The 57671-nt window shown below is 62.4% G+C and carries 52 protein-coding genes and 1 pseudogene (1 of these 53 running past the window's edge); 25 read left to right on the top strand and 28 right to left on the bottom strand.

All coding sequences use genetic code 11. The features are described 5' to 3' along the window. The 3 genes in view from mscK to trxC are tightly spaced (at most 58 nt apart) and all read left to right on the top strand, a layout consistent with a single transcriptional unit that may run on beyond the window. Positions 1-1874 carry the 3' portion of a mechanosensitive channel MscK gene (gene mscK / locus NPS47_RS10890; RefSeq protein WP_274294984.1) on the top strand. It extends 1480 nt beyond the left edge of the window, so the window shows 1874 of its 3354 coding nt (coding positions 1481-3354); the start codon falls outside the window, past its left edge; the stop codon is at positions 1872-1874. 58 nt (positions 1875-1932) lie between these two features. Further along, positions 1933-3393 (top strand): protein adenylyltransferase SelO, encoded by a 1461-nt coding sequence (gene selO, locus NPS47_RS10885; RefSeq protein WP_274294983.1) that lies wholly within the window; start codon positions 1933-1935, stop codon positions 3391-3393. Positions 3394-3426: 33 nt separating this feature from the next. Continuing rightward, complete coding sequence (trxC, locus tag NPS47_RS10880; protein WP_274294982.1) at positions 3427-3861, top strand: thioredoxin TrxC; 435 nt, start codon at positions 3427-3429, stop codon at positions 3859-3861. Here trxC and NPS47_RS10875 read toward each other — a convergent pair. Then, a complete protein-coding gene (locus NPS47_RS10875) occupies positions 3858-4631 on the bottom strand; it encodes a ParA family protein (protein WP_274294981.1) in 774 nt (257 codons plus the stop codon). The genes trxC and NPS47_RS10875 overlap by 4 nt on opposite strands. Before the next feature lie 80 nt (positions 4632-4711). After that, positions 4712-5605 carry a LysR family transcriptional regulator gene (locus tag NPS47_RS10870; protein ID WP_274294980.1) on the bottom strand — a complete coding sequence of 298 codons (894 nt, stop codon included), beginning with the start codon at positions 5603-5605 and terminating at the stop codon, positions 4712-4714. A 153-nt stretch (positions 5606-5758) separates the two neighbouring features. Between NPS47_RS10870 and NPS47_RS10865 the strand changes: the two genes are divergently transcribed. Then, the gene (locus tag NPS47_RS10865) at positions 5759-6988 is read left to right on the top strand and encodes an MFS transporter (RefSeq protein WP_425313496.1); all 1230 of its coding nucleotides are present in this window, start codon (positions 5759-5761) and stop codon (positions 6986-6988) included. A 102-nt stretch (positions 6989-7090) separates the two neighbouring features. Here the strand turns inward: NPS47_RS10865 and NPS47_RS10860 are convergent, their stop codons facing one another. From NPS47_RS10860 to pilM, 12 genes are all read right to left on the bottom strand, one after another. Continuing rightward, a complete protein-coding gene (locus tag NPS47_RS10860; protein WP_274294978.1) occupies positions 7091-7438 on the bottom strand; it encodes a YgiW/YdeI family stress tolerance OB fold protein in 348 nt (115 codons plus the stop codon). 60 nt (positions 7439-7498) lie between these two features. Beyond that, on the bottom strand, positions 7499-8035 hold the full coding sequence (locus NPS47_RS10855) for a cytochrome b (protein WP_274294977.1): 537 nt from the start codon (positions 8033-8035) through the stop codon (positions 7499-7501). Positions 8036-8199: 164 nt separating this feature from the next. Beyond that, complete coding sequence (gene hemE / locus NPS47_RS10850; RefSeq protein ID WP_274294976.1) at positions 8200-9264, bottom strand: uroporphyrinogen decarboxylase; 1065 nt, start codon at positions 9262-9264, stop codon at positions 8200-8202. A gap of 188 nt (positions 9265-9452) precedes the next feature. Beyond that, positions 9453-10871 (bottom strand): FAD-dependent oxidoreductase, encoded by a 1419-nt coding sequence (locus NPS47_RS10845; RefSeq protein ID WP_274294975.1) that lies wholly within the window; start codon positions 10869-10871, stop codon positions 9453-9455. Positions 10872-10904: 33 nt separating this feature from the next. Then, positions 10905-15350: a glutamate synthase large subunit gene (gltB, locus tag NPS47_RS10840; protein ID WP_274294974.1), complete on the bottom strand. Its 4446-nt coding sequence runs from the start codon at positions 15348-15350 to the stop codon at positions 10905-10907. Between the two features lie 363 nt (positions 15351-15713). Then, positions 15714-17318, bottom strand: coding sequence for an AAA family ATPase (locus NPS47_RS10835; RefSeq protein ID WP_274294973.1), 1605 nt, complete (start codon positions 17316-17318; stop codon positions 15714-15716). Positions 17319-17334: 16 nt separating this feature from the next. Next, positions 17335-18432, bottom strand: a complete 1098-nt coding sequence (aroB, locus tag NPS47_RS10830) for a 3-dehydroquinate synthase (RefSeq protein WP_274294972.1) — start codon at positions 18430-18432, stop codon at positions 17335-17337. A gap of 98 nt (positions 18433-18530) precedes the next feature. Next, positions 18531-19049: a shikimate kinase AroK gene (aroK, locus tag NPS47_RS10825; protein WP_274294971.1), complete on the bottom strand. Its 519-nt coding sequence runs from the start codon at positions 19047-19049 to the stop codon at positions 18531-18533. Positions 19050-19053: 4 nt separating this feature from the next. Continuing rightward, a complete protein-coding gene (locus tag NPS47_RS10820) occupies positions 19054-20343 on the bottom strand; it encodes a type IV pilus secretin PilQ (protein WP_274294970.1) in 1290 nt (429 codons plus the stop codon). A 24-nt stretch (positions 20344-20367) separates the two neighbouring features. Continuing rightward, on the bottom strand, positions 20368-21294 hold the full coding sequence (locus tag NPS47_RS10815; RefSeq protein ID WP_274294969.1) for a pilus assembly protein PilP: 927 nt from the start codon (positions 21292-21294) through the stop codon (positions 20368-20370). Then, positions 21291-21809, bottom strand: a complete 519-nt coding sequence (locus NPS47_RS10810; RefSeq protein WP_274294968.1) for a PilN domain-containing protein — start codon at positions 21807-21809, stop codon at positions 21291-21293. The genes NPS47_RS10815 and NPS47_RS10810 overlap by 4 nt, the downstream gene beginning before the upstream one ends. Further along, a complete protein-coding gene (pilM, locus tag NPS47_RS10805; RefSeq protein ID WP_274294967.1) occupies positions 21806-22732 on the bottom strand; it encodes a type IV pilus biogenesis protein PilM in 927 nt (308 codons plus the stop codon). The genes NPS47_RS10810 and pilM overlap by 4 nt, the downstream gene beginning before the upstream one ends. Before the next feature lie 179 nt (positions 22733-22911). Here pilM and NPS47_RS10800 point away from each other — a divergent pair, with 179 nt between their 5' ends. Beyond that, a complete protein-coding gene (locus NPS47_RS10800; protein ID WP_274295056.1) occupies positions 22912-25359 on the top strand; it encodes a penicillin-binding protein 1A in 2448 nt (815 codons plus the stop codon). A gap of 159 nt (positions 25360-25518) precedes the next feature. Here NPS47_RS10800 and NPS47_RS10795 read toward each other — a convergent pair whose 3' ends face one another. The 3 genes from NPS47_RS10795 to rpmE form a co-directional block, all read right to left on the bottom strand. Continuing rightward, positions 25519-26787: a malic enzyme-like NAD(P)-binding protein gene (locus tag NPS47_RS10795; RefSeq protein ID WP_274294966.1), complete on the bottom strand. Its 1269-nt coding sequence runs from the start codon at positions 26785-26787 to the stop codon at positions 25519-25521. A 178-nt stretch (positions 26788-26965) separates the two neighbouring features. Then, complete coding sequence (locus NPS47_RS10790; protein WP_274294965.1) at positions 26966-27787, bottom strand: thermonuclease family protein; 822 nt, start codon at positions 27785-27787, stop codon at positions 26966-26968. A 2-nt stretch (positions 27788-27789) separates the two neighbouring features. Then, positions 27790-28002: a 50S ribosomal protein L31 gene (rpmE, locus tag NPS47_RS10785; protein ID WP_107024884.1), complete on the bottom strand. Its 213-nt coding sequence runs from the start codon at positions 28000-28002 to the stop codon at positions 27790-27792. Positions 28003-28170: 168 nt separating this feature from the next. Here rpmE and NPS47_RS10780 point away from each other — a divergent pair, with 168 nt between their 5' ends. The 3 genes from NPS47_RS10780 to NPS47_RS10770 all read left to right on the top strand — a co-directional run bounded on the left by NPS47_RS10780 (position 28171) and on the right by NPS47_RS10770 (position 32967). Next, positions 28171-30390 carry a primosomal protein N' gene (locus tag NPS47_RS10780; protein WP_274294964.1) on the top strand — a complete coding sequence of 740 codons (2220 nt, stop codon included), beginning with the start codon at positions 28171-28173 and terminating at the stop codon, positions 30388-30390. A 149-nt stretch (positions 30391-30539) separates the two neighbouring features. After that, positions 30540-32276: an arginine--tRNA ligase gene (argS, locus tag NPS47_RS10775; RefSeq protein WP_274294963.1), complete on the top strand. Its 1737-nt coding sequence runs from the start codon at positions 30540-30542 to the stop codon at positions 32274-32276. Between the two features lies 1 nt (position 32277). Next, positions 32278-32967: an SPOR domain-containing protein gene (locus tag NPS47_RS10770; protein ID WP_038615555.1), complete on the top strand. Its 690-nt coding sequence runs from the start codon at positions 32278-32280 to the stop codon at positions 32965-32967. A 41-nt stretch (positions 32968-33008) separates the two neighbouring features. On the opposite strand, the gene NPS47_RS10765 is transcribed toward NPS47_RS10770, so the two are convergent. Continuing rightward, positions 33009-33428 (bottom strand): NINE protein, encoded by a 420-nt coding sequence (locus NPS47_RS10765; protein WP_274294962.1) that lies wholly within the window; start codon positions 33426-33428, stop codon positions 33009-33011. A gap of 154 nt (positions 33429-33582) precedes the next feature. On the opposite strand from NPS47_RS10765, the gene NPS47_RS10760 reads away from it, so the two are divergent. Continuing rightward, a complete protein-coding gene (locus NPS47_RS10760; protein ID WP_274294961.1) occupies positions 33583-34203 on the top strand; it encodes a C40 family peptidase in 621 nt (206 codons plus the stop codon). Here NPS47_RS10760 and NPS47_RS10755 read toward each other — a convergent pair. Beyond that, positions 34200-35228: a type IV pilus twitching motility protein PilT gene (locus tag NPS47_RS10755; protein WP_274294960.1), complete on the bottom strand. Its 1029-nt coding sequence runs from the start codon at positions 35226-35228 to the stop codon at positions 34200-34202. The genes NPS47_RS10760 and NPS47_RS10755 overlap by 4 nt on opposite strands. 66 nt (positions 35229-35294) lie before the next feature. On the opposite strand from NPS47_RS10755, the gene NPS47_RS10750 reads away from it, so the two are divergent. From NPS47_RS10750 to NPS47_RS10710, 9 genes are all read left to right on the top strand, one after another. Continuing rightward, positions 35295-35981: a YggS family pyridoxal phosphate-dependent enzyme gene (locus NPS47_RS10750; protein WP_274294959.1), complete on the top strand. Its 687-nt coding sequence runs from the start codon at positions 35295-35297 to the stop codon at positions 35979-35981. A gap of 39 nt (positions 35982-36020) precedes the next feature. After that, positions 36021-36839 (top strand): pyrroline-5-carboxylate reductase, encoded by an 819-nt coding sequence (proC, locus tag NPS47_RS10745; protein ID WP_274294958.1) that lies wholly within the window; start codon positions 36021-36023, stop codon positions 36837-36839. A 10-nt stretch (positions 36840-36849) separates the two neighbouring features. Beyond that, the gene (locus NPS47_RS10740; RefSeq protein WP_274294957.1) at positions 36850-37440 is read left to right on the top strand and encodes a YggT family protein; all 591 of its coding nucleotides are present in this window, start codon (positions 36850-36852) and stop codon (positions 37438-37440) included. 162 nt (positions 37441-37602) lie between these two features. Next, complete coding sequence (gene metX / locus NPS47_RS10735) at positions 37603-38742, top strand: homoserine O-succinyltransferase MetX (RefSeq protein WP_274294956.1); 1140 nt, start codon at positions 37603-37605, stop codon at positions 38740-38742. A gap of 7 nt (positions 38743-38749) precedes the next feature. Continuing rightward, entirely contained in the window at positions 38750-39370 is a 621-nt protein-coding gene (gene metW / locus NPS47_RS10730) for a methionine biosynthesis protein MetW (RefSeq protein WP_038615569.1), read from the top strand. 24 nt (positions 39371-39394) lie between these two features. Then, complete coding sequence (locus NPS47_RS10725) at positions 39395-39829, top strand: DUF4426 domain-containing protein (protein ID WP_274294955.1); 435 nt, start codon at positions 39395-39397, stop codon at positions 39827-39829. Then, on the top strand, positions 39826-40422 hold the full coding sequence (gene rdgB, locus NPS47_RS10720; RefSeq protein WP_274294954.1) for an RdgB/HAM1 family non-canonical purine NTP pyrophosphatase: 597 nt from the start codon (positions 39826-39828) through the stop codon (positions 40420-40422). The genes NPS47_RS10725 and rdgB overlap by 4 nt, the downstream gene beginning before the upstream one ends. Beyond that, positions 40419-41633 (top strand): radical SAM family heme chaperone HemW, encoded by a 1215-nt coding sequence (hemW, locus tag NPS47_RS10715; RefSeq protein WP_274294953.1) that lies wholly within the window; start codon positions 40419-40421, stop codon positions 41631-41633. The genes rdgB and hemW overlap by 4 nt, the downstream gene beginning before the upstream one ends. Positions 41634-41642: 9 nt before the next feature. Beyond that, the gene (locus NPS47_RS10710; protein ID WP_010222202.1) at positions 41643-41966 is read left to right on the top strand and encodes a DUF3392 domain-containing protein; all 324 of its coding nucleotides are present in this window, start codon (positions 41643-41645) and stop codon (positions 41964-41966) included. A 79-nt stretch (positions 41967-42045) separates the two neighbouring features. On the opposite strand, the gene trmB is transcribed toward NPS47_RS10710, so the two are convergent. The 4 genes from trmB to NPS47_RS10690 form a co-directional block, all read right to left on the bottom strand. Beyond that, on the bottom strand, positions 42046-42768 hold the full coding sequence (gene trmB / locus NPS47_RS10705) for a tRNA (guanosine(46)-N7)-methyltransferase TrmB (protein ID WP_274294952.1): 723 nt from the start codon (positions 42766-42768) through the stop codon (positions 42046-42048). 9 nt (positions 42769-42777) lie between these two features. Further along, positions 42778-43572, bottom strand: a complete 795-nt coding sequence (locus tag NPS47_RS10700; protein WP_038615579.1) for a thiazole synthase — start codon at positions 43570-43572, stop codon at positions 42778-42780. A 48-nt stretch (positions 43573-43620) separates the two neighbouring features. Further along, the gene (gene thiS, locus NPS47_RS10695) at positions 43621-43821 is read right to left on the bottom strand and encodes a sulfur carrier protein ThiS (RefSeq protein WP_128321769.1); all 201 of its coding nucleotides are present in this window, start codon (positions 43819-43821) and stop codon (positions 43621-43623) included. A gap of 101 nt (positions 43822-43922) precedes the next feature. Further along, complete coding sequence (locus NPS47_RS10690) at positions 43923-44294, bottom strand: DUF423 domain-containing protein (RefSeq protein WP_274294951.1); 372 nt, start codon at positions 44292-44294, stop codon at positions 43923-43925. A 33-nt stretch (positions 44295-44327) separates the two neighbouring features. Here NPS47_RS10690 and mtgA point away from each other — a divergent pair. Continuing rightward, a pseudogene (gene mtgA, locus NPS47_RS10685) lies at positions 44328-45085 on the top strand (monofunctional biosynthetic peptidoglycan transglycosylase). A 63-nt stretch (positions 45086-45148) separates the two neighbouring features. Here mtgA and NPS47_RS10680 read toward each other — a convergent pair. The 5 genes from NPS47_RS10680 to ftsY all read right to left on the bottom strand — a co-directional run bounded on the left by NPS47_RS10680 (position 45149) and on the right by ftsY (position 50064). Beyond that, positions 45149-45658 carry a DUF1993 domain-containing protein gene (locus NPS47_RS10680; RefSeq protein WP_274294950.1) on the bottom strand — a complete coding sequence of 170 codons (510 nt, stop codon included), beginning with the start codon at positions 45656-45658 and terminating at the stop codon, positions 45149-45151. Positions 45659-45822: 164 nt separating this feature from the next. Beyond that, the gene (rpoH, locus tag NPS47_RS10675) at positions 45823-46677 is read right to left on the bottom strand and encodes an RNA polymerase sigma factor RpoH (RefSeq protein WP_038615587.1); all 855 of its coding nucleotides are present in this window, start codon (positions 46675-46677) and stop codon (positions 45823-45825) included. A gap of 113 nt (positions 46678-46790) precedes the next feature. Beyond that, positions 46791-47819, bottom strand: a complete 1029-nt coding sequence (gene ftsX, locus NPS47_RS10670) for a permease-like cell division protein FtsX (RefSeq protein ID WP_274294949.1) — start codon at positions 47817-47819, stop codon at positions 46791-46793. Further along, a complete protein-coding gene (ftsE, locus tag NPS47_RS10665) occupies positions 47816-48487 on the bottom strand; it encodes a cell division ATP-binding protein FtsE (protein ID WP_038615591.1) in 672 nt (223 codons plus the stop codon). The genes ftsX and ftsE overlap by 4 nt, the downstream gene beginning before the upstream one ends. Continuing rightward, on the bottom strand, positions 48484-50064 hold the full coding sequence (gene ftsY / locus NPS47_RS10660) for a signal recognition particle-docking protein FtsY (protein ID WP_274294948.1): 1581 nt from the start codon (positions 50062-50064) through the stop codon (positions 48484-48486). Before ftsY ends, ftsE begins: the two co-directional genes overlap by 4 nt. Before the next feature lie 230 nt (positions 50065-50294). Between ftsY and NPS47_RS10655 the strand changes: the two genes are divergently transcribed. From NPS47_RS10655 to NPS47_RS10630, 6 genes are all read left to right on the top strand, one after another. Beyond that, entirely contained in the window at positions 50295-51650 is a 1356-nt protein-coding gene (locus NPS47_RS10655; protein ID WP_274294947.1) for a M16 family metallopeptidase, read from the top strand. Next, positions 51643-53142, top strand: a complete 1500-nt coding sequence (locus NPS47_RS10650) for a M16 family metallopeptidase (RefSeq protein WP_274294946.1) — start codon at positions 51643-51645, stop codon at positions 53140-53142. Before NPS47_RS10655 ends, NPS47_RS10650 begins: the two co-directional genes overlap by 8 nt. Then, positions 53142-53735: a 16S rRNA (guanine(966)-N(2))-methyltransferase RsmD gene (rsmD, locus tag NPS47_RS10645; RefSeq protein ID WP_274294945.1), complete on the top strand. Its 594-nt coding sequence runs from the start codon at positions 53142-53144 to the stop codon at positions 53733-53735. The genes NPS47_RS10650 and rsmD overlap by 1 nt, the downstream gene beginning before the upstream one ends. Before the next feature lie 118 nt (positions 53736-53853). Next, positions 53854-55203 carry a M16 family metallopeptidase gene (locus NPS47_RS10640; RefSeq protein WP_274294944.1) on the top strand — a complete coding sequence of 450 codons (1350 nt, stop codon included), beginning with the start codon at positions 53854-53856 and terminating at the stop codon, positions 55201-55203. Continuing rightward, complete coding sequence (locus tag NPS47_RS10635; RefSeq protein WP_274294943.1) at positions 55196-56605, top strand: M16 family metallopeptidase; 1410 nt, start codon at positions 55196-55198, stop codon at positions 56603-56605. Before NPS47_RS10640 ends, NPS47_RS10635 begins: the two co-directional genes overlap by 8 nt. Positions 56606-56671: 66 nt before the next feature. After that, the gene (locus tag NPS47_RS10630; RefSeq protein ID WP_274294942.1) at positions 56672-57664 is read left to right on the top strand and encodes a hydrolase; all 993 of its coding nucleotides are present in this window, start codon (positions 56672-56674) and stop codon (positions 57662-57664) included. Positions 57665-57671 lie beyond the last annotated feature (7 nt).

The following is a 57671-nucleotide window of genomic DNA, read 5'->3' as shown; positions in this document are numbered from 1 at the left end:
TGCCCTTGCTGCTGTTAATCGGCGCCCTGCTGTGGCGGCGCAAGTACCTGTATGGGCGATTGAACAAGGTTCACCAGGACGTCGGCCACTTCAAGCGTGACAGTCAGTGGCACACGCCCCAGGCGATCCTGATCAATATCCTCCTGGCCATGCCCGTGAGTCTGGGCCTGGCCTTGTGCGGCCTGGCTCTGCAGATCGACGCCCGTGGGCAGAACGCCAACCTCGGCGCCGCACTGTTTCAGATCGCCCAGGCCTGGCTGGTGTTCTACACCGCCTACCGGATACTGGCGCCAGGCGGCGTGGCTGAGCTGCATTTCCGCTGGGACAGGCCGCAAGTCGAATTCCTGCGCCGCTGGATTCGCCGCCTGGGTGCGGTGGTCCTGGCGCTGGTCGGTGTTGTGGCGGTGGCAGAGCACCAGCCTTCGGCCCTGGCTGATGACGTGCTGGGCATTGGCGTAGTGTTGACCTGCTATGCCTTGATGGCCTGGCTGCTCAGCCGTCTGCTGCTCAGCAGCCCGGCGCACCGCAACACCTCACTGTTCCGCCAGGCCGTGGGCGTGGCCTTCACTGCCCTGCCGGTCGCCTTGTTCATCGCCGTCTGCTTCGGTTACTACTACACCGCGCTGAAGCTCACCGACCGCCTGATCGACACCCTCTACCTGCTGATGTTCTGGCTGGTGATCGAAGCCGCGTTCGTCCGTGGTCTGGCCGTGGCCGCCCGGCGCCTGGCTTACCAGCGGGCGTTGAGTAAACGCCAGGCGACCCCCAAGGAAGGCCTCGATGGCGAAGTGATTGTCGAAGAACCGACCCTGGACATCGAACAGGTCAACCAGCAGTCCCTGCGCCTGATCCGCCTGGCGCTGCTCGGCGGTTTCATCGGCGCGCTGTACTGGGTCTGGTCCGACCTGATCAGCGTGGTTGCCTACCTCGACAACATCACCCTGTACGAGTACACCAGCGGTACCGGCGCGGCCATGAGCATGGTGCCGATCAGCCTCAGCGACATGCTCGGCGCCCTGGTGATCATCGGCATTACCTTCGCGCTGGCGCGCAACTTGCCGGGACTGCTCGAAGTACTGGTGCTGTCGCGCCTGAACCTGGCCCAGGGCAGCGCCTACGCCACCACCACCCTGCTGTCCTATGTGATTGCCGGAGTCGGCTTCGTTTCCACCCTCTCAGCCCTCGGTGTCAGCTGGGACAAACTGCAGTGGCTGGTGGCCGCGCTGTCGGTAGGCCTGGGCTTCGGTATGCAGGAGATCTTCGCCAACTTCATCTCCGGCATCATGATCCTGTTCGAACGTCCGGTGCGTATCGGTGACACCATCACCATCGGCAACCTGTCCGGCACGGTGAGCAAGATCCGTATCCGTGCCACGACCATTACCGACTTCGACCGCAAGGACATCATTGTCCCGAACAAGACCTTCATCACCGGGCAACTGATCAACTGGTCGCTGACCGACACCATCACCCGCGTCACCCTCAAGCTCGGTGTCGACTATGGCTCGGACCTGGACCTGGTGCGCACCCTGCTGCTCAAGGCGGCCAATGACAACCCGCGGGTGCTCAAGGAGCCGGAACCGATTGTCTACTTCCTGAACTTCGGTGAAAGCACCCTGGACCACGAACTGCGCATGCACGTGCGCGACCTCGGTGACCGCAACCCGGTGCTCGACGAGATCAACCGCTTCATCAACAAGGAATTCAAGAAGCAGAAGATCAACATCTCGTTCCGGCAGATGGAGGTCTACCTGAAGAACATGCAGGGCCAGGAATACAAAATGGTCCCGGTGGAGAATCTGGACAAGACCGTGATTCAACCCCTGGCCGATAGCGACAAGCCGAACGACACAGCGCCCGGCAAAACCGCCTGACTGGACGTAGACGGCCATACCCTTGCAGAATGATCGGATATTCTGCTGGAGATGGCCGTTGAAAGCCCTCGACGAACTGACCTTCGACAACCGTTTTGCTCGCCTCGGCGACGCCTTTTCAACCTCGGTGCTGCCTGAGCCGATTGCCGAGCCGCGCCTGGTGGTTGCCAGTACGGCCGCCATGGCCCTGCTGGACCTGGAACCGACCGAGGCGCAGTCGCCGGTGTTCGCCGAACTGTTTGGCGGCCACAAGCTCTGGAGCGAGGCCGAGCCACGGGCGATGGTCTATTCCGGGCACCAGTTCGGCGGTTATAACCCGCGCCTGGGCGATGGTCGCGGCCTGCTGCTCGGTGAGGTCTACAACGACGCCGGCGAGCACTGGGATATGCACCTCAAAGGCGCCGGAGAGACGCCTTATTCGCGCATGGGCGATGGCCGTGCGGTGCTGCGCTCATCGATCCGCGAATTCCTCGCCAGCGAAGCCCTGCACGCCCTGGGCATCCCCAGCAGCCGCGCCTTGTGCGTGATCGGCTCGAGCACGCCGGTCTGGCGCGAAACCCAGGAGCGCGCGGCGATGCTCCTGCGCCTGGCACCAAGCCATGTGCGTTTCGGGCATTTCGAGTATTTCTATTACACCCGCCAGCCCGAGCAGCAGCGCATCCTCGCCGAGCATGTGCTGAAACTGCATTTCCCCGAATGCCAGACCGAGCCCGAACCGTACCTGGCGATGTTTCGCAGCATCGTCGAGCGCAACGCCGAACTCATCGCCCTGTGGCAGGCCTATGGCTTCTGCCATGGCGTGATGAACACCGACAACATGTCGATCCTCGGCATCACCTTCGACTTCGGCCCGTTCGCCTTCCTCGACGACTTCGACGCCAACTTCATCTGCAATCACTCCGATGACCAAGGCCGCTACAGCTACAGCAACCAGGTACCCATCGCGCACTGGAACCTCAGTGCCCTGGCCCAGGCGCTGACGCCGTTCATCAGTGTCGAGGCGTTGCAGGAGGCCTTGGCATTGTTCCTGCCGTTGTACGAAGCCCATTACCTGCACCTGATGCGCCGTCGCCTGGGCCTGACCCAGGCCGAAGACGACGACAAGCTATTGATTGAACGCCTGCTGCAACTGATGCAGCCCGGCGCGGTGGACTACACCCTGTTCTTGCGCAAGCTGGGTGACCAGCCTGCCGAACAGGCGCTGCAGGTGGTACGCGATGACTTCGTCGATCTGGCTGGTTTCGACCGCTGGGCCGTGGATTACCTGGCCCGCATCGCCCGTGAGCCCGGCAATGGCGAAGGCCGCCGCGAACGCATGCACGCGGTCAATCCGCTGTACATCCTGCGCAACTACCTGGCCCAACGCGCCATCGAGGCCGCTGAAGGCGGTGACTACGAAGAAGTGCGGCGCCTGCATCAGGTGCTGTGCAAGCCGTTCGAGGAACAGCCGGGTATGCAGGCCTATGCCGAACGACCGCCGGAGTGGGGCAAGCATCTGGAAATCAGCTGCTCGTCCTGACCGTATCTGTAGGAGCTAAATCCTGGAGTACCAATGACCGATCCACTGGTAATACCCTGCCCACACTGCAACGGCCTGAACCGCATCCCCGGCGAGCGCCTCGGCGATACGCCGAAATGCGGCCGCTGCAAAAACCCGCTGCTGCTGAGCAAACCCTTCGACCTCAAGCAAGGCGACTACGCCAGCCAGATCAAGGGCGACCTGCCGTTGCTGATCGATGTCTGGGCCGACTGGTGCGGGCCGTGCAAATCCTTCGCGCCGATCTTCGAACAGGCCGCCAGCCAGTTGAGCGGGCGCTGCCGCCTGGCCAAGCTGGACAGCGAGGCCAACCAGCAACTGGCGGGACAATTGGCGATTCGTTCGATTCCCAGCCTGATCCTGTTCAGGAACGGCCGGGAAGTGGCGCGCCAGAGCGGCGCATTTCCACTCCAGCAACTCCTGGAGTGGTTGCGCAGCCAGGGGATCTAGGCGTTTTCTTCGAGCAGTGCGTGCAACTCGACAAACTGCTGGGTCAGCTTGTGCCGCGGCTCCAAGTGGATCAGCGGCAGGCTGGCCTGGTGCGACTCACGCATCTTCACCGAGCTGTTGAGGTACACCGGTAGCACCGGCAGGCCTTCGGCCAGCAACTCGTCGAGCATCTGCTGGGGAAGGCTGGCCCGGGCCTGGAACTGATTGACCACAATGCCTTCAACCTGCAGGTTTTCATTGTGATCCTCCTTGAGATCCTCGATTTCGGCCAGCAGGCCATACAGCGCCTGACGGGAAAAACTATCGCAATCGAAGGGAATCAGTACACGATCAGCGGCAATCAGCGCAGAAACCGCGTAAAAATTCAGGGCTGGCGGGGTATCCAGATAGATCCGCTCGTAGTCCTCGTCCAGCTCATCCAGCAGTTTTCGCAGCTTGTTGATCTTGTGCTTGGCCTCAAGCTTGGGCTGCAGGTCGGCAAGCTCGGCGGTGGCGGTCACCACATGCAGGTTGTCGAAGGGCGTTTCGTAGATATCGACCTTGTTCTTCTTGGCAAACGGCCCTGATGACAGGGTCTGCTTGAAGAAGTCGGCAATGCCCATGGGAATGTCCTCGCCGGTCAGCCCGGTGAGGTACTGGGTCGAGTTGGCCTGGGCATCCAGGTCGATCAGCAAGGTTCGATAGCCTTCATTGGCACTCACTGCCGCCAGGTTGCAGGCAATGCTCGATTTACCCACACCACCTTTCTGATTGAACACCACGCGCCGCATGAAATGAACTCCGTGTATCTGGGAATGACCGAGTATGTCGGCGCAGCGCCGGTTTAGCCAGCACCATCCAGCCCCTCAAATCAATGAATCGGCTTGCCGCACAGCAATGCAGCAAAGGTGGCGGCCATCACCGACGCCGATTCACCCCGCTGCACCAGCCATACCGCGGTGTCCGCGCCCTCGTCGAGCAGCTCGCGGTACACCACGCCATCGATGCGCATGCGCTGGAACGAGGCCGGCAGCACTGATACCCCCAAGCCCGCCGACACCAGGCCGATGATGGTCATCGCCTCGCTGGCCTCCTGGGCAAAGTGCGGGCTGAAGCCGGCCTGGCGGGCCAGGTTCAGCAACTGCGCATACAGGCCGCTGCCGTAACTGCGTGGAAAGAACACGAACGGCTGCTCGGCCAGCGCCGCCATGTGCAGCCCGCCTTCGCTGCCTTCAGCCAGCGGATGAGCGGCGTTGATCACCGCGACCAGCGGTTCGCGGAACAGCTCCGTGGCGAGCAGACTGTCCGGCAGTGCCAATGGCCGCATCAGGCCGACTTCGATGCTTTCATCGAGCAAGGCATCGGCCACCGCCTGGCTGCTCATCTCTTTCAGATTCAGGTGCACGGCGGGAAAGCGCTGGCGAAACGCGTAGATCGCCTTGGGAATGCTGGAGTTGAAGGGTGCCGAGGAAGTGAAACCGATCTTCATCTCGCCCAGTTCGCCCAATTGTGCGCGACGGGCGACATCGGCGGCCTTGTCGACCTGGGCCAGCACCAGTCGTGCCTCTTCAAGAAACAGGCGCCCCGCCTCACTCAGCTCGACTCGACGATTGGTACGCTCGAACAGACGCGCCCCAAGCTCCTGCTCCAGGGCCTGGATTTGCTGGCTCAAGGGCGGTTGAGAGATCCCCAGGTTCTGCGCCGCCCGGCCAAAGTGCAGCTCTTCGGCGACGGCAATGAAGTAGCGCAGGTGGCGTAATTCCATGGTGGCTCCAATAGGTCGCAAAACCTCTTAAACAGGTCGAACAATATATTGGAAATGATCATTAGCCAGCTATATGCTTTTTTCACTGCCTGACAGGCCGTAGCGCCCCCGAGGTCACCCGTGAAAACTGCTGTTGCGCCCCACGTCCACGAACTGCCCCCCGCGCCGCTCGACGAAATCGTCGCCACCCTGAACGAACGCTGGATCGAAAAAGGCACCCCGGCCTTTTTGCGCACCGTACTGGCGCTGTTCTGCGGCGGCTTTGCCACCTTTGCCCTGCTCTACTGCGTGCAACCGATGATGCCGCTGCTGTCCCAGGAGTTTTCCATCAGCGCTGCGCAAAGCAGCCTGATCCTCTCGGTGTCGACCGGCATGCTCGCGGTCGGCCTGCTGATCACCGGGCCCATCTCCGATCGCATCGGGCGCAAGCCGGTGATGGTATTTGCGCTGTTCTGTGCAGCCCTGTGCACCCTTGTCAGCGCCCTGATGCCCAGCTGGCACGGCGTGCTGCTGAGCCGCGCCCTGCTGGGGCTGTCGCTGAGCGGCCTGGCGGCGGTTGCCATGACCTATCTGAGTGAAGAGATTCACCCGCAGCACATCGGTCTGGCCATGGGTCTGTACATCGGTGGCAACGCCATTGGCGGCATGTGCGGTCGGCTGATCACCGGGGTATTGATCGACTTCGTCAGCTGGCACACCGCGTTGCTGGTAATTGGCAGCCTGGCCATGGTCGCGGCAGTAGTGTTTTGGAAAGTGCTCCCCGAGTCGCGTAATTTCCGCCCACGTTCACTGCACCCACGCAGCCTGCTGGAAGGTTTTATCCTGCACTTTCGCGATGCCGGGCTGCCCTGGCTGTTCCTCGAAGCCTTCCTGCTGATGGGGGCCTTCGTCACCCTGTTCAACTACATCGGCTATCGCCTGCTGGCCGAGCCGTACCACATGAGCCAGGCGCTGGTCGGCTTGCTGTCGGTGGTGTACCTGTCGGGCATCTACAGCTCGGCGCAGATTGGCGCCCTGGCCGACAAGCTGGGCCGGCGCAAGGTGTTCTGGGGCACTATCGTGCTGATGTTCAGCGGCCTGCTGCTGACCTTGTTCAGCCCCTTGCCGCTGGTGATCGTCGGCATGCTGGTGTTCACTTTCGGCTTCTTCGGCGCGCACTCGGTGGCCAGCAGCTGGATTGGACGGCGGGCGACCAAGGCCAAGGGCCAGGCATCTTCGCTGTACCTGTTCAGTTACTACGCGGGATCGAGTGTGGCCGGGACGGCCGGTGGGGTGTTCTGGCATCAGGGCGGCTGGAACGGCATCGGGCTGTTCATTGGCAGCTTGCTGGTGGTGGCGTTGCTGGTGGCGTTGCACCTCAGCAAGTTACCAGCCAAGGCCTGAACAGAGACCATCGCCGGCAAGGCCGGCGCCCACAAGGATCGGAGCATGCAATCGCTGTGGGAGCCGGCCTTGCCGGCGATGGGGTGCAAAGCAGCCCCTAACTCAGTTGATCACTTCCACCAGATCAACATCCACTTCACGGCTCATCAAGTGCTTCTCGACTTCACCGGTCAGTTTGACCCGGGTCTTGTCGTTGAACGCCACGGGTGGCATGTCTTCTTTATCGATCTCGACAGTGATGGTGCCCGTGTTGTCCTTGAATTCGAACTTGTCATCGTTGTTCAGCTTCTTCACCACGAAACCTTGCAGCACCACCGGGGTGTCGTCGGCAGCATCGTTGGCTGCGGAGACGGTAGTCACCGGCTGAGCACCTGGACCGGTATAACCGGCTGCAAGGGCAGCAGTGCTGAACAAAGGGGCAAGCAGCAGAGCGAGGTAGCGGGTTTTCATGAGGCAAGTCCTTGATGAGTTTTGATGGGCCCAGCATAACCATCACAACTGAATTCAAACTTAATCACGCCCGCCCCGCCTTTTGATCTGCATACGCCACAACACGCGACGACCGAGACACTCATGCCAGATCACCGCCAGGATATGCAGCACAACCAATAATGCCAGCACCAGAGAGGCCAGCCGATGCAGCACGCTGAACCCCTGCGACCACGCAGGCGCCTGCAGAAGTTGAGGAATTTGGAGCCAGCCAAACAGATCGATGGGACGCTCCATCATCAGGACTCCGCTCAACAGCACCAGCGCCGTGAAACCATACAGCAGCAGATGAACCATGCGCGCCACGCCATCAGGCTCACCACCCCTCGATGGAGAAGTACAACGTAGCCAGAAGCGCCAGATGAACAGCGGAATGAACAGCGTGGTCAGCGCCACATTGAAGTCGGCGATCACCGCAGCCAGCGGGGTTCCCCCGGCAAACAGCAGCACATATCCGGCACTGATCAGGGTCCACAGAATGACCACCGCCGATACCCAGTGCAGCAGCACCTGAATCGCCGAGTAGCGCTCGCTGCACGTTTGAAGTTCATGTTCCATAAAAGACGGATCCTCTTGTCATAGGCCCTGGGGCAAAGGAGCAAGAGAGTAAGGAATTCGTTCGACCGGCCCAGCCGGAGCCATTTCCCTGCGCCACCAGACTTCTCAGCACGGATACAAAAACGCCCGACACAAGGTCGGGCGTTCTTCTACAGCATTCGCGCTCAGGCGTGGTACTGCGCCGACAGCTCGTGTACTGCATTGATAAACGCACCCGCGTGCTCCGGGTCGACTTCCGGGGTAATGCCGTGGCCAAGGTTGAATACATGACCACTGCCTTGACCATAGCTGGCCAGGATGCGTCCGACTTCGGCGCGGATCGCTTCCGGCTTGGCGTAGAGCACGGTCGGGTCCATGTTGCCCTGCAGAGCGACCTTGTTGCCGACACGCTGGCGCGCCTCGCCGATGTCGCAGGTCCAGTCCAGGCCCAGCGCGTCGGCGCCTGCGTCGGCAATGCTTTCCAGCCACAGGCCACCATTCTTGGTGAACAGGATGACCGGTACCTTGCGGCCTTCGTGCTCGCGGATCAGGCCGCTGACGATCTTGCGCATGTAGGCCAGGGAGAACTCCTGGTAGGCCGCCGCAGACAGGTTACCGCCCCAGGTGTCGAAGATCTGCACGGCTTGCGCACCGGCGAGGATCTGACCGTTGAGGTAGCTGATCACCGACTGCGCCAGCTTGTCGAGCAGCAGGTGCATGGCTTGCGGGTTGTCGTAGAGCATGGCCTTGGTCTTGCGGAAGTCTTTCGACGAGCCGCCTTCGACCATATAGGTGGCCAGGGTCCACGGGCTGCCGGAGAAGCCAATCAGCGGCACACGGCCGTTGAGCTCGCGGCGGATGGTGCTGACCGCGTCCATCACGTAGCCCAGGTCTTTCTGCGGATCAGGGATCGGCAGCGCTTCGATGTCGGCCAGGGTGCTGATGACCTTCTTGAAGCGCGGACCTTCGCCGGTTTCGAAGTACAGGCCCTGGCCCATGGCGTCGGGGATGGTAAGGATATCGGAGAACAGGATCGCGGCGTCCAGCGGGTAGCGGTCCAGCGGCTGCAAGGTGACCTCGCAGGCGAACTGCGGGTTCATGCACAGGCTCATGAAGTCGCCGGCCTTGGCGCGGCTGGCGCGGTATTCCGGCAGGTAGCGGCCGGCCTGGCGCATCATCCACACCGGGGTGACGTCTACGGGTTGCTTGAGCAGGGCGCGCAGAAAACGATCGTTCTTCAAGGCAGTCATGTCGGCATCCGGAAAAAAAGTGCGGGCATTTTCTCAGACACCAACGGAAAAGGCACGGTAAGTACCGTGCCTTTTGTCTATCGACTTGTGACAGATCAATAGATTTAGTTAAAAGCATCGCCGGCAAGGCCGACTCCCACAGGGTCACCGGTGCATGCAAGACCAGTGGGAGCTGGCCTTGCCAGCGATCAGACCTCCAGGTAATCCAGAATCCCTTCAGCGGCATTACGCCCTTCGAAGATCGCCGTCACCACCAGGTCAGAACCGCGGACCATATCGCCACCGGCGAAGATCTTCGGGTTGCTGGTCTGGTGTTTGAACGCACCTTTCTCCGGTGCCACAACGCGGCCCTGGCTGTCGGTCTGGATGCTGAACTGCTCGAACCACGGCGCCGGGCTCGGACGGAAGCCGAAAGCGATAACCACGGCATCGGCCGGGATGATCTCTTCGGAGCCCGGGATCGGCTCGGGGCTGCGGCGGCCACGGGCATCCGGCTCGCCGAGACGGGTCTCGACCACCTTCACACCCTCAACCTTGTCTTCACCGACAATCGCGATCGGCTGACGGTTGTAGAGGAACTTCACGCCTTCTTCCTTGGCGTTCTTCACCTCTTTGCGCGAGCCAGGCATGTTCGCCTCGTCACGACGGTAGGCACAGGTCACCGCTTTGGCGCCCTGGCGGATGGAAGTGCGGTTGCAGTCCATCGCCGTGTCGCCACCACCGAGCACCACGACCTTCTTGCCCTTCATGTCGACGAAATCTTCCGGCGACTTTTCAAAGCCCAGGTTGCGGTTGACGTTGGCCACCAGAAAATCCAGGGCATCGTGCACGCCAGGCAGGTCTTCACCGGGGAAACCGCCCTTCATGTAGGTGTAGGTACCCATGCCCATGAACACTGCATCGAACTCTTCGAGCAGTTGTTCCATGCTGATGTCTTTGCCCACCTCGGTGTTGAGGCGAAACTCGATGCCCATGCCGGTGAAGACTTCGCGGCGATTGCTCAGCACGGTCTTTTCCAGCTTGAACTCGGGGATGCCAAAGGTCAGCAGACCACCGATTTCCGGGTTGCGGTCGAACACCACCGGGGTCACCCCGCCGCGCACCAGCACGTCGGCACAGCCCAGGCCGGCCGGGCCGGCACCGATAATGGCGACACGCTTGCCGGTCGGCTTGACCTTGGACATGTCCGGGCGCCAGCCCATGGCGAAGGCGGTGTCGGTGATGTACTTCTCCACCGAACCGATGGTCACCGCGCCGAAGCCGTCGTTGAGGGTACAGGCACCCTCGCACAGACGGTCCTGCGGGCACACCCGGCCGCAGACTTCCGGCAGGGTGTTAGTCTGGTGCGACAGCTCCGCGGCGGCGAGGATGTTGCCTTCGGAGACCAGCTTCAACCAGTTGGGGATGAAGTTGTGTACCGGGCACTTCCACTCGCAGTACGGGTTGCCACAGCCCAGGCAGCGGTGGGCCTGTTCGGCCGACTGCTGGGGTTTGAAGGGCTCGTAGATTTCCACGAACTCTTTCTTGCGTTGACGCAACAGTTTCTTCTTCGGATCCTTGCGCCCGACCTCGATGAACTGGAAGTCATTACTCAGACGTTCAGCCATGTTCTAAACCTCATCAAACTCTTCAGGCGCATATCACTGCGGGTTGGCACGGGTGCTGGACAGCAGGTTCTTCAGGTTTGCCGCCTTCGGCTTGACCAGCCAGAAGCGCCGCACGTAATCGTCCAGGTTTTCCCAGAGCTCACGCCCCCATTCGCTGCCGGTTTCTTCGACGTATTCCGCCAGGACACGCTGCAGGTGGCTGCGATAAGCCTCCATCGCTTCGCCGCTGATGCGCTGGATTTCCACCAGTTCATGGTTGAGCTTGTCGACGAAGCTGTTGTCCATATCCAGCACGTAGGCGAACCCGCCGGTCATGCCAGAGCCGAAGTTGTAGCCGGTCTTGCCCAGTACGCAGACAAAACCACCGGTCATGTATTCACAGCAGTGATCACCTGTGCCCTCGACAATCGCGTGGGCACCGGAGTTACGCACGGCAAAACGCTCGCCCGCGGTGCCAGCGGCGAACAGCTTGCCGCCGGTGGCGCCGTACAGGCAGGTGTTGCCGACAATGGCACTGTGCTGGGTGGCGAACGGGCTGCCCGCAGGCGGCACGATCACCAGCTTGCCACCGGTCATGCCTTTACCGACGTAGTCGTTGGCATCACCTTCGAGGTACATGTTCAGGCCGCCGGCGTTCCACACCCCGAAGCTCTGACCGGCAGTGCCCTTGAAGCGGAAAGTGATTGGCGCCTTGGCCATGCCCTGGTTGCCGTGCAGACGCGCGATCTCGCCGGAGATCCGCGCACCGATGGAGCGGTCGCAGTTGCAGATGTCCAGCTCGAACTCGGCGCCGGACAGGTCACGAATGGCCGGCAGGGCCATGTCGACCATCTTCTCGGCCAGCACACCCTTGTCGAACGGCGGGTTGCGGTCGACTTCGCAGAACTGTGGCTTGTCGGCCGGCACGTGCGGGCTGCCCAGCAGCGGGCTGAGGTCGAGGTGCTTCTGCTTCTCGGTTTCGCCGGGGAGCATTTCCAGCAGGTCGGTACGCCCGATCAGCTCGCCGAGGCTGCGCACGCCCAGCTTGGCCAGCCACTCACGGGTCTCTTCGGCGACGTAGGTGAAGAAGTTCACCACCATGTCGACGGTGCCGATGTAGTGGTCCTTGCGCAGCTTGTCGTTCTGGGTGGCGACGCCGGTGGCGCAGTTGTTCAGGTGACAGATACGCAGGTATTTGCAGCCCAGGGCGATCATCGGCGCGGTGCCGAAGCCGAAGCTTTCGGCGCCGAGGATGGCTGCCTTGATCACGTCGAGGCCGGTTTTCAGGCCGCCGTCGGTCTGTACCCGAACCTTGCCGCGCAGGTCGTTGCCGCGCAGGGTCTGGTGGGTTTCGGCCAGGCCCAGTTCCCACGGGGCACCGGCGTACTTGATCGAAGTCAGCGGCGAAGCACCGGTACCACCGTCGTAACCGGAGATGGTGATCAGGTCGGCATAGGCCTTGGCCACACCGGCGGCGATGGTACCGACACCGGCTTCAGCTACCAGCTTGACCGAAACCAGCGCCTGCGGGTTGACCTGCTTGAGGTCGAAAATCAGCTGCGACAGGTCTTCGATCGAGTAGATGTCATGGTGCGGCGGTGGCGAGATCAGGGTTACGCCAGGCACGGCATAACGCAGCTTGGCGATCAGGCCGTTGACCTTGCCGCCCGGCAGCTGGCCGCCTTCACCGGGCTTGGCGCCCTGGGCCACCTTGATCTGCAGCACTTCGGCGTTGACCAGGTACTCAGGCGTCACGCCGAAACGACCGGTGGCCACCTGCTTGATCTTCGAGCTCTTGATGGTGCCGTAGCGCGCCGGGTCTTCGCCGCCCTCACCGGAGTTGGAACGCGCACCCAGACGGTTCATCGCCTCGGCCAGGGCCTCATGCGCCTCCGGCGACAGCGCGCCGAGGGAAATACCGGCAGAGTCGAAGCGCTTGAGGATGGCCTCCAGCGGCTCGACTTCTTCCAGCGCCAGCGGCTGATCGGCGACCTTGACCTTGAGCAGGTCGCGGATCATCGATACCGGACGCTGGTCGACCAGCGCGGTGTATTCCTTGAACTTGGCGTAGTCGCCCTGCTGCACAGCAGCCTGCAAGGTGTTGACCACATCAGGGTTGTAAGCGTGGTACTCGCCACCGTGGACGAACTTCAGCAAGCCGCCCTGCTGGATCGGCTTGCGCGCGCTCCAGGCTTCGGCGGCGAGCAGCTTCTGCTCGTTCTCGATGTCGACAAAGCGTGCGCCCTTGAGGCGGCTGGCAACGCCACGGAAGCTCAGCTCGACGACTTCTTCGGACAGGCCGACAGCCTCGAACAGCTGCGCGCCACGGTAGGAACCGATGGTGGAGATGCCCATTTTCGAGAGGATCTTCAGCAGGCCCTTGGAGATGCCTTTGCGGTAGTACTTGAATACTTCGTCCAGGTCACCGAGCACTTCACCGGTGCGGATCAGATCGGCCAGCACTTCATAGGCCAGATACGGATACACCGCCGAAGCACCGAAACCGATCAGCACGGCGAAGTGATGCGGGTCACGGGCAGTAGCGGTTTCGACCAGGATGTTGCTGTCGCAACGCAGGCCCAGTTCGGTCAGGCGGTGGTGCACCGCGCCCACGGCCAGCGACGCATGCACCGGCAGTTTGCCCGGGGCGATATGGCGGTCGCTCAGCACCAGCTGGGTCTTGCCGCTGCGCACGGCTTCTTCGGCCTGGTCGGCGATGTTGCGCACCGCCGCTTCCAGGCCAACGCTTTCTGCGTAGTTGAGGTCGATCAGCTGACGCTCGAAGCCTGGGCGATCGAGGTTCATCAGCGAGCGCCACTTGGCTGGGGAAATCACCGGCGAGCTGAGGATCACCCGCGAGGCGTGCTCTGGGGACTCCTGGAAGATGTTGCGCTCGGCTCCCAGGCAGATCTCCAGCGACATGACGATCGCTTCACGCAGCGGGTCGATCGGCGGGTTGGTGACCTGGGCGAACTGCTGGCGGAAGTAGTCATAGGTCGAGCGCACGCGCTGGGAGAGGATCGCCATCGGCGTATCGTCGCCCATCGAACCGACCGCTTCCTGGCCTTGCTCGCCGAGCGGACGCAGGACCTGGTCACGCTCTTCGAAGGTGACCTGGAACATCTTCATGTATTGCTTGAGCTGGTCAGCGTCGTAGCTGGCCACGCCCTGATCGTCGCTGAGGTCAGCCTGGATGCGCAGGGCATTCTGGCGCAGCCAGCGCTTGTACGGATGACGCGACTTCAGACGGTTGTCGATGGCGTCGGTGTCGAGGATCTGGCCGGTCTCGGTGTCCACGGCGAAGATCTGGCCCGGACCGACACGGCCTTTGGCGATAACGTCTTCAGGCTTGTAGTCCCACACGCCGATTTCCGACGCCAGGGTGATGTAACCGTTCTTGGTGGTGACCCAGCGCGCCGGGCGCAGGCCGTTGCGGTCGAGCAGGCAGACCGCGTGGCGACCTTCGGTCAGCACGATGCCCGCCGGGCCGTCCCACGCTTCCATGTGCATGGAGTTGTATTCGTAGAAGGCGCGCAGGTCGGCGTCCATGGTCTCGACGTTCTGCCAGGCTGGCGGAACCAGCATGCGCACACCACGGAACAGGTCGATGCCGCCGGTGACCATCAGCTCGAGCATGTTGTCCATGCTCGAGGAGTCGGAACCGACGCGGTTGACCAGCGGGCCGAGTTCTTCCAGGTCCGGGATCAGGTCGTTGGCGAACTTGGTGCGACGGGCCTGGGCCCAGTTGCGGTTGCCGGTAATGGTGTTGATCTCGCCGTTGTGGGCGAGGAAGCGGAACGGCTGCGCCAGCGGCCATTTCGGCAGGGTGTTGGTGGAGAAGCGCTGGTGGAACACGCAAATGGCGGTCTGCAGGCGCTCGTCATCGAGGTCCGGATAGAAGGCGGCGAGGTCCGCCGGCATCATCAGGCCCTTATAGATAATGGTCTTGTGCGAAAAGCTGCAGATGTAGTGGTCGGTGTCGGCGGCGTTGGCCACGGACGAGCGACGACGGGCGCTGAACAGCTTGATGGCGAATTCCTGATCGCTCAGGCCATCACCACCGACGAACACCTGCTCGATCTGCGGCAGGCGCTCCAGGGCCAGACGGCCGAGGACACTGGTGTCGATCGGCACCTTGCGCCAGCCGACCAGCTGCAGGCCAGCGGCGAGGATCTCGCGGTTCATGTTGTCGCGGGCGGCTTCTGCCTTGGTGGTGTCCTGATTGAAGAACACCATACCCACCGCGTACTGCTTGGGCAGCTCGGCGCCGAACTGTTCCAGGGCCACCGCGCGCAGGAACTGATCGGGCTTTTGCATCAACAGACCGCAACCGTCGCCGGTCTTGCCGTCAGCGTTGATACCACCGCGGTGGGTCATGCAGGTCAATGCCTGCATGGCTGTTTGCAGAAGGTGGTGGCTGGGTTCGCCCGTCATATGGGCGATCAGGCCGAAACCACAGTTATCCTTGAATTCTTCGGGATGGTACAGACCTGTTTTCATAGACACTTTCTCACCAGGTTCGCCTCTCACCAAGGCAAATCTCTTTTAGTACAACCACTTACCATCCACGCCGAACGAACGCCAGCTTTGCGGGGGCAATAGGGGAGCCATTGTTGCACAGCGACAGGGAAGCCCACAAATTTACGACGAATAGTCGTAAGTCCATGTCGCATTTTTGAATGTTTTTAAGCGTGCGCCGTGGTAACGGCATGGCTTGAGTCTGAAGCGTTTCAGCCTGGACTGCAAGATGGGCTTGTGGCCGGCAGTCTGGGACAGAAAAGCCTGCCGCGTTTTTACGCAGCAGGCTTGACCGTAATTCAGGAGTCGCTCAGCGGGTGGCGGGGGTAGTGCCACCCGACTAGATCAGCGGGTCGCGGCCAGTTCTTGTTGGACGCTGGCAACGGTACGTGGCCAAGGTTTACCAGCCTGGACCTTGGCTGGCAAGGCTTTGATTGCAGCCAGCGCTGCATCACGGCTGGCGAAGTTGCCGTAAGTGATCACGTACAGCGGCTTGCCTTGCAGGTTTTTCTTGAAGTAGCGATAGTCGCCACCCTGGGCTTTCACGTAGGCCTGGGCGGAAGCCTCGGAGCTGGTGCCGAGGATTTGCACGACATAGTTGCCCGGCTTCTGCCCGGCGTACCAGCTGCCACCTGCGGCCGGCTTGGCGGCAGGCTTCTCGGCAGGTTTTGGCGCTGGCTTGGCCGTTGCAACCTGAGTAGATGCAGGCTTGGCTACAGGTGCAACCGGCTTGCTGGCGACCGGCGCAACCGGTTGTGGCACCGGAGCAACAGGTTGGGCCTGGGCGACCGGCTGTGCCGGCGCAGGTGCAGGGCCGGCAGAAACGCCCGCTGGCGGGGCAATGGTGGTGACGGTCGGCGGCTGCAGCACGGTATCACCGGCCGGACCACCCTCTTCGCCATCACCCATACCGGTGGACTCGGCCAGCGGGCCGCGCATCACCGGCTGCGACTGACCTACCAGCGGCAGTGGCATGGGTTGCGAGTTACCGGCGAACTCGATCGCCGGACCGCCATTGTTCGACTGTGCATTGCCTGGCTGACCCTGGCCCAGTGGCAGTTGCGCTTGTTCTGCAGGCGCGGTGGGCGCCTGATCGCCTTTCTTCGGCATCAGCACCGCCGCGGCAACGGCGACCACAACGACAGCAGACAGCGCCAGCACGTGTTTCTTAGGCATATTGAACCCCATTGATGGTCGCTTGGCCGTGGTCCGGCTGGCGATCATGGCTTCGATCAAGGTATCGCGGGCGACCTGGTTGATTGCCCCAGGCCAGCCATCCGAGTTTTGGTGAATATCGACAATCTGTTCGCTGGTGAACACCTCGATCCCTCGCCCGGCACCTTCCAGGCGCTGCTCGAGGTATTCCCGGGTCTCTTCTTCGCTGTAGGGCGCAAGCTCGATGACATGGAAACGCTCCAGGTCAGCATTGAGCTCTTCCAGCCCGGCGATCAGTGACGGCTCGCCGAACAGAAATACATGCGGACGCCCTTCCGGAGTGCCCGCCGCCAGCTCCAGCAAGGCTTGGAGTGCCGACTCGTCGAGTTGTTCCGCATCGTCCACCAACAAGTAGACTTCTTGCCCGGTCAACGCCAGCTGCACCACCTGGGCGAGCACCTCTGGCACTTCAGGCTGGGCAACACCCAAGGCCTGGGCGACCTGACCGAGAACGCTGGCGGCATCGCTGGCGCCGCGCGCGGAAACCACAACACTCTGCACCGATTGCTTGTTGGTGCTGGCAACCAGGGCCTGGCGCAGCAGGGTCTTGCCGCTGCCTTGCGGACCGGTGACCACCAGCAGCAGCTGGCTGTAGCGCGCCAGATGGTGCAGCTGGCCAAGCACCGGCTTGCGCTGGGCCGGGAAGAATTTGAAACCCGGCACCCGTGCAGCGAAGGGGTCGTGGTTCAACTGGTAATGGCCGAGAAAGGCCTCGTCGGCATGCAAACTAGTCATCGGACGCTCATCAACCTCAAAGCTGGGCCACGATCGCGCGGTAATCCGCGGCCAGCGTGGCCTGAAGAATCTCTTTCGGATAGTCGTCGGTGACCACCGCTTCGCCCATTCGGCGCAGCAGGACCAGACGCAGACGACCGTCGAGTACCTTTTTATCTACTGCCATGTGCCCCATGAACTGCGCCGGGGTCATTTCCTCTGGCGGCACCAGCGGCAAGCCTGCCTGCTGGAACAGACGGATACCACGATCACGCTCGTGCTGGCTGATCCAGCCCAGGCGCATGGACATCTCCAGGGCCATCACGGTACCCGCTGCCACGGCCTCGCCATGCAGCCAGACACCATAACCCATGTGGGTTTCGATGGCGTGGCCGAAGGTATGGCCGAGGTTGAGGGTGGCACGTACGCCAGACTCGCGCTCATCGGCACCGACAACGGCGGCCTTGGCCGCACAGGAACGCGCAATCGCCTCGGTCAGGGCTACCTGATCCAGGCCGCGCAAGGCCTCCATATTCGCTTCGAGCCAGCTCAGGAACGGTTCGTCACAAATCAGGCCGTACTTGATCACTTCGGCAAGGCCGGCCGACAGTTCGCGCGGCGGCAAGGTGTTGAGGCTGCGGGTGTCGATCAGCACCGCATTGGGCTGATAGAAGGCACCGACCATGTTCTTGCCCAGCGGGTGATTGATACCGGTCTTGCCGCCCACCGAAGAATCGACCTGGGACAGCAAGGTGGTCGGCACCTGGATGAAATCCACGCCACGCTGGTAGCAAGCGGCGGCAAACCCGGCCATGTCGCCGATCACCCCGCCACCCAGGGCAACCACGGTGGTACGGCGGTCGTGGCGGGCCGTGAGCAAGGCATCGAAAATCAGCTGCAGGGTTTCCCAGTTCTTGAACGCCTCGCCATCGGGCAACACCACCGGCAGTACCGAATAGGCACCCAAGGTCTTGCTCAGACGCTCGAGATAAAGGGGCGCGACAGTCTCATTGGAGATAATGGCGACCTGCCGGCCGGCAATATGTGGCGCCAGCAGTTCAGGCTGATCCAGCAGGCCTTCGCCAATGTAGATCGGGTAGCTACGTTCGCCCAATTCGACCTTTAGTGTCTGCATGTGTCCCCACAATGAACGAGGCGCGGCATCGATGCTCGACCCGCGCGATAACGGTGTGCCCTGTCATGGCATGACTGGTCGCCGAGGATAGTCCTGGCCTAACGGGGCGGCAACTTCTGCAAGCGCTCGAGAATATCCTGCACCACCATCCGCGGCGGCCGTTCGTCGGTTTCCACGACCAGGTCAGCAATCTCGCGGTAGAGCGGATCGCGGATCTCCAGCAGGGCGCGCAAGGTCGCCTCCGGATTGGCGGTGCGCAGCAATGGACGGTTGCGGTCACGCGCGGTGCGCCCGACCTGTTGCTCGACCGAGGCGTGCAGGTACACCACCCGCCCGCCGGCATGCAGGGCCTGACGATTGGCATCGCGCATCACCGCGCCTCCGCCAGTGGCCAGGACCACGCCATCGAACGCGCACAGCTCGGCGATCATCGCCTGCTCACGGTCACGAAAGCCCGGCTCGCCTTCCTTGTCGAAGATCCACGGGATATTGGCGCCAGTACGCAGTTCAATTTCCTTGTCGGAATCCTTGAACGGCAGGCGCAGCTCTTTGGCTAACAGGCGACCGATGGTGCTTTTACCAGCACCCATGGGCCCCACAAGTATCAAATTTCGCACAGAATCAACGACTCACAGCAATCGCCTGGTCACTCATGATACGCGGAGTCAGGAAGACCAGCAGCTCGGATTTTTTCTCTTGTAGAACATCGCGACGAAACAGCCGCCCAACATACGGCACATCGCCGAAAAATGGCACCTTGTCGACAACTTTACTTTGCACCGTTGAGTACACGCCACCGATCACGATGGTCTCGCCATCGCTGACGCGAACCTTGGCGTTGACCTCGTTCTTGCGGATCGGGGGCACCTGGGCCAGGGCATTGAGGTAGTCCGGCTCGTCCTTGGTCACCTTCACCGCCATGATCACCCGGTTGTCCGGGGTGATCTGCGGCGTCACCTCCAACGACAGCGACGCCTCACGGAAGGTCACCGAGGTCGCGCCACTGCCACTGGTTTCCTGATACGGCACTTCAGTGCCCTTGAGGATTCGCGCGGTTTCCTTGTCGGCGGTGACCACCTTGGGCTGGGAGATGATTTCCCCATTGCCGGATTTCTCCATGGCACTGAGCTCAAGGTCGAGCAGGACGTTGTCGCGCACCAGCCCCACACCGATGGCCGAGGTGGCCCGCTCTGCCCCCAGGTCGACAAAGGTGTCGGCGCCGCCCAGAACCAGACCACTACCCAGATTCAGCTCCCCGCCCCAGCGCACGCCCAGGCTCCGTTCGTAGTCGACATTCGCTTCAACGATCCGTGCTTCTATCATGACCTGGCGCACCGGCACATCCAGGCGGGCGATCAACTGACGCAACTCCTCCAGGCGCTCGGGCGTCTGGCGCACGATCAGGGTGTTGGTTCGCTCATCGACACCCAGCGCCCCCGCCGCGGCATCGAATGGATCGTTATCCATCAGCGACTGAAACACGGCGGCGATGTCTGCCGCCTGGGCATAGTGAATCGGCAACAGTTCACGCCGTGTCGGCACCAGGCCGGCCACTTGCTGACGACCTTCCAGCAGCTGCCGCTCCCGTCCGGCCAGTTCACCGATGGGCGCTACCAGCAGGACATTGCCTTCGGAGCGTTGCTCCAGGCCTTTGCTGCGCAGCACCAGGTCCAGCGCCTGCTCCCAGGGCACATCCTGCAGACGCAGGGTGACCTTGCCCTGCACTGCATCGCTGGCGACCAGGTTGACCCCGGAAAAATCAGCCAGCACCTGCAGCACCGAACGCACCTCGACATCCTGGAAGTTCAGCGACAAAAGCTCGCCCGGTGGAGCGCTATTAGCCGACACCGGGCCAACAGCCTGCAGGCTAAACAACCCGGCGAATACCGCCCTAATCCATCCTGCCCTCATCTGCGACCTCCCTGGTCCACTGCTTTATCCCGCGCCTGCAGGTTGCTTCATGCTCAGCGTTCGACGCCGCTCGCTCCAGCCCTTGCCCGGCACAAACACCTGCTCGGCTATTTCGATCTGCCGCTCCTCGATGTTCACCACCCGCCCTTGGTCACGCCCCAGGCGATCACCCAGCTGCAGGCGATGGACAAGGCCAGCGACTCGCAACAAGGCAAAGCGCACCGGGCCACGGGCAAGACTGCCAATCATCTCGAACTGGTCGAGGGGCAAGGTTTGCAGGTACTGGCGGTGCGGTATCAGCGGCGGAGGTTCGAACGGATTGCGCGTAATGTCCGGCGCCGCAGGTACGGGCTCTGGCGCCAACCCGGAAAGGTCCGGGACTGCACTCGTCAGCCGGCTGCGGTAAGCGCTCAGGCGTACCTGTAAATGCAGGCCCGACTGCGTTGGCAGCAAAGAGAAGTCCTGCAAAGTGATCAGTCGAGGCAGGTACGCAAGGCCGTGGACAAAGGCAAGCAATGCCGGGTAACTACCCTGTAACTGAAGCTGCACGGGCTGTTCGATGTGCTGGTCATGGAGGACTTCCGCCAACAGTTCCACCTGTTCAACGAACACTCCGCTCGACTGCCCCTGATAGGCAATGCCTTCCAGCAAGTCGGCCAGTTCACCACCGGTGGCCAACCTCCAGCGCGCCTCATCAAGGCGCTGGTACGCCGCAGCTCGTTGCGCCTCATGGGTGGCCAGCGCCAGCGCGCCTGCGGCCTTCTCTGCCTGCTCGATCCGCAAGAACTGCGACTGTTCGGCGCCCTGCTCGATCTCGACGAAAAGCGCCCGCAGATGAACGATGTAAGCAAGCCCCAGCAGCAGCGCCAGACAACCCGCCAGCAATAGCGTCTGCCTGAGCGGCGAGCCCGCCGCCCACTGCTGCCATCTAGCGATGGCCAAGACGTTCAAGACTCGCCCCTCAAGGTCACGCTCAGCTCGAACGTCTCCCCCTCATCCACTGCCTTCATTTGCTGCAACTCGGCCTTACCGAGCGCATCAGAAAGGTTGCGCAACAGTTGCGCGACCAATGAACCGGAATGCGCCAGCCCGTGGATATGCAGGCGCGCGCCTTGCCGCGTCAGCGCCGTGAGCTGCACCCCAGGGGGCACAACGCGTTCAAGCTGCTTAAGAAGATCCACCAGAAACACGCGCTTGCCCTGCAGAGACTCCAGCGCCTGCAGCCTACCCTGGATCTGCTCCTGCTCAATTTTGTGCTGCGCTATCTGCACCAACTGTGCATCGAAGCCGTCGATAACCTGTTGGATCGCGGCGTTCTCGACGATCTGGCGCTGCTGCGCCTGGCGCCCCAGAAGATCCGCCAGCACGGTAACAAGAACCGCCATCAGCCCTACGCCGAGCAGCGCCAGCTGCATGCGGCGGATACCGGCCTGAAGCTTTTGCTCCCGCCAGGGCAGCAGATTCAAGCCAGGCATCGATCGTCCTCGCGCATTGCCAACCCGCAAGCGACTGCAAGGCACGAGGCTTGCGCCGTCAAAGCGCAGGACTGCAGACCTGGCGCCAGGAGTAGATGTTTGAATGGATCGGCATGACGTACCTCGAGGCCCAGGCGCTGCTGCAGGTGCCGGGGCAAGTCCGGATCCAGCGCAGCGGCCCCTGCGAGCAGCACCTGATCCGGCAATGCCCTCCCCGGGCTGGACAACAGGTAGTTGTCCACAGCCGTCGCCAACGACTGAGCAAAGCCCCTCTGGGCAGGCAGTCGGACTTCGCGACGCACCGACACAGCCCCTTCATCCCGCTCGTGAATCACCAGGACATCGGCTTCGACTTGCAGTAACAGGCCATCCGCCTGTAACGCACGCTGCAAGGCGTGACTGTCGGGCTCAACCACACAGGCCCGTATACCAGCGAGTTCAAGGCTGGCCTGGAGCACTTCCAGCAACGCCAGATGACAAGCGGCAACGAGCACCCGCTGGTGCTGCGACTGGTCAGGATCAGGGCCCATGACCTGAAAGTCGATTGCCGCATCCTCAAGCGCAAAAGGCACGAACTGACCGGCATCGGCTGGCAGACGCCCGGCAATCGCCTCGTCGTCCAGATCTGCCGGCATCGACAGCAGCTTTTCGATTACCAGTCCGGCTGGCAGCGCAACGGCGGCCCTGCGCACCTTCCCTGCACCACGCCGGACCGCCTCAAGCAAGGCCGCCCCGACCTGCTCGGGATCAGCAATCCAGCCATTGTGCATGGCCGTCGCCGGCAAGGGCTCAAGCGCCCAGGCCTGCACGTGGTAACGGCCGCGGTGGCGGTGCAGACGCACCAGCCTGATGAATGGCGGGGTAATTTCTATCCCCAGAAGTGAACCGGCATCCTTGCCCAGACGTCCAAGCATCGGTTTTCCCTTGATCGCTGCAGGTCAACAGGGGCTATGCCCCGTCAAACCTGGCTGATTCCCTGACGGGCGCGGCAATAACGCGACCGTGCGAAAAATGCTTATAATGCCCAGCGTTTTTCCTTGTCCGCTGGCCCTGCGCGCAACCCACTCTTTTATCTGGACGCCCAAAAGCCTTGATACGCCTGCTGAAGTTCTTCTGGTGGTCTTTCGTCGCAGTCATTTGCGCAATCGTGCTCGGTCTGAGCGGCGCGTTTCTGTATCTTAGCCCCAGCTTGCCCTCGGTAGAGGCCCTCAGAAGCATCCAGTTGCAGATCCCTTTGCGGGTCTACAGCAGCGACGGAAAACTGATCGCCGAGTTTGGTGAGATGCGCCGTTCTCCCATCCGTTTCGCCGACATTCCGCCGCATTTCATCCAGGCTTTGCTCTCGGCCGAAGACGACAATTTCGCCAATCACTACGGGGTCGACCCCAGTAGCCTGATGCGTGCTGCAACACAATTGCTCAAGTCCGGGCACATTCAAACCGGCGGCAGCACCATCACCATGCAGGTGGCGAAGAACTTCTTCCTCAGCAGCGAACGCAGCTTCTCGCGCAAAACCAACGAAATCCTCCTGGCCTTGCAGATCGAACGCGAGCTGACCAAAGACGAGATTCTCGAGCTGTACGTCAACAAGATCTACCTGGGTAACCGTGCCTACGGCATCGAAGCGGCGGCCCAGGTGTATTACGGCAAGTCGATCCGCGACATCAGCCTGGCGCAGATGGCCATGATCGCCGGTCTGCCCAAGGCGCCGTCGCGCTTCAACCCGCTGGCCAACCCGGTGCGCGCCAAAGAGCGCCGCGACTGGATCCTCGGGCGCATGTACAAGCTGGGCAAGATTGATGAGGCGAGCTACCAGGCCGCCCTGGCCGAGCCGATCAACGCCAGCTACCACGTGCCGACGCCAGAAGTCCGTGCCCCTTATATTGCCGAAATGGCCCGCGCCGAAATGGTTGGCCGTTACGGTAGCGACGCCTACACCGAAGGTTTCCGGGTCACCACCACGGTTCCGAGCGACCTGCAGGAAATCGCCAACAAGGCCGTGCTCGACGGCCTCAGCGCCTACGATGAGCGCCACGGCTATCGCGGCCCCGAAGCACGCTTCCCGGGCAAGACCCACGCCGCCTGGCTGCAGGAACTTGGCAAACAGCGCCCGCTGGGCGGCCTGGAGCCCGTGATTGTCACTCAGGTCGACAAGACCGGCCTGCAGGTGCTGACCCGCGCCGACACCCTGGAGCATGTGGCCTGGGACACCATGAAATGGGCCCGTCCGTTCCTCAACACCAACAGCCAGGGGCGTGCGCCGCAACAACCGTCTGACGTTGCCCAGGTCGGCGACCTGATCCGCGTCCAGCGCCTGGACAACGGCAACCTGAAGTTCAGTCAGGTGCCGGGCGCGCAAAGCGCACTGGTCTCGCTTGACCCCAATACCGGCGCCATCCGCGCCCTGGTTGGCGGCTTCTCCTTCGAGCAGAGCAACTACAACCGCGCCATGCAGGCCAAGCGTCAGCCGGGCTCGAGCTTCAAGCCATTCGTCTACAGCGCCGCACTGGACAACGGCTACACCGCCGCCAGCCTGGTCAACGACGCGCCGATCGTGTTCGTCGACGAATACCTGGACAAGGTCTGGCGTCCGAAGAACGACACCAACACCTTCCTTGGCCCGATCCGCATGCGTGAAGCGCTGTACAAGTCGCGCAACCTGGTGTCGATCCGCCTGCTGCAGGCCATGGGTGTCGGCCCGACCATCGACTACATCAGCAAGTTCGGCTTCAACAAGCAGGACCTGCCGCCCAACCTGTCCCTGGCCCTGGGCACCGCCACCCTGACCCCGATGGAAATCGCCACGGGCTGGAGCACCTTTGCCAACGGCGGCTACAAGATCACTCCCTATCTGATCGAACGCATCGAAAGCCGCAACGGCGAAACCCTGTTCACCGCCAACCCGCCCCGGGTGCCGCAAGCGGAACAGGTCGCAGCCGGTATCGCCGCGCCAGAAGCGCCGATCAGTACGCAGTTCCCTGGCGAAGCGGCTGCCACGCCTGCCAGCAATCAGCCTGCCTTCCCGCAGGCGCCAGCAGTGGCCGAACGCATCATCGACGGGCGCACCACCTACATCCTCACCAGCATGCTCCAGGATGTGATCAAGCGGGGTACCGGGCGGCGCGCCCTGGCCCTGGGCCGCACTGACCTTGCGGGCAAGACCGGCACCACCAACGAATCCAAGGACGCCTGGTTCTCCGGCTACAACGCCGATCTGGTGACCACCGTCTGGAGTGGTTTCGACCAGCCGGAAACCCTGGGCCGCCGCGAGTACGGTGGCACCGTGGCGTTGCCGATCTGGATGAACTTCATGGGCCCGGCGCTCAAGGACAAACCGAACCATGCTCCGGCCGAGCCGGAAGGCATCCTCAGCCTGCGGGTTGATCCGGTCAGTGGCCGGGCGGCAACGCCGAGCACGCCGAACGCCTACTTCGAGCTGTTCAAGGCCGAGGACACGCCGCCATCGGTCAACGAGCTCAATGGTTCGGCACCGGGCAGCCCGCTGCCGGCGGATGAAGCGGCGCCGATCGACCTGTTCTGATATCCAGGGCCCATCGCCGGCAACGCCGGCTCCCACACAAGCCCATATGTGGGAGCCGGCATTGCCGGCGATGAAGGCAAAACAGATTCACAGCCAGGCACCCACAAAAAAGCCCCGACTCTCGCGAGCCGGGGCTTTTTGTTACAACGCTACAACGGCTTAGCCGTTGAACACGTCATCCACACTTTTCAGCGGGTAGTTCTGCGGATACGGCAGGGTCGCCACGCCGGTTTCGATCGCGGCCTTGGCCACGGCATCGGAAACCACGGTGATCAGACGGGCATCCATTGGCTTCGGAATGATGTACTCACGACCGAATTCCAGCGCTTCAACGCCGTAAGCTGCGCAAACTTCCTTAGGCACTGGCAGCTTGGCCAGGTCTTTCAGGGCGTTGGCGGCGGCGATCTTCATCTCTTCGTTGATGCGCTTGGCGCGAACGTCCAGGGCACCACGGAAGATGAACGGGAAGCCCAGTACGTTGTTGACCTGGTTCGGGTAGTCGGAACGACCGGTGGCCATGATCACGTCGCTGCGGGTAGCGTGCGCCAGTTCCGGGGAAATTTCCGGATCAGGGTTGGAGCAGGCGAAGACGATCGGGTTTGGCGCCATCGACTTCAGGCCTTCAGCGCTCAGCAGGTTCGGGCCGGACAGACCCACGAACACGTCAGCGCCGTCCAGCGCGTCAGCCAGGGTGCGCTTGTCGGTCGCGTGGGCGAAGACCGCCTTGTACTGATTCAGGTCGTCACGGCCAGCGTGGATCACGCCAGTACGGTCAACCATGAAGATGTTCTCGATCTGCGCGCCCATGCTCACCAGCAGCTTCATGCAGGAGATGGCGGCAGCGCCGGCGCCCAGGCAGACGATTTTGGCGTCAGCCAGGGTTTTACCGGCGATTTCCAGGGCGTTGATCATGCCGGCGGCGGTCACGATCGCGGTGCCGTGCTGGTCATCGTGGAATACCGGAATGTCGCACTGTTCGATCAGGGCGCGCTCGATCTCGAAGCACTCAGGCGCTTTGATATCTTCCAGGTTGATGCCACCGAAAGTGATGGAGATGCGGCGGACGGTGTCGATGAAAGCCTGTGGGCTCTCCGATTCGACTTCGATGTCGAAAACGTCGATGCCGGCGAAACGCTTGAACAGAACGCCCTTGCCTTCCATGACCGGCTTGGATGCCAGTGGGCCGAGGTTACCCAGGCCAAGGATGGCGGTGCCGTCGGAAATGACTGCTACCAGATTGCCCTTGCCGGTGTACTTGTAGGCCAGCTCCGGATCGCGACCAATTTCACGTACCGGCTCGGCCACGCCAGGGCTGTAGGCCAGCGCCAGGTCGCGAGCAGTCGCGGTAGGTTTGGTGAGCTCGACGCTCAGTTTCCCCGGACGAGGCTGAGCATGGTATTCGAGAGCGGCGGTTTTCAAATCTGACATGGTGGGCATTCCGCTATTTACTGTTCTGACGGACCGCCGAGGATACGCAAAGAGCAAAGGGCCGACAAGACTGGTCGGTCACTTGTGTCAAGGCCTTTAACCTACGACTTTCCGCCAAGAGCCGCAGCCCGCAAGGGTTTCAATGTGTACAATCGAAGAAAAAAATGTCCACAATTTTTTATCTTTCGACCCGCTCCAGCATCGAAGGATCTGTCAAAGGCAGCAACCAGCGCTTCTGCCCGGCCTTCAGACCGCCCTTGCGGGAACGATCCAGCACCCAGCCTCGCGTCTCGACGCTGCGGCTCTTGAGCCCATCAAGGAAGGCGGGAGGAAAATTGCGCTGCAACCGCACCGGGACCTGAAGCACCAGCGCATCGTCGATTTCGATCCAGATACCGCCGCGATTGCGCTCGATACCCGTGACTTTTCCGCCGATCAAGGCAAAGCCGGATTGCCGTACCTGTGCCGCCGGGATCACAGGGGATTGCCGCCAGACACCGGCCTTGCGCTGACGAGCGGCACGCTCGGCCTGCTGCTGACACTCGCTCAGGGACACATTCGGCGCCACGGCAACCCGATAGCCAAGGCCTTCGCTGAGCAGTTGTGCTTCAAAATTGTCGCCAGAGCGGCCATAGATGTGCGCCAGGGTGCGCCCATACTTGTCTTTCGACTCGACGCCCGGCACCAGCCCGACCTCGGCCCCACTGGCCTTGACCAGGGCCTGCAAACGCTGACGAGCGGCCTCGGCGAAGGGTTCGCTGGTTCGGCCCTTGCGGCCGATTTCCGGGGCATTGATGCCAATCAGTCGTACGCTGCGGCCATCATTCAGACGCAAGGTATCGCCATCGACCACCTGGCGCACACTGACCAGCTGGGGATCGACCGGTAGCGGGCAGAAGGCCAGAGCCGGCAGTTGCCAAATCGCGCCCACAAAAAAGGCGCCCACAAGGGACGCCTTTTTCAGCAGCATTGCCAAACCCATCGGGCCGGCTACGCGCAATCTTACTTCTTGCCGAACGCTGCGAAGCGATCTTCGAAGCGCTTGACACGGCCGCCGGTATCCAGAGTCTTCTGCTTACCGGTGTAGAACGGGTGGCACTCGTTGCATACGTCGGTACCCAGCGGAGCGCACAGGGTCGAACGAGTTTCGAACTTGTTACCGCAGCTGCAGGTGACTGCGACTACTTCATAATTCGGGTGAATTTCTGGCTTCATGGTCACTTCCTCGACTGCGTGCCGCCACCCAACACCATTGTTGAATACCGCACGTAATTAGGCGGCGAATAATACCAGAGCATGCTGTCAACGCAAGTTGTCGCTTGCACCGACCGTCGTCTGCTAGGCTCGCCGGGTCCTGGTAACCCCCTTCAGAGAATTCATCGCGTGTCCGACGTCATTCTGCGCCTCGCCCTGCCCTCGCCCCTGCGGCGACTGTTCGACTACAGGGCGCCAGCGAGCATGGCGCGCCAGGCGCTGACCCCGGGCATGCGTATCCGCGTGCCTTTCGGGCGGCGGGAGATGATCGGCATCCTGATCGAAATCACCGACAAGAGCGAGGTTCCGGCCGACAAACTCAAGCCGGCCATTGCCCTGCTCGACCCGGTCTCGCCGCTGCCCCCGGCGCTGTTCAAACTGTGCCTGTGGACCGCCCAGTACTACCAGCACAGCCTTGGCGACACCCTGAGCTGGGCCCTGCCGGTACTGTTGCGCCAGGGCGAACCGGCCGAGGCCCGCCAGGAGCGCTTCTGGCAGATCGCCCCGGGCGCGCGCCTGGATGATCCGCGCATCGCCCGCGCACCACGCCAGCGTGAAGCCCTGGCAACCCTGGCACAACATCCCCACGGCGTCGCCCACGCCCTGCTGAGCAAGCTGATGCTGAGCAAGGACAGCCTCGACCTGCTGCTGGCCAAAGCGCTGGTTCAGGTCGAAGTGCGCCGTCATCTGCCCCAGGAACGCCACGAACACTGGCTGGCCCAGCCGGAACTGCCGCTCAACGACGAACAACGCGCCGCCTTCAACGCTGTGCGTTCGGGGTTCGACAGCTTTCATGCCTTCCTGCTCGCCGGCGTTACCGGCAGCGGCAAGACCGAGGTGTACCTGCAACTGATCCGCGAAACCCTGGAAGCCGGCAAGCAAGCGCTGATCCTGATTCCGGAAATCAACCTCGGGCCGCAGACCCTGGCGCGTTTCGAACAGCGTTTCAACGCCCGTATCGCCCTGCTGCACTCGGCGGTCAACGACCGCGAACGTCTGGACGCCTGGCTGGCGGCCCGCGACGGCGAGGCCGATATCATCATCGGCACCCGCTCGGCACTGTTCACGCCGATGAAACACCCCGGCCTGATCATCATCGACGAGGAGCACGACGGCTCCTATAAACAGCAAGAAGGCCTGCGCTACCACGCCCGCGACCTGGCCCTGGTGCGCGCACGTCAGGAAAACATCCCGATTCTGCTCGGCTCGGCGACGCCATCACTGGAAAGCCTGCACAACGCCCACAGCGGCCGCTACGGCCTGCTGCGCCTCACCCAGCGCGCTGGCGGTGCCCAGCAGCCACGCTTCCTGCGCCTGGACGTCAAGAGCCGACCGCTGGACAGCGGCATCAGCGGGCCCATGCAGCAAGCCATCGGCCAGACCCTGGCCGCCGGCCAGCAGGTGCTGGTGTTCCTCAATCGCCGCGGCTTTGCCCCGACCCTGTTGTGCCACGACTGCGGCTGGATGTCCGAATGCCCGCGTTGCGACGCGCGCATGACCGTGCATCAACGCTCCAACGAACTGCGCTGCCACCACTGCGGTTACGACGAGCGTGTGCCGCGCCAGTGCCCGCAGTGCAACAAGGTCGACCTGCGCCCGGTTGGCGCGGGTACCGAGCGGGCTGAAGAGCGCCTGAGCATTCTGTTCCCCGACTTCCCGGTACTGCGCGTGGACCGCGACAGCACCTCGCGCAAAGACGCCATGAACCAGTTGTTCAACACCATCCAGCGCGGCCAGCCGTGCATCCTGGTCGGCACCCAGATGCTCGCCAAAGGACACCACTTCCCGCGGGTGACCCTGGTAGCGATCCTCGATGCCGATGGCGGCTTGTTCTCCGGCGATTTCCGCGCCAGCGAGCGCATGGCCCAGCTGATCGTCCAGGTCGCCGGCCGCGCGGGACGCGCCGAAGAGCCCGGCAAGGTAATCATCCAGACCCATCTGGCCGACCACCCGCTGCTGGTGCAACTGACCGAACAGGGCTACTTCGCCTTCGCCGAGCAGGCCCTGAGCGAGCGCCGCGCTGCGGGACTGCCACCGTTTGCCCACCTCGCCCTGCTGCGCGCCGAAGCGCACAAACCGGGGCAAGCTGAAAGTTTCCTCGACGAAGCCTGCAGCGCTGCAGAGCAGTTGCTGGCCGAACACAACCTGCAGGGTATCGAGCTGTTGGGCCCGGTACCGGCGCCGATGGAACGACGTGCGGGGCGTTTTCGTGCACAACTATTGCTCCAGGCCAATGCACGGGCGCCTTTGCATCGACTGATCAGTGCCTGGTTGCTACTGTTGGAACAAATGCCGTCCGGGCGCCAGGTGCGCTGGTCTTTGGATGTGGACCCGGTGGATCTGTACTGATCCTTCCCGGTGGGAGCGGGCTTGCCCCGCGATTAAAGTCCCGCCAATTCCCCCCAAAGGTTGGCAACCTCGCCCCGGCAACGGATAATGTCCAGTTTTTCCACCTGCGCATCGAAGCGCCGCCGCGCTTGCGGTCGAAAGAGAAGCCCATGAAAGACACCATTCGCCAGCTTATCCAGCAAGCCCTCACCCAACTCGTCACCGACGGTGTGTTGCCTGAAGGGCTGACGCCGGCGATCCAGGTGGAAAACGCCCGGGACAAAACCCACGGCGACTTCGCCAGCAATATCGCGATGATGCTGGCCAAGCCAGCCGGCATGAAGCCCCGCGACCTGGCGGAAAAAATCATCGCCGCGCTGCCTGCCGACGAGCAGGTCAGCAAGGTCGAGATCGCCGGCCCGGGCTTTCTCAACTTCTTCCAGAACACCCAGGCCCTGGCCGCCCGCCTGGATGCCGCACTGGCCGATGCCAAGCTCGGCGTGAGCAAAGCCGGCCCGCAGCAGAAGGTGGTGGTCGACCTGTCGGCGCCGAACCTGGCCAAAGAGATGCACGTCGGCCACCTGCGCTCGACCATCATCGGCGACGCCGTGTCGCGCGTCCTGGAGTTCCTCGGTGACACCGTGATCCGCCAGAACCACGTCGGCGACTGGGGTACCCAGTTCGGCATGCTGATGGCCTACCTGCAAGAGAACCCGATCACCAGCGACGAGCTGTCGGACCTGGAAAACTTCTATCGCGCGGCGAAAAAGCGCTTCGATGAGTCGGAAGAGTTCGCCGACCGTGCCCGTGGCTTGGTGGTCAAGCTGCAAGCCGGTGATGAGGACTGCCTGAAGCTGTGGACCCGCTTCAAGGACATCTCGCTGTCGCACTGCCAGAAGACCTACGAACTGCTCAACGTCAAACTGACCATGGCCGACGTCATGGGCGAAAGCGCCTATAACGATGACCTGGCCAATGTCGTCAGCGACCTCAAGGCCAAGGGCCTGCTGGTAGAGAGCAAGGGCGCCCAGTGCGTATTCCTCGAAGAATTCAAGACCGCTGAAGGCGAGCCACTGCCGGTGATCGTGCAGAAGGCCGACGGCGGCTACCTGTACGCCACCACCGACCTGGCTGCCATCCGCTACCGCAGTAACGTACTTAACGCTGATCGCGCCTTGTACTTCGTCGACCAGCGTCAGGCCCTGCACTTCAACCAGGTGTTCGAAGTGGCGCGCCTGGCTGGTTTCGTCGGTCACCCGATGCAAATGGAACACATGGGCTTCGGCACCATGAACGGCGCCGACGGCCGTCCGTTCAAGACCCGCGACGGCGGCACGGTGAAGCTGATCGACCTGCTCACCGAAGCCAAGGAACGCGCCTACACCCTGGTCAAAGAGAAGAACCCAGAGCTGCCGGAAGACGAACTGCGCGCGATCGGCCAGGTGGTCGGCATCGACGCGGTGAAATACGCCGACCTGTCCAAGCACCGCACCAGCGATTACAGCTTCAACTTCGAATTGATGCTCAACTTCGAAGGCAACACCGCACCGTACCTGCTGTACGCCTACACCCGCGTCGCCGGTGTGTTCCGCAAGCTGGGTAAAAGCTTCGATGAAGCGGACGGGCAGATCGTCTTGCAGGCCGCCCAGGAACAAGACCTGGCCGCGCGCCTGGCACAGTTCGGCGAAATCCTGAACAACGTCGCCGAAAAAGGCACCCCGCACGTGCTTTGCGCCTACCTGTACGACGTCGCCGGCCTGTTCTCCAGCTTCTACGAGAACTGCCCGATCCTGGGTGCTGAAACGCCTGAACAACAGCAGAGCCGCCTGCGCCTGGCCGCCCTGACTGGCCGTACCCTCAAGCAAGGTCTGGAGCTGCTCGGCCTGGAAACCCTGGAGCGTATGTAAGTTGGCTGCCAAGAAAAAACCTGCACCCAAGCGCGGCGCCAGCCGCAACCAGGCCCCGGCAAAGCAACCGATTCCGGGCTGGTTGTGGCTGGCGATCGGCCTGACCGTCGGCGCCTTCGTCGTTTTTCTGATGAAACTTGAGCCGGGCAACGAAGAGGTCAAGCGCAGCAAGCCTGAGCAGCAGAAAGCCGAGAAGGCCGCCGAAGCCAACAAGACCGCGCCAAGTCCGCAACAGCCGGTCAAGCCCAAGTATGACTTCTATACCTTGCTGCCCGAGTCGGAAGTGATCGTGCCGCCTGAAGCGGTACCGGAGAAGACTCCGCCGGTACCGGCGCAACCACCGGTCACCCCGGCGGAAGCGGCGAAGATCGATACCGCACGGGCCCAGGCGGCGCTGATGGGGCAGACGCCACCACCGGCACCCCCGGTGATCAAGCCAGCGGCAACCACCCAGTTCTTCCTGCAGGCCGGCTCGTTCCGCAAGCAGGCGGACGCCGACAAGGTCCGTGCGCAGATCATCCTGCTTGGCCAGGCGGTCAAGGTGGAGTCCGGCACCGTCAAGGAAGAGACCTGGTACCGCGTACTGGTCGGCCCGTTCAGCAATCGCGAACAGCTGACCGTGGCGCAGAAACAGCTGGCCGGCAGCGGCTTCAGCAACCTGTTGCTGCAGCAGCGCCAGACCCGCCAGTAATCCCGCCGGCGGCCTTGTCGATCACGACAAGGCCGCTGCATTCAGCGCCGCTGGGCGTTGGCCAGCGACACCTGGGTGTTCAACGTCCAGAAGTCATACAAGATCCCGACCAGAAACAAGCCGCCCGTGCACAGGTAGATGATCCCGGTGATCCATTTGCCCTGGTACATGCGGTGCACGCCGAAAATGCCGAGGAAGGTCAGCAGGATCCAGCTCAGGCTGTAGTCCAGAGGCCCGGCGTGAAATCGCATGGAAGCCTCGCGGTCCATGGCCGGAATCAGGAACAGGTCGATCAGCCAGCCGATGCCCAGCAGACCCAGGGTGAAAAACCAGATCGTGCCAGTGACCGGCTTGCCGTAGTAGAAGCGGTGCGCACCGGTGAAACCGAAAATCCACAGCAGATAACCGATCACCTTGCTGTGCGTGTCATGCAGCTGCCCATCCTGTTGATAACTGTTCATTCATAGCCTCTGAGGGTTATCGGTAAATTTTCTAAGGAAAAATGTGACTTTTTTGTGTTGGGGCGACGTACGGACGGAACCAATCGACAAGCGGATCAAAAATTGACCAGAAAGCTGTTATAAAGTTGCGCGCTAACCAACAAGAGCCCTGCCCATGCGTCATCTTTTCAAGACATGGCTGACCCTTTGCCTATTATTGCCACTGGCCGCCCACGCCACCAACCGTGAGCAACGTTTACCCAACGGTTTCTCCACCCAGTCCACTTATTCTGCGGCTGCGCGTTCGAACAAGAACGCCAGTAGCAATGCCCAGCTTCGCACCCGCTCCAGCAAGCCAAGCCTGCCGGTCGCACCGATGTCGCCGCAGCAAAGCAGCGACGTGCTCAGCCGTGCCGTCAATGTCCTGGGTACACCTTATCGCTGGGGCGGCAGCAGCCCGAGCAAAGGCTTCGACTGCAGCGGCCTGGTCAAATACGCCTTCAACGACATTGCCGAAGTCGACCTGCCCCGCACCTCCAATGCCATGGCCCAGGGTCACGGCGTGAAGGTCGATCGCAACGACCTCAAACCGGGCGACCTGATCTTCTTCAACATCAAGAGCCGCCGGGTCAACCATGTTGCCATTTACCTGGGCAACGACCGCTTCATCCATGCCCCGCGCACGGGTAAGCGGGTCAGCATCGACACACTGAACAAGCCCTACTGGCGCAGCCGCTATGTGGTTGCCAAGCGCGTTCTGCCGAAAAGCCAGCAGATGACCCTGGCCAAGCGCTAACACCATTCATGCGTCCGCACGCGGGCGCTTTCAAGGTTGATCACGCCACGCGTCACCAGGCCCTGCAGGCAACTGTCCAGGGTCTGCATACCTGACGCCCCGCCTGTTTGTATCGTCGAATACAGCTGTGCCACCTTGCCCTCGCGCACCAGATTGCGTACCGCTGGCGTGGTCAGCAGAATCTCGTGCGCCGCCACGCGTCCACCCCCCACCTTCTCCACCAGCACCTGTGACACCACCGCTTGCAGCGCTTCGGCGAGCATGGCGCGAACCAGCAGCTTTTCCTCCGCGGCAAAGACATCCACCAGCCGGTCGATGGTTTTTGCCGCCGACCCGGCATGCACCGTCGCCAGCACCAGGTGCCCGGTTTCCGCAGCGGTCAGCGCCAGGCGAATCGTCTGCGCGTCGCGCAACTCGCCGAGCATGATCACATCCGGGTCCTGGCGCAGCGCAACGCGCAAGGCCTGGGCAAAACCGTGGCTGTGCCGGCCGATCTCACGCTGGCTGATCAGGCTGCGCTGGGGCGTGTGGATAAACTCGATGGGGTCTTCAAGGGTGAGGATATGCAGTTGCCGCTCCCGGTTCAGGTGATCAAGCAAAGCGGCCAAGGTGGTGGACTTGCCGGAGCCGGTAGGGCCAGCGACCAGCACCAATCCCGCCGGCAACTCGGCAATCTGCTTGAACACGCCGCTCAGACCCAGTTCGGCCAGGCTGTACACCCGACTCGGGATCACCCGCAGCACTGCCGCCGGGCCTCTGTGCTGAGTGAAGGCATTGACCCGAAAACGCGCCAGATCAGGCACGGCAACGGAAAAGTCGGTTTCCAGAAGCGTTTCGAAATCCTTTTTCTGCGCTTCGTTCATCAACTGCCCCAGTAATTCAGACACCTGCTCAGCGCTCAGGGCTGGCAGATCCAGACGACACATTCGTCCATCCTGACGTATCGTCGGCACCTCTGCCGCCGCCAGGTGCAGGTCCGAGGCGCCGGCCCTTGTCGCCAGGGCCAGCAGTTCAGTCACATCCATGAGACTCCCCAAAGGCTGCCAAGCAGGTAGAATGCCGCAGACCCAAAGAGCCGCTGGCATCGATCAATGTCCACCATAGCAGACAACCTTTCCACGCTCGCCGCCCGCATCAGCGTTGCCGCCGAGGCCGCTGGACGCGCGCCGTCCGACATCCGCCTGCTGGCGGTGAGCAAAACCAAACCCGCCGCCGCCGTGCGTGAAGCCTTTGCCGCCGGAGTTCGCGATGTCGGTGAGAACTACCTGCAGGAAGCCCTGAACAAACAGGGCGAATTGACCGACCTGCCCTTGACCTGGCACTTCATCGGCCCCATTCAGTCGAACAAGACTCGCGCAATTGCCGAGCATTTTGACTGGGTACATTCCGTGGACCGCCTGAAAATCGCCCAACGCCTGTCCGAGCAACGCCCTGAGGGCCTTGAGCCGCTGAACATCTGCCTGCAGCTGAATGTCAGCGGCGAGGCCAGCAAATCCGGCTGCACGCCTGAAGAACTGCCAGCGCTGGCGAACGCCATCGCCGCACTGCCGCGGTTGCGCCTGCGCGGACTGATGGCGATTCCCGAGCCGACGGACGATCGCGCCGCTCAGGAAGCCGCATTTTCCAGGGTTCGCGAACTGCAAGACAGTCTCGGCCTGAGCCTGGACACCCTTTCCATGGGCATGAGCCACGACCTGGAAGCGGCCATTGCCCAGGGCGCGACCTGGGTACGTATCGGCACCGCGCTGTTCGGCGCCCGCGACTACGGCCAGCCCTAGACCTATGCCTTTTTTCAACTTTTTCCTAAAGGACCTGACATGAGCAAGACTCGTATTGCCTTTATCGGCGCCGGCAACATGGCCGCCAGCCTGATCGGCGGCCTGCGCGCCCAGGGCCTGGATGCCTCGCAGATCCGCGCCAGTGATCCGGGTGCCGAGCAGCGGGCGAAAGTCCACGCCGAGCACGGCATTGAACTGTTCGCCGACAACGCCGACGCCGTCGAAGGTGCCGACGTTGTCGTCCTGGCGGTCAAGCCCCAGGCGATGAAAGCCGTGTGCGAAGCACTCAAGCCCAGCCTCAAGCCCGAACAACTGGTCGTTTCGATTGCCGCCGGGATCACCTGCGCGAGCATGAACAACTGGCTCGGCGCGCAGCCGATCGTACGCTGCATGCCCAATACCCCGGCGCTGCTGCGTCAAGGCGTGAGCGGCCTGTACGCCACCGCCGAAGTGTCCGCCGCCCAGCGCCAGCAGGCCGAACAACTGCTGTCGGCAGTGGGCATTGCCCTGTGGCTGGACAGCGAACAGCAGCTCGACGCCGTCACCGCCGTTTCCGGCAGCGGCCCGGCGTACTTCTTCCTGCTGATCGAAGCCATGACCGCCGCTGGCGAAAAACTCGGCCTGCCGCGTGAAACCGCCGCCAAACTGACCCTGCAAACCGCCCTGGGCGCTGCGCACATGGCCGTCAGCAGCGATGTCGACGCCGCCGAGCTGCGCCGCCGCGTTACCTCCCCTGCCGGCACCACGGAAGCGGCGATCAAGTCGTTCCAGGCCGATGGATTCGAAGCGCTGGTGGAAAAAGCGCTGAGTGCTGCCGCGCATCGCTCGGCCGAAATGGCCGAACAACTGGGCAACTAAGGAGCCGAACATGATCGGATTGAACACCGCTGCCATCTACATCCTGCAAACCCTGGGCAGCCTTTACCTGCTGATCATCATGCTGCGTTTCATCCTGCAGCTGGTTCGCGCCGACTTCTACAACCCGCTCAGCCAGTTCGCCGTGCGCGCCACCCAGCCGCTGCTCAAGCCAATGCGCCGGGTGATCCCGAGCCTGTTCGGCCTGGACATGTCGTCGCTGCTGCTGGCGATCATCGTCCAGTTGCTGATCATGGGCCTGACCCTGCTGCTGGCCTACGGCACCACCGGTAACCCGCTGCAATTGCTGGTCTGGGCGATGATCGGCGTGACTGCGCTGTTCCTGAAGATTTTCTTCTTCGCCCTGATCATCAGTGTGATCCTGTCCTGGGTCGCCCCGGGCAGCCACAACCCGGGCGCCGAGCTGATCAACCAGATCTGCGATCCGTTCCTGGCGCCGTTCCGCCGCCTGCTACCGAACCTCGGCGGCCTGGATATCTCGCCGATCCTGGCGTTCATGGCGCTGAAGCTGATCGACATGCTGGTGATCAATAACCTGGCAGCAATGACCGGGATGCCGGAGATGCTGCGGCTTCTGGCCTGACCCGGGCCCTCGTTGCACCCATCGCCGGCAAGGCCGGCTCCCACAGGCTGAGCACTGTGGGAGCCGGCCTTGCCGGCGATGCTGTTAATGGTCCGGCACATTGCTTGCTGCATATCCCGGCGGTCTTTAGACTTACGCCTCATTTAAGCGTGAGCAGGGTCGATGTCCACTGTCTTTCCCGAAGATTCGGTCGGTCTGGTAACACCGCAAACGGCACAGTTCAACGAGCCCCTGGCGCTGGCCTGCGGGCGCTCGCTGGCCAGCTATGAACTGATCTACGAAACCTACGGCACCCTCAACAGCGCGGCCAGCAACGCCGTGCTGATCTGCCATGCGTTGTCCGGCCACCACCATGCCGCGGGCTATCACAGCCCTAACGACCGCAAGCCGGGCTGGTGGGACAGCTGCATCGGACCGGGCAAGCCGATCGACACCAACCGTTTCTTCGTGGTCAGCCTGAACAACCTTGGCGGCTGCAACGGCAGCACCGGCCCCAGCAGCATCAATCCGCTGACCGGCAAGCCTTATGGCGCCGACTTCCCGGTCCTCACCGTGGAAGACTGGGTGCACAGCCAGGCCCGTCTGGCCGACCGCCTCGGCATCCAGCAGTGGGCCGCCGTGGTCGGCGGCAGCCTGGGTGGCATGCAGGCGCTGCAGTGGACCATCACCTACCCTGATCGCGTGCGTCACTGCCTGGACATTGCCTCGGCACCCAAGCTCTCGGCACAGAACATCGCCTTCAACGAGGTGGCCCGCCAGGCCATCCTCACCGACCCGGAATTCCACGGTGGCTCGTTCCAGGACCAGGGCGTGATCCCCAAGCGCGGCCTGATGCTGGCGCGCATGGTCGGGCACATCACCTACCTGTCCGACGACTCCATGGGCGAGAAATTCGGCCGCGAGCTGAAAAGCGACAAGCTCAACTACGACTTCCACAGTGTCGAGTTCCAGGTCGAAAGCTACCTGCGCTATCAGGGCGAGGAGTTTTCCGGGCGCTTCGACGCCAACACCTACCTGCTGATGACCAAGGCCCTGGACTACTTCGACCCGGCTGCGGCCCACGGTGGCGACCTGGCGGCGACCCTAGCCAATGTCACCGCGGACTACTGCGTGATGTCCTTCACCACCGACTGGCGCTTCTCGCCAGCGCGTTCGCGGGAGATCGTCGACGCGCTGATCGCCGCGCGCAAGAACGTCTGCTACCTGGATATCGACTCGCCCTATGGCCACGATGCCTTCCTGATCCCGACCCCGCGCTACATCACGGGATTCACGAACTACATGAACCGCATCGTCTGCTGAGGAAACCATGAGAGCCGACCTGGAAATCATCCAAGACTGGATCCCCGCCGGCAGCCGGGTACTCGACCTCGGTTGCGGTACCGGTGAACTGCTGGCGTCGCTGCGCGACCACAAGCAGGTTGCCGGCTACGGCCTGGAAATCGACCCCGACAACATTGCCCAGTGCGTGGCCAAGGGCGTCAATGTCATTGAGCAGGATCTCGACAAAGGCCTGGGCAATTTCGCCAGCAACAGCTTCGACGTAGTGGTCATGACCCAGGCCCTGCAGGCCGTGGAGTACCCCGACCGGATCCTCGACGAAATGCTGCGCGTGGGCCGCCAATGCATCATCACCTTCCCCAACTTCGGCCACTGGCGTTGCCGCTGGTACCTGGCGACCAAAGGTCGCATGCCGGTCTCGGACTTCATGCCGTATACCTGGTACAACACGCCGAACATCCACTTCTGCACCTTTGAAGACTTCGAGGCGCTGTGCAGCGAACGTCGCGCCCAGGTGCTCGACCGACTGGCGGTCGACCATTTGCACCGCCACGGGTGGGCGAGCAAGCTATGGCCTAATCTTCTAGGGGAGATCGGCATTTACCGTGTCAGCAGCCCCGGCCTTGCCGAACACAAGGTCGCGGTTTAACCCGCACACTGGAGGAGAACGATCATGGGTCGCTTGTTGAGTTTTTTACTGACTGCCTGCCTGAGCATGAGCGCAGTCGCCGCCGACGCCATCAAGGGCGAACGCCAGGAAGTGTTCGGTGATACCACGGTGCACTACAGCACCTTCATCTCGACCTTCCTGACGCCAGATATCGCCAAATCCGCAGAACTGGTTCGCAGCAAGAACCAGGGCGTGATCAACGTCTCGGTGATCAAGGCCGGCCAGCCGGTGGTCACCCAGGTCAGCGGTACCGTCAAAGACCTGACCAGCGCTTCGGTCCCGCTGAAGTTCAAGCAGATCACCGAACAAGGCGCGATCTACTACATCGCCCAGTTCCCTGTGGAACAACAGGAAACCCGGACCTTCACCATCGACGTTGGCATTGGTGGCAAGACCGAAACCATCAGCTTCAACCAAGAGCTTTTCCCAGGCGAATGATGACTTTTCAGCAAATCGTATTGGCCAGCCATAACGCCGGCAAACTCAAAGAACTGCAAGCCATGCTCGGTGACACCGTGCAGCTGCGCTCGATTGGCGAATTCAGCAGCGTCGAGCCGGAGGAAACCGGCCTGTCGTTTGTCGAAAACGCCATCCTCAAGGCGCGCAACGCTGCACGTATTTCCGGCCTGCCGGCACTGGCCGACGATTCGGGCCTGGCCGTGGACTTCCTTGGTGGCGCCCCGGGCATCTACTCGGCGCGCTACGCCGACGGCAAGGGCGATGCGGCCAACAACGCCAAGTTGCTCGATGTGCTCAAAGACGTCCCGCAAGACCAGCGTGGCGCCCAGTTCGTCTGCGTCCTGGCCCTGGTACGGCATGCCGACGATCCGCTGCCGATTCTCTGCGAAGGCCTCTGGCATGGCCGCATCCTGAGCGAAGCCAGCGGCGAACACGGTTTTGGCTACGACCCGCTGTTCTGGGTACCGGAGCGCGCCTGCTCCAGCGCCGAGCTGAGCCCTGCCGACAAGAACCAGATCAGCCACCGTGCCCGTGCCATGAGCCTGTTGCGTCAACGTCTGGGCCTGGCATGACCGATCATTCGCCGGCACAGCCACTGCACCTGGGCGAGGCTGGCTTTACTTCCCAAGCACCGCGGGCGGCCTTGCCACAGCTGCCGCCCCTGGCGCTGTACATCCATATTCCCTGGTGCGTGCGTAAATGCCCGTACTGCGACTTCAACTCCCACGCGGCTACGCCTGAGCTGCCGGAAGAGGCGTATGTCGATGCCCTGCTGGCTGACCTCGACCAGGAACTGGGCGCAGTCTATGGCCGGCCGATCAGTTCGATTTTCTTCGGCGGAGGCACTCCCAGCCTGTTCAGCGCCCGCGCGCTGGGCCGGTTATTGCAGGGTGTGGAGCAACGCATCCCGTTTGCCAGCGATATCGAAATCACCCTGGAAGCCAACCCCGGGACGTTCGAGCAGGAGAAGTTCAAGGCCTACCGGCAACTGGGCATCAATCGCCTGTCGATCGGCATCCAGAGTTTCCAGCAGGCCAAGCTCGAAGCCCTGGGCCGCATCCATAACGGTGACGAGGCGATTCGCGCTGCCGACATGGCGCGCAATGCCGGGTTCGACAACTTCAACCTCGACCTGATGCACGGGCTGCCCGACCAGTCGCTGGACGACGCCCTGGGCGACCTGCGCCAGGCCATCGCGTTGAACCCCACGCACCTGTCCTGGTACCAGCTGACCCTGGAACCGAACACGGTGTTCTGGAACCAGCCACCGCTGCTGCCAGAAGACGACATCCTCTGGGACATCCAGGAGGCCGGCCAGGCCCTGCTGGCCAGCCACGGTTACACCCAGTACGAAGTCTCGGCCTACGCCCAGCCGGGTCGCGCGGCACGGCACAACCTCAATTACTGGAGCTTTGGCGACTTCATCGGCATCGGTGCCGGTGCCCACGGCAAGCTAAGCCATCCCGACGGGCGCATCCTGCGTACCTGGAAGACCCGCCTGCCCAAGGACTACCTGAACCCGGCCAAAGCCTTCAAGGCTGGCGAAAAGCTGTTGCCGGTGGATGAGCTGCCGTTCGAGTTCCTGATGAACGCCCTGCGCCTGACCCAGGGCGTCGACGCCGAACTGTTCAGCCAGCGCACCGGACTGCCGCTGGAACAGCTGGCCGCCGCCCGCCGCGAGGCCGAACAAAAGGGCCTTTTGCAGGTCGAAACGACGCGACTGGTCGCCACCGCGCGCGGCCAGTTGTTCCTCAACGACCTGCTGCAGTATTTCTTGACCTAAGGATTACGAATGGACTTGGTACTCGACCTGCTCTCGACTGTTTCCCGCTGGAGTCGCAGTAATCTGTCAGAGATCTCACTGGCGCTTGTGGGCTGTTTGCTGGTGCTGTTCGGCACCGACATCAAAGGCTGGGTGGAACAACGCCTGGGCGGCCTGGCAGGTGCCTTGCGCGTACCGTTCATGGCCCTACTGGTGATGATTGGCAGCGGTGCGGCGCTGATCTATGCCACGCCGTGGGTGGTGAAGGGCCTGGCGCAGTTCAACAACTATGCGTTGGCGCCGGTGTTGCTGATTGTGCTGGTGTTGATTGGCGTGGTTGCTGATCGGCGCTGAAAGCATCGCGGGGCAAGCCCGCTCCCACAGGGGATAGGTAACCTCCTGTGGGAGCGGGCTTGCCCCGCGATTGACATCACTACGCCAGTTTTTCGAACTTCAGATCCCACACCCCATGCCCAAGTCGCTCGCCACGGCGTTCGAACTTGGTGATCGGGCGTTCGGCCGGACGCTCTACGCACTTGCCGTCGGCGGCCAGGTTGCGATAACCCGGAGCGACATTCATCACTTCCAGCATGTATTCGGCATAGGGCTCCCAGTCGGTAGCCATATGGAATACACCGCCAACCTTCAACTTGCTGCGTACCAGCTCAGCGAACTCGGGCTGCACGATCCGACGCTTGTGGTGACGGCTCTTGTGCCACGGATCGGGGAAGAACAGCATCAGGCGATCGAGGCTGTTGTCAGCCACGCACTTGTTCAGCACTTCGATCGCATCGCAGTCGTACACCCGCAGGTTCTTCAGGCCCTGGGTCAGCACGCCGTTGAGCAGCGCACCGACACCCGGACGGTGCACTTCGACACCGATGAAGTCCTGATCCGGCGCGGCGGCAGCCATTTCCAGCAGGGAATGGCCCATGCCGAAACCGATCTCCAGGGTACGCGGCGCCGAACGGCCAAAGACCTGGTCGTAGTCCACCGGGCTATCGGCCAGTGGCAGGATGAACAGCGGCCCACCCTGCTCCAGACCACGTTGCTGGCCTTCGGTCATGCGCCCGGCGCGCATCACGAAACTCTTGATGCGGCGGTGTTGGCGCTCTTCGCCTTCGGTGGAGATCGGCGTTTCTTGCGATTCAGTCATCAGGGGCTCTTACTTGATCAGACCATCCAGCGGCGACGAGGCGCTGGCATAGAGTTTTTTCGGCATACGACCGGCGAGGTAAGCCAGACGACCGGCGACAATGGCGTGCTTCATGGCTTCGGCCATCATGATCGGCTGCTGGGCGTTGGCGATTGCCGAGTTCATCAGCACTGCCTCACAGCCCATTTCCATGGCGATGGTGGCGTCGGACGCGGTACCGACACCGGCATCGACCAGCACCGGCACCTTCGATTCTTCGAGGATGATCTGCAGGTTGTACGGGTTGCAGATCCCCAGCCCGGTACCGATCAGGCCAGCCAGTGGCATGACCGCGATGCAGCCGGCTTCGGCCAGCTGACGGGCGATGATCGGGTCGTCGCTGGTGTAGACCATCACGTCGAAACCGTCCTTGACCAGCACTTCGGCGGCCTTGAGGGTTTCGATCACGTTGGGGAACAGGGTTTTCTGGTCGGCCAGGACTTCCAGCTTGACCAGGTTGTGGCCATCGAGCAGCTCACGGGCCAGACGGCAGGTACGCACGGCTTCGACCGCGTCGTAGCAGCCGGCGGTGTTCGGCAGGATGGTGTAGCGATCCGGTGGCAGCACATCGAGCAGGTTCGGTTCGCCCGGGTTCTGGCCAATGTTGGTACGGCGCACGGCGACGGTGACGATCTCGGCACCCGAGGCTTCGATGGCCAGGCGGGTTTCTTCAAGGTCACGGTATTTGCCGGTGCCGACCAGCAGGCGCGACTGGAAGGTACGGCCGGCCAGAGTGAAGGGCTTGTCGCTGCGAAGGTTGCTCATCGGAAATCCTCTGAAGGGTTGAGGGACTTGCAAGGTGTTCCTGGGGCTCTAGCCGCCGCCGATGGCATGCACGACTTCGACCTGATCGCCTTCACGCAGCGCCGTGGCTGCGTGCTGGCTACGTGGCACGATATCCAGGTTGAGCTCTACCGCGACACGGCGCCCGACAAGATCCAGGCGGGTCAGCAGGGCCTCGACGCTTTCGCCATCGGGCAACTCGAAGGATTCACCGTTCAATTGAATGCGCATGCGCACGGCCACCATTATTTTTAGGGGCCAGCATTCTAGCCCCGATCAGGTGCTGCGACCAAGGCCAAGCAACGCCATTCGTCTCGATTCGGACCGCCGAGTCAACCCAGGCGCCAGGCAGCGAGACCCAGGCACAACCAGCCGGCGAGGAACGCCAGGCCGCCAATCGGGGTGATGATGCCCAGTTTGCCGATGCCGCTGAGGGTCAACAGGTACAGGCTACCGGAGAACAGCACGATGCCCAGGGCGAACAGACCACCGGCCCAGCCCACCAGGCGGCCGGGCAGGTGCGTGGCCAGCACGGCAACGCCAAGCAAGGCCAGGGCATGTACCAGTTGATAGGTGACCCCGGTCTGGAAGATCGCCAGGTACTCGCTGGTGAGACGCCCCTTCAGGCCATGCGCGGCAAAGGCGCCTAGGGCGACACCGGTGAAGCCGAAAAAGGCAGCGAGCAAGAGAAAACTACGCAACATGAGGCGACTCCTAGTCATCACAGGGTCTGTATAATGGCCCGCTCATTCGGTTCGGCCAAGCCATCTCTATGTTGTCGTCCATTATCCGCCGTCTTGCCCGCGCCCTGCTCTGGTTCGCCGCCGGCAGCGCTTTGCTGGTGCTGGTACTGCGCTGGGTTCCACCACCGGGTACGGCACTGATGGTCGAGCGCAAGGTCGAGTCCTGGTTCAACGGCCAGCCGATCGACCTGCAGCGCGACTGGGAGCCCTGGGAGCGCATTTCCGATGAGCTCAAAGTGGCAGTGATTGCCGGTGAAGACCAGAAGTTTGCCAATCACTGGGGTTTCGACTTCATCGCCATCCAGGCCGCCCTTGCCCACAACGAACGCGGCGGCAGCATTCGCGGCGCCAGCACCCTGAGCCAGCAAGTAGCCAAGAATCAGTTTCTGTGGTCGGGCCGCAGTTGGCTGCGCAAGGGCCTGGAGGCCTGGTTCACCGCCCTGATCGAGCTGCTCTGGTCCAAGGAACGGATCCTTGAGGTCTACCTCAACAGTGCCGAATGGGGCGAAGGCGTGTTCGGTGCACAGGCCGCCGCGCAGCACCATTTCGGTGTCGATGCCAGCCGCCTGAACCGTCAGCAGGCCAGCCTGCTGGCCGCCGTGCTGCCCAGCCCGCTGAACTGGAGCGCCAGCCGCCCCAGCAGTTACGTGGCACGGCGTGCTGGCTGGATCCGTCAGCAGATGCGTCAGCTGGGCGGCAGTGGCTACCTGGCGCAGCTGGAAAGCCCGCGCAAGGCACCCTGGAACCAATAAAAAACCCGGCAACGCGCACACCTTGCCGGGTTTTTACTGGTTGCTGACTACCAGGTAAACGCCTTAGAACGCGCCCATGTAGTCACGCTTGCCCACTTCCACACCATTGTGACGCAGGATGGCGTAAGTGGTGGTGACGTGGAAGAAGAACTGCGGCAGGCCGTAGGTTAGCAAATAGGCCTGGCCACTGAAGCGTTTTTCTTTCGGCGTACCTGGACGGGTCACGATTTCGATGCCTTCCTTGCCATCGATCTGCGCCGGCGCAATGCCGTCGAGGAAAGCCAGAGCCTTGCTGATCAGCGCTTGCAGCTCAGCAAAGGTGGTTTCGCTGTCATCGTATTTCGGCAGCTCGACCTCAGCCAGACGCCCCGATACACCCTTGGCGAAATCAACAGCGATCTGCACCTGGCGAACCAGTGGAAACATATCCGGGTACAGGCGAGCCTGCAGGAAGACGCTCGGATCAATGTTTTTCGCCGTGGCGTGAGCTTCGGCCTTGTTCAGAACATCACTCAAGGCGTTGAGCATTTGCTTGAAAACAGGAACGGAAGCGGCATACAAGGAAATGGTCATAACAGTCTCGACAGGGGTGGCGGAAAAAATGACGGGGCCAACGTGGCGCGATTATAGACCTGCGCTGCCGCCTGGAAGATCTGGCAGCATAAAAAATCGCGGGGCAAGCCCGCTCCCACCGAGACCTCCGGTGGGAGCGGGCTTGCCCCGCGATAGTTTCAGCCTCAGATTGCGATAAGGGCTTTCACCTTGTTCATCGCATTCTTCTCCAGCTGACGAATCCGCTCGGCGGACACGCTGTATTTCTCGGCCAGGTCGTGAAGAGTGGCCTTCTCCTCGGCCAGCCAGCGCTGGTAAAGGATGTCACGGCTACGGTCGTCCAGGCCCTGCAAGGCTTCATGCAGGTTGCTGGTGGAGTTGTCGCTCCAGTCGGCATCTTCAAGCTGCAACGCCGGGTCGTAGCGGTGGTCTTCCAGATAGTTGGCCGGCGACTGGAAGGCACTGTCGTCGTCGGCTTCGGACGCTGGATCGAAGGCCATGTCCTGACCGGTCAGGCGGCTCTCCATCTCGCGCACTTCACGTGGCTCGACACCCAGGCTTTCGGCCACACGATGCACTTCATCGTTGTTCAGCCAGGCCAGACGCTTCTTCTGGCTGCGCAGGTTGAAGAACAGCTTGCGCTGGGCCTTGGTGGTCGCGACTTTGACAATGCGCCAGTTGCGCAGGATGAACTCGTGAATCTCGGCCTTGATCCAGTGCACGGCAAACGACACCAGACGCACACCCATTTCCGGGTTGAAACGCTTGACCGCTTTCATCAGGCCAACATTGCCTTCCTGAATCAGGTCGGCCTGGGCCAGCCCGTAGCCGGAATAGCTGCGAGCGATATGTACGACAAACCGCAGGTGGGCGAGCACCATTTGCCGAGCCGCCTCAAGATTCTGCTCATAGTAGAGACTCTCGGCCAGTTCACGCTCCTGCTCCGGCGTCAGCAATGGAATGCTGTTGACCGTGTGCACATAGGCTTCCAGGTTTGCGCCGGGAACCAGGGCATAGGCAGGTTGCAACGAAGTGGTCATACGAAAAAACCTCCGACTCACTAAACTCGTGCCCTCAGGCACTGCCAACATTGACCGGGAACCGCGAAACAAGTTCCCTAAAAATGAAAAGAGTCAATAGCAGCAAAAAGACACTATCGCGGTGCGAGCTCGCTCAGGTGGCGGGCGACCGCAATCCAAGCACCGATATACCCTAACAGTACCGCACCAAGCAAGAGCGACAGACCATCGGCAGGTGGAACCCCGGCCAAAGCGAAATCACTGCCATATAGCCCGGAAAGCCCGATTACCGCGTCGTTCAGCCAGTTCAGGCCAAATGCCAGCACGCCCCAGGCCAACACCCCGGCACCCAGACCGTACAAGGCGCCCATGTACAGGAAAGGCCGGCGTACATAGCTGTCGGTGCCGCCTACCAGCTTGATCACTTCGATTTCGGTACGGCGGTTCTCGATGTGCAGGCGAATTGTGTTACCAATTACCAAAAGCAGCGCCGAAACCAGCAAAACCGTCAGACCGAAGACAAACCGGTCACCCAGTTTGAGGATCGCCGCCAGACGCTCGACCCACACCAGGTCGAGCTGCGCTGCATCCACCTTGGGCAGCTCCGCAAGGCGCTGGCGCAAGGCTTCCAGAGCTGGCTTGTCGACTTCCGCCGGGGTCACCACGACCACGCCGGGCAGCGGGTTCTCCGGCAGTTCGCGCAGCGCATCGCCGAGCCCGGACTGCTGCTGGAACTCTTCAAGCGCTTTCTCGCGGCTGACGTACTCGGCCTCGGCCACACCCGGCAAGCCCTTGATCTGCTCACGCAGGGCTTCACCATCGCGGCTGCTGGCATCCAGCTTGAGGTACAGGGAAATCTGCGCCGCACGCTGCCACGACCCGCCCAGACGCTCGACGTTGCTGAGCAGCAACGACAGGCCCATGGGCAAGCTCAGGGCCACGGCCATCACCAGACAGGTGAAAAAGCTGCCGATCGGCTGCTTGGCCAGGCGCCGCAAGCTGTCGAGCAGGCTCGAGCGGTGGCTTTCCAGCCAGGCATGCAACAGGGTGCGGAAATCCGGACCATCGTCGTCATGGCTGTTGCGTTTGTTCTTTTCCGGTGCCGGCTCGGCGGCCTTCGGCGCTACCCGCTCGGAAACCTTGGGACTGCGTGTCGCACTCATTGCCCGGCCTCCCCGTCGCCGATCAAGCGGCCGCGCTGCAGGGTCAGCATGCGATGGCGCATACGCGCGATCAGTGCCAGGTCGTGACTGGCGATCAGCACACTGGTGCCCAGGCGGTTGATGTCTTCGAATACACCCATGATCTCCGCGGCCAGGCGCGGGTCGAGGTTACCGGTGGGCTCATCCGCCAGCAGCAAGGCCGGGCGGTGGACGATGGCGCGGGCAATACCGACCCGTTGTTGCTGACCGGTGGACAGGTCGCCGGGAAACAGCTCGGCCTTGTCCGACAGGGCTACACGCTCGAGCGCCGAGTCGACGCGCTTGGCCACTTCGGCCTTGGACAGACCGAGGATCTGCAGCGGCAGCGCCACGTTGTTGAACACGGTACGGTCGAACAACAACTGGTGATTCTGGAACACCACGCCGATCTGCCGACGCAGGAACGGGATCTGCGCGTTGCTGATCTGCCCCAGGTCCTGCCCAGCCAGCAGCAGCTTGCCGCTGGTCGGTCGCTCCATGGCCAGCAGCAGGCGCAGCAAGGTGCTTTTGCCGGCGCCGGAATGGCCGGTGACGAACAGGAATTCGCCCCGACGCACCCGAAAACTCAACTCATGCAGGCCAACGTGGCCATTGGGGTAGCGCTTGGCGACCTGTTCGAATCGAATCATGGATGCTCCCGCTCGGCAAACAGTGCTTTCACGAAGGGTTCGGCTTCGAACGTGCGCAGATCGTCGATGCCTTCGCCTACGCCAATATAGCGGATCGGCAGGCCGAACTGCTTGGCCAGGGCGAAGATCACCCCACCCTTGGCGGTGCCGTCGAGCTTGGTCAGGGCCAGGCCGGTGAGTTCAACGCTCTGGTTGAAGTGTTTGGCCTGGTTGATCGCGTTCTGTCCGGTGCCGGCGTCCAGCACCAGCAGGACCTCATGCGGCGCGTCGGCATCGAGCTTGCCGATCACCCGACGGACTTTCTTCAGCTCTTCCATCAGGTTGTCTTTGGTGTGCAGGCGACCGGCGGTATCGGCGATCAGCACATCGATGCCGCGCGCCTTGGCGGCCTGGACGGCGTCGAAGATCACTGAAGCGGAGTCGGCACCGGTGTGCTGGGCAATGACCGGAATCTGGTTGCGCTCGCCCCAGACCTGCAACTGCTCGACGGCTGCGGCACGGAAGGTGTCGCCGGCGGCAAGCATGACTTTCTTGCCTTCAAGCTGCAGCTTTTTCGCCAGCTTGCCGATGGTCGTGGTTTTGCCGGCGCCGTTGACGCCCACCACCAGGATCACGAAAGGTTTGTTCTGGGCCTGGATGCGCAATGGCTGCTCGACCGGTTTGAGCAGGTCGGCCAGTTCGCCTTGCAGGGATTTGTACAGCGCATCGCTGTCAGCCAGCTGCTTGCGCGCAACCTTCTGGGTCAGGCTCTGGACGATCACCGAGGTGGCTTCGACGCCAACGTCGGCGGTCAGCAGGCGGGTCTCGATCTCGTCGAGCAGGTCGTCGTCGATGGCTTTCTTGCCCAGGAACAGGCTGGCCATGCCCTCGCCGATGCTGGCGCTGGTCTTCGATAGGCCCTGCTTGAGCCGGGCGAAGAAGCCCGCCTTGTTTTCTTCGCTGCGGGCCGGGGCAGGCGTTTCAACAGGCGCAGGCTCTACAACAGGCGTTACGGGTGCAGCGGTGGCCACTGGAGCCACTGGAGCCACTGGAGCCACTGGAGCCACTGGAGCCACTGGAGCCACTGGAGCCACTGGAGCCACTGGAGCAGGTTCAGGCTCAACGACTGGCGCTGCAACCGGTTCAGGCTGGATAACGACCGGCGCAGGCTCTGTTACCGGCGCCACAACAGGCGCAACCTCTACCACAGGCGCCGCGACCGGTGCCGGACGCTCCGGGATCGGTGGCGGGGTGTGCGGCTCAAGGTCTGCCACGAGGGCAACCGGCTCTTCAGGCACCGGCAGGACCAAACCGACGGACGGCGCAGGTGGCGCCTCGACCGCAACCACCGCAGGCGCGACGACAGCAGGCTCCGGCGCAACGGCAGGTGCGGGTACAGGCGCGTAGGCACCATCGATGGGTGCCGGGGCAGCAGGCGCTTCGCTGGTCAGCGCTGCCGGCTGCTCGGGCTCAACCGGTGCAGGGGTTTGTGGCTGTTCGGCAACCGGTGGCTGGGGCTTTTTGCGCAGCCAGCCGAACAGGCCTTTCTTTTCACCAGCCGCGGCCGGCGTCTTTTTGTCGTCGTTGGAACCAAACATGGAAGACGGCTATCTCAGGGTAGCGATGCGCCACTGCGGCGCCTCGAAAATTCTTTTAACGCAGAACAGACTACTTTTATTCCGGCTCGTTCATGCGCAGCATTTTGTCATCAAGCCTGTGGGTCAGATCCGCGACAGGCATGGTCGTCAGGCAACCGGATCAGTATCCTAGCACCTCCTAGCCCGCTGACGCTAAGACCACGCGGGCAGTCCTACAGGTTAAACAACGTATGAATGCTCTAGCCCGCCGCGCCGCTGGCCTGTTGCTCAGCACAGTTTGTCTGCCGTTCGCCGCCTTTGCCGCCGATCCGCAGCCCACCCACGAGTTCATTCTCGACAACGGCCTGAAAGTGGTCGTGCGCGAAGACCACCGCGCGCCCGTGGTGGTCTCGCAGATCTGGTACAAGGTCGGCTCCACCTATGAGTCCCCGGGCCAGACCGGTCTGTCCCACGCGCTGGAACACATGATGTTCAAGGGCAGCGAAAAACTCGGCCCCGGCGAAGCCTCGCGCATCCTGCGTGACCTGGGGGCCGAAGAAAACGCCTTCACCAGCGACGATTACACCGCCTACTACCAGGTGCTGGCCCGCGACCGCCTGCCGGTGGCCCTGGAGCTGGAGGCTGACCGCATGAACAGCCTGCGCCTGCCCGCCGACGAGTTCAGCCGCGAAATCGAGGTGATCAAGGAAGAGCGCCGCCTGCGCACCGACGATCAACCCAACGCCAAGGCCTTCGAGCTGTTCAGTGCCATGGCCTTCCCGGCCAGCAGCTACCGCACCCCGACCATCGGCTGGATGGCGGACCTGGATCGCATGAAGGTCGAAGAACTGCGCCACTGGTACGAATCCTGGTACACGCCGAACAACGCCACCCTGGTGGTGGTCGGTGACGTGACGGTCGACGAGGTCAAAGGCCTGGCCCAGCGTTTCTTTGGCGCCATCCCCAAGCGCGCGATTCCACCGGCCAAGTTGCCGCTGGAACTGGCCGAGCCCGGCTTGCGCGAAACCACCCTGCACGTACGCACCCAGCTGCCGAGCCTGATCTACGGCTTCAACGTGCCGGGCCTGGCCACCGCCAAGGACCCGCGTACCGTGCACGCCCTGCGCCTGATCTCGGCCCTGCTCGACGGCGGCTACAGCGCCCGCCTGCCGAGCCGGCTCGAGCGCGGCCAGGAGCTGGTCTCCAGCGCCTCGTCCAACTACAACCCATTCACCCGCGGCGACAGCCTGTTCCTGATCTCGGCCATGCCGAACCAGCAGAAGAACAAAACCCTGGCCGAGGTTGAAAGCGGTATCTGGAAGCTGCTCGACGAACTCAAGACCACCCCGCCTTCAGCTGAAGAGCTTGAGCGCGTGCGCGCCCAGGTGATCGCCGGGCTGGTCTACGACCGCGACTCGATCAGCAGCCAGGCCACTGCCATCGGCATGCTCGAGACCGTCGGTCTGTCGTGGAAGCTGATCGACAGCGAGCTCGACGAACTGAAAAGCGTGACCCCGGCCGACATCCAGAACGCTGCGCGCACCTATTTCACCCGCGAACGCCTGAGCGTTGCCCATGTACTGCCCGAGGAGAACGCTCATGAGTGAACGCAGCGCACCCCGCTACACCCTGATCGGGCTCGGCATCCTGTCGCTGGTTGGCGTGCTGGCGTTTGTCCTGGCCAACCCGGCCCAGTCGGACAACAGCGCACAACCTGCAAATAGCACCGCAGCCAAGCCGGCCAACACCCTGCAGACGCTGGCGGAGCTCGATGGCAAGGCGCCGAGCCGCCGGCAACTGAACATCCAGACCTGGAACACCGCTGAAGGCGCCAAGGTACTGTTCGTCGAAGCGCGCGAGTTGCCGATGTTCGACCTGCGCCTGACCTTCGCCGCCGGCAGCAGCCAGGACGGTGACGCCCCGGGCCTGGCGACCCTGACCAACGCCATGCTCAACGAAGGCGTGGCCGGCAAGGACGTTACTGCCATTGCCGAAGGCTTCGAAGGCCTCGGCGCTGACTTTGGCAACGGTGCCTACCGCGACATGGCCGTGGCCACTTTGCGCAGCCTGAGCGCAGCGGACAAGCGTGAACCGGCGCTGAAACTGTTTGCCGAGGTAGTCGGCAAACCAACCTTCCCGCAGGATGCCCTGGAGCGCATCAAGAACCAGCTGCAGGCCGGTTTCGAGTACCAGAAGCAGAACCCGGGCAAGCTGGCCAGCATCGCGCTGTTCGAGAAGCTGTATGGCAAACACCCGTATGCCCACCCAAGCGATGGCGACGCCAAGAGCATCCCGCCAATCACCCTGGAGCAATTGCGGGCCTTCCACGCCAAGGCCTATGCCGCGGGCAATACCGTCATCGCCCTGGTCGGCGACCTGAGCCGCAGCGACGCCGAAGCCATTGCTGCCCAGGTCTCGGCCGCTCTGCCCAAAGGCCCGGCGCTGGCCAAGCTGTCTCAGCCTGCCGAGCCCAAGCCTGGCACCACGCACATCGACTTCCCGTCCAAACAGACCCACCTGATGCTCGCCCAGCTGGGCATCGACCGCAACGACCCGGACTACGCGGCGCTGTCGCTGGGTAACCAGATCCTCGGTGGCGGTACCTTCGGCACCCGCCTGATGAGCGAAGTCCGCGAGAAGCGCGGCCTGACCTACGGCGTCTACTCGGTGTTCAGCCCGATGCAGGTGCGTGGGCCGTTCATGATCAACCTGCAGACCCGTGCCGAGCTCAGCGAAGGTACCCTCAAGCTGGTTCAGGACATCCTCGCCGATTACCTCAAGACCGGCCCGAGCCAGCAGGAACTGGACGATGCCAAGCGCGAGCTGGCCGGCAGCTTCCCGCTGTCCAATGCCAGCAACGCCAGTATTGTCGGCCAGTTGGGCGCCATCGGCTTCTACGACCTGCCGCTGACCTGGCTGGAAGACTACATGCAGCAATCCCAGGCGCTGACCGTCGAACAGGTCAAGACCGCCCTGAACAAACACCTCGCCGCCGACAAGATGGTCATCGTCACCGCCGGTCCGAACGTGCCGCAGAAACCTCTGCCGCCACCCACTGACAAACCCGCCGAGCAGCCGCTTGGTGTACCGGAGCATTAATGGCCAGTCCATCCGCCAAATCGGCCAAGCCACACAACGGCCAGGGCCAACTGCGCATCATTGCCGGCGAATGGCGCAGCCGCCGCCTGAGCTTCCCAGACGCCCCCGGCCTGCGCCCGACGCCGGACCGGGTGCGCGAGACCCTGTTCAACTGGCTGGCCCCGCACATCGAAGGGGCCAAGGTCCTCGATGCCTTTGCCGGTAGTGGCGCCCTGTACCTGGAAGCGCTGTCGCGCGGCGCGGGCGAAGCCGTGGCGCTGGACAGCAACCCGGCGGCCATTGCCAGCCTGCGGCACAATCTGGAAACCCTGCGCTGCCCACGCGGCCAGGTGATCCAGAGTGATGCCCAGCGCTACCTGCAGGGTGAGCCGAAGCTGGCCTTCGACTTGGTGTTCCTCGACCCGCCGTTCCACCAGAACCTGCTGGCAACCACCTGCGCCCTGCTTGAAGAGCGCCAGTGGCTGAGCGAAAACGCCTGGATCTACACCGAGAGCGAAACCCCGCCATCGACCTTGCAACTGCCCGGCAACTGGCGCCTGCACCGCGAGAAGAAGGCTGGCCAGGTGTATTACGCCCTCTGGCAGCGCAGCTGAGTTGCAACCACGACCCTGCTATCGCGGGGTCGTTACACTGTGCAATAGATATCTACCCCCTTGCGCTCGCCTGTCTGCCTGATCGTGCTCCTGGTCAACCACCACAAGGAGCACTGTCATGGATCGACGTTTTTCCTTCACCAGCGGCCTGTTCGGCCTGTTGCTGGTATCTGGCCAGGCCCTGGCCAGTCCCCCCAATCGCCATGAATTCACCCTGGAAAACGGCCTGCATGTGGTCGTCAGCGAGGACCACCGGGCACCGGTAGTCACCACTCACCTGCTGGTCAAGGTGGGTTCAAGCCATGAGTACCCTGGGCAATCCGGGCTGTCCCATGCCCTTGAACACCTGCTTTACCGAGGTAGCGCCAAGACTGCGCCCGGGGAGTTCTCGCAAGTCATTGAACGCCTGGGTGGCTACGACAACGCCTACACCAATCGTGATTTCACCGTTCATCACCAGACTCTACCCAGTGAACGGCTGGCGGTAGCCCTGGAGCTGAACGCCGACCTGCTGAAGGGCGCCCACCTCAATGGCAGCGAATTCGTTCGTGAAATCGAAGCCGTCAGGTCCGAGCGGCGCGAAAACGTCGATGAATATCCGTCGGCCAGGCTCGACGAGCAGCTGCAAGCCATCGCCTACCCACAGAGCAGCTATCGCACCCCGGTGATTGGCTGGATGGGCGACCTTGAACGCATGCGCAACGATGAGCTGCAAGCCTGGTATCGCATCTGGTACGCACCCAACAACGCCACGCTGATCATTGTTGGCGACATCCAGCTCGATGCCGTGAAAAAGCAGGTTGCGCAGTATTTCGCCAGCTTCGCCCGGCAAGACCTGCCAACCACCAAGCTGCCTCTGCAAACGGCTGCGGCCGGACCACGGCAGGTGACGGTCCACGATGCGTTCAGCAGGCCAAGGCTGGTCATGGCATTCAACGTACCGACCTACGCCACTGCGACGTCGGCGACCGACGTACATGCCCTGCGTTTGCTCGGCGCAGTACTGGGCAAAGGCTTGAGTGCCCGGCTCAGTACCCGGCTGGAGCGCCAGCAAGCGCTGCTGTTCGGTCCCAAGGTCCGCTATGGGGCGCTGGCCAGAGGCGATACGTTGTTCGAAATTTCGGCATCGACCAATACTGCACAACCCAAACCACTCGCCGACCTGCAAGCGGCTATCTGGGCACAGCTGCAAGCTATCAAAAGCACGCCGCCAAGCGCTGCCGAGCTAGCGCGTGCACGCGCCCTGCTGCTGGCCGAAAACACCTTTTTCCGGGACTCCCTCCACGGCCAGGCCAGTGTTATCGCCGCCATGCTGGGCAGCGGCCTGCCAGCCTCTCAACTGGACAACGACCAAAGCAACCTTGAGGGGGTAACGCCCGAACAAGTACAGCGGGCCGCCAACAACTACTTCACCACTGAACGCCTGGCGGTTGCCTACCTGCAGGCCAAGGAGGCCGACGATGAATAAGCTCACCCCAACCTCCCTCCCGCTGTTGCTGCTACTGGCATGCGCTGCTTCCCAGGCCCAGGCGCAACCGCAGGCGCTTGAGCTGGAGTCGCTGAAAGTCACAGCGCCCGATCCCGCACAGTTGCAGCTACCGATCGAGTCATGGCAGACGCCACAAGGCAGCAAGGTCCTGTTTGTACAACGCAGGCAATTGCCGATGTTTGATGTTCAGGTTGATTTTGCCGCTGGCAGTGCCAGGGATGATGGCGCCGCCGGTCTGGCAAAACTCACCCTGGGCATGCTCGATGAAGGCACCCAGCAGCGCGACGCCTTGCAGATCGCCGAAGGCTTCGACGAAGTCGGTGCGCAGTTCAGCACATCGGTAGTGCATGACAGCGCTAAGGTGACGCTACGCAGCCTCAGCAATGAGCAGCAAAGGGTCAAAGCGGTGGGGTTGTTGAGTGAAGTTCTGGGGCAACCACAGTTTGCCGACGACAAACTGCAACAAATCAAGGACCAGCTCACCGGCCTGGTGGCGCAGCGGCAAAACTACGCAATCTACAAGGCCAGCGACCTGCTCTATGAGCATGTGTTCGCCAACCACCCCTACGCTGCCAACAGCTATGGCACAGAGCAGACCATCAATGCCCTGACCGTTGCTGATCTTCGCGCCTTTCACCAACGAGCCTTCAGCGCAGGCAACGCCGTGATTACCCTGGTCGGTGATCTGTCCCTGGAGCAGGCGCAGGCCATTGCCGCGCAGGTGTCAGCGGCGTTGCCCGCAGGCCCTGAACTGCCGCCACTACCAGTAGCCGCCAGCTTCGAACCCGAGATTTACCACCTGGAACACCCTGGTAGCCAGGCGTTGCTGTTGTTCGCCATACCCGGCATCAGTGTTCGACATCCCGATGCACCCGCCTTGACCCTGGCCAACCTGATACTGGGCGGTCCCGGTGCGACCTCGCGGCTGTTCGATGAACTGCGCACTCGACGGGGCTTGACCTATGGCGCCGGCTCAACGCTGAGACAGCATCCTGCCAACGGCGTCTGGACGTTCAGTACCCAGGTCCAGGCCAAACACCGCGACGCCGCAATGACATTGCTGGAGCAGTTGCTCAAGGACTATGCCGAACAAGGACCCAGCCAGAAGGAATTCGATGACGCGAAACAGAAGTTGCGCGGCAGCTACCTGCTGGAATCGGTGAGCAACCAGCAGATCAGCGACATTCTGAGCGCCATCGGCTTCAACCAGTTACCGCTGGACAACCGCCAGGTTTTTCTCGATCAAGTGCAGGCATTGCCCCTGGATCAGCTGAAGGTCGTGTTGAAAAATCACCTGAAGCTCGACAAGCTGGTGCAGATCAGTGTCGGCCCGTCGGTCGAACAGCACGACTTGCCCGCATTCGCGCCTGCTAACGGATGAGCGACCCGGGCAAGTGTCGGTAACCGGATTTACACTTGCCTGACAGCAATCTGCGAGCACACCACGATGTATCCCACCACCCCCAGCCCCTTCAAACCCGCCCTGGGGCTGGGCAATCCGCATCTGCAGACGCTTTGGGGACCGCTGTGGCGCAAGTCGGCAGCCCTGGACCGCCAACGCGAGCGTCTGTGGCTGGCCGACGGCGACTTTCTCGACCTCGACTGGCACGGCCCGCACCAGGCCAACACCCCACTGGTGCTGGTACTGCACGGGCTCACCGGTTCGTCCAGCTCACCCTACGTGATCGGCATGCAACAGGCGCTGGCGGGCCGCGGCTGGGCCAGTGTCGCCCTGAACTGGCGCGGCTGCTCGGGTGAGCCGAACCTGCTGCCGCGCAGCTATCACTCCGGCGCCAGCGAGGACCTCGCCGAGGCCATCGACCACCTGCGTGCGCAACGCCCACAAGCACCGCTGTACGCCGTCGGTTACTCGCTGGGTGGCAACGTGCTGCTCAAGCACCTTGGCGAAGCCGGCTCGGCAAGTCAGTTGCAGGCGGCGGTGGCGGTGTCGGTACCGTTTCGCCTGGACCAGTGCGCCGATCGTATCGGCCTGGGGTTTTCGCGGGTCTATCAGGCGCATTTCATGCGCGCCATGCTCGCCTATGTGAAAGAGAAACAACGCCACTTCCAGCACCACGGCCACCATGAAGGCCTCGCTGCACTGGAGCGTCTTGGGTCACTGGAGAACCTGCGCACGTTCTGGGACTTCGACGGGCGGGTGACTGCACCGCTCAATGGCTTTGCCGATGCCAAGGACTATTACCGCCGGGCTTCGAGCCGGTACTTCCTCGGTGAGAACCGCACACCGACGCTGATCATCCATTCCAGCGATGACCCGTTCGTGTTCAGCCACAGCCTGCCTGAGGCCAATGAGCTGCCGAGCCAGACCACCTTCGAGCTGCATACGCGCGGTGGCCATGTCGGTTTTGTCGACGGTAGCGTGCGGGAGCCGGGGTATTACCTGGAGCGGCGGATTCCGCAGTGGTTAGGGGCAATCTGAGGACTTT

This window comes from Pseudomonas putida (genome assembly GCF_028682475.1).
GTDB classification, from domain to species: domain Bacteria; phylum Pseudomonadota; class Gammaproteobacteria; order Pseudomonadales; family Pseudomonadaceae; genus Aquipseudomonas; species Aquipseudomonas putida_AG.
The sequence above is the reverse complement of the archived record's forward strand: the minus strand, read 5'-3'. Positions and strand labels throughout refer to the sequence as shown.

Bases quoted from the DNA above. Each gene is read 5' to 3' on its own strand.
- rdgB (WP_274294954.1), top strand. From the start codon at position 39,826: ATGATGACTTTTCAGCAAATCGTATTGGCCAGCCATAACGCCGGCAAA.
- rpoH (WP_038615587.1), bottom strand. From the start codon at position 46,677: ATGACCACTTCGTTGCAACCTGCCTATGCCCTGGTTCCCGGCGCAAAC.
- NPS47_RS10760 (WP_274294961.1), top strand. From the start codon at position 33,583: ATGCGTCATCTTTTCAAGACATGGCTGACCCTTTGCCTATTATTGCCA.
- NPS47_RS10765 (WP_274294962.1), bottom strand. From the start codon at position 33,428: ATGAACAGTTATCAACAGGATGGGCAGCTGCATGACACGCACAGCAAG.
- NPS47_RS10795 (WP_274294966.1), bottom strand. From the start codon at position 26,787: ATGTCAGATTTGAAAACCGCCGCTCTCGAATACCATGCTCAGCCTCGT.
- NPS47_RS10700 (WP_038615579.1), bottom strand. From the start codon at position 43,572: ATGAGCAACCTTCGCAGCGACAAGCCCTTCACTCTGGCCGGCCGTACC.
- NPS47_RS10860 (WP_274294978.1), bottom strand. From the start codon at position 7,438: ATGAAAACCCGCTACCTCGCTCTGCTGCTTGCCCCTTTGTTCAGCACT.
- NPS47_RS10875 (WP_274294981.1), bottom strand. From the start codon at position 4,631: ATGCGGCGCGTGGTGTTCAATCAGAAAGGTGGTGTGGGTAAATCGAGC.
- NPS47_RS10740 (WP_274294957.1), top strand. From the start codon at position 36,850: ATGATCGGATTGAACACCGCTGCCATCTACATCCTGCAAACCCTGGGC.
- NPS47_RS10725 (WP_274294955.1), top strand. From the start codon at position 39,395: ATGGGTCGCTTGTTGAGTTTTTTACTGACTGCCTGCCTGAGCATGAGC.
- NPS47_RS10845 (WP_274294975.1), bottom strand. From the start codon at position 10,871: ATGGCTGAACGTCTGAGTAATGACTTCCAGTTCATCGAGGTCGGGCGC.
- NPS47_RS10680 (WP_274294950.1), bottom strand. From the start codon at position 45,658: ATGACCATTTCCTTGTATGCCGCTTCCGTTCCTGTTTTCAAGCAAATG.
- gltB (WP_274294974.1), bottom strand. From the start codon at position 15,350: ATGAAAACAGGTCTGTACCATCCCGAAGAATTCAAGGATAACTGTGGT.
- NPS47_RS10640 (WP_274294944.1), top strand. From the start codon at position 53,854: ATGGATCGACGTTTTTCCTTCACCAGCGGCCTGTTCGGCCTGTTGCTG.
- NPS47_RS10870 (WP_274294980.1), bottom strand. From the start codon at position 5,605: ATGGAATTACGCCACCTGCGCTACTTCATTGCCGTCGCCGAAGAGCTG.
- hemE (WP_274294976.1), bottom strand. From the start codon at position 9,264: ATGACTGCCTTGAAGAACGATCGTTTTCTGCGCGCCCTGCTCAAGCAA.
- thiS (WP_128321769.1), bottom strand. From the start codon at position 43,821: ATGCGCATTCAATTGAACGGTGAATCCTTCGAGTTGCCCGATGGCGAA.
- NPS47_RS10690 (WP_274294951.1), bottom strand. From the start codon at position 44,294: ATGTTGCGTAGTTTTCTCTTGCTCGCTGCCTTTTTCGGCTTCACCGGT.
- hemW (WP_274294953.1), top strand. From the start codon at position 40,419: ATGACCGATCATTCGCCGGCACAGCCACTGCACCTGGGCGAGGCTGGC.
- aroB (WP_274294972.1), bottom strand. From the start codon at position 18,432: ATGCAGACACTAAAGGTCGAATTGGGCGAACGTAGCTACCCGATCTAC.
- NPS47_RS10650 (WP_274294946.1), top strand. From the start codon at position 51,643: ATGAGTGAACGCAGCGCACCCCGCTACACCCTGATCGGGCTCGGCATC.
- trmB (WP_274294952.1), bottom strand. From the start codon at position 42,768: ATGACTGAATCGCAAGAAACGCCGATCTCCACCGAAGGCGAAGAGCGC.
- NPS47_RS10750 (WP_274294959.1), top strand. From the start codon at position 35,295: ATGTCCACCATAGCAGACAACCTTTCCACGCTCGCCGCCCGCATCAGC.
- argS (WP_274294963.1), top strand. From the start codon at position 30,540: ATGAAAGACACCATTCGCCAGCTTATCCAGCAAGCCCTCACCCAACTC.
- NPS47_RS10835 (WP_274294973.1), bottom strand. From the start codon at position 17,318: ATGACTAGTTTGCATGCCGACGAGGCCTTTCTCGGCCATTACCAGTTG.
- NPS47_RS10630 (WP_274294942.1), top strand. From the start codon at position 56,672: ATGTATCCCACCACCCCCAGCCCCTTCAAACCCGCCCTGGGGCTGGGC.
- NPS47_RS10710 (WP_010222202.1), top strand. From the start codon at position 41,643: ATGGACTTGGTACTCGACCTGCTCTCGACTGTTTCCCGCTGGAGTCGC.
- metX (WP_274294956.1), top strand. From the start codon at position 37,603: ATGTCCACTGTCTTTCCCGAAGATTCGGTCGGTCTGGTAACACCGCAA.
- NPS47_RS10635 (WP_274294943.1), top strand. From the start codon at position 55,196: ATGAATAAGCTCACCCCAACCTCCCTCCCGCTGTTGCTGCTACTGGCA.
- ftsY (WP_274294948.1), bottom strand. From the start codon at position 50,064: ATGTTTGGTTCCAACGACGACAAAAAGACGCCGGCCGCGGCTGGTGAA.
- NPS47_RS10755 (WP_274294960.1), bottom strand. From the start codon at position 35,228: ATGGATGTGACTGAACTGCTGGCCCTGGCGACAAGGGCCGGCGCCTCG.
- rsmD (WP_274294945.1), top strand. From the start codon at position 53,142: ATGGCCAGTCCATCCGCCAAATCGGCCAAGCCACACAACGGCCAGGGC.
- NPS47_RS10820 (WP_274294970.1), bottom strand. From the start codon at position 20,343: ATGAGGGCAGGATGGATTAGGGCGGTATTCGCCGGGTTGTTTAGCCTG.
- rpmE (WP_107024884.1), bottom strand. From the start codon at position 28,002: ATGAAGCCAGAAATTCACCCGAATTATGAAGTAGTCGCAGTCACCTGC.
- NPS47_RS10655 (WP_274294947.1), top strand. From the start codon at position 50,295: ATGAATGCTCTAGCCCGCCGCGCCGCTGGCCTGTTGCTCAGCACAGTT.
- proC (WP_274294958.1), top strand. From the start codon at position 36,021: ATGAGCAAGACTCGTATTGCCTTTATCGGCGCCGGCAACATGGCCGCC.
- ftsX (WP_274294949.1), bottom strand. From the start codon at position 47,819: ATGAGTGCGACACGCAGTCCCAAGGTTTCCGAGCGGGTAGCGCCGAAG.
- metW (WP_038615569.1), top strand. From the start codon at position 38,750: ATGAGAGCCGACCTGGAAATCATCCAAGACTGGATCCCCGCCGGCAGC.
- NPS47_RS10855 (WP_274294977.1), bottom strand. From the start codon at position 8,035: ATGGAACATGAACTTCAAACGTGCAGCGAGCGCTACTCGGCGATTCAG.
- pilM (WP_274294967.1), bottom strand. From the start codon at position 22,732: ATGCTTGGACGTCTGGGCAAGGATGCCGGTTCACTTCTGGGGATAGAA.
- trxC (WP_274294982.1), top strand. From the start codon at position 3,427: ATGACCGATCCACTGGTAATACCCTGCCCACACTGCAACGGCCTGAAC.
- ftsE (WP_038615591.1), bottom strand. From the start codon at position 48,487: ATGATTCGATTCGAACAGGTCGCCAAGCGCTACCCCAATGGCCACGTT.